General features: G+C 71.1%; 33 protein-coding genes and 1 pseudogene. 24 read left to right on the forward strand and 10 right to left on the reverse strand.

The window, feature by feature from the left end; all coding sequences use genetic code 11:
• Window positions 1-281 precede the first annotated feature (281 nt).
• Together ACZ4SW_RS16980 and ACZ4SW_RS16985 are read left to right on the forward strand one after the other, a co-directional pair.
• Window positions 282-1262, forward strand: a complete 981-nt coding sequence (locus tag ACZ4SW_RS16980) for a helix-turn-helix domain-containing protein (protein WP_468243413.1) — start codon at window positions 282-284, stop codon at window positions 1260-1262.
• Between the two features lie 104 nt (window positions 1263-1366).
• On the forward strand, window positions 1367-3673 hold the full coding sequence (locus tag ACZ4SW_RS16985) for a glycosyl hydrolase family 95 catalytic domain-containing protein (protein ID WP_468243415.1): 2307 nt from the start codon (window positions 1367-1369) through the stop codon (window positions 3671-3673).
• Between the two features lie 140 nt (window positions 3674-3813).
• On the opposite strand, the gene rsgA is transcribed toward ACZ4SW_RS16985, so the two are convergent.
• From rsgA to ACZ4SW_RS17000, 3 genes are all read right to left on the reverse strand, one after another.
• Window positions 3814-4926 carry a ribosome small subunit-dependent GTPase A gene (gene rsgA / locus ACZ4SW_RS16990; protein WP_468243418.1) on the reverse strand — a complete coding sequence of 371 codons (1113 nt, stop codon included), beginning with the start codon at window positions 4924-4926 and terminating at the stop codon, window positions 3814-3816.
• Window positions 4927-5169: 243 nt separating this feature from the next.
• Window positions 5170-6666, reverse strand: a complete 1497-nt coding sequence (locus ACZ4SW_RS16995) for a cellulose binding domain-containing protein (protein ID WP_468243420.1) — start codon at window positions 6664-6666, stop codon at window positions 5170-5172.
• A gap of 215 nt (window positions 6667-6881) precedes the next feature.
• The gene (locus ACZ4SW_RS17000; RefSeq protein ID WP_468243422.1) at window positions 6882-8228 is read right to left on the reverse strand and encodes a radical SAM protein; all 1347 of its coding nucleotides are present in this window, start codon (window positions 8226-8228) and stop codon (window positions 6882-6884) included.
• Between the two features lie 249 nt (window positions 8229-8477).
• On the opposite strand from ACZ4SW_RS17000, the gene ACZ4SW_RS17005 reads away from it, so the two are divergent.
• From ACZ4SW_RS17005 to ACZ4SW_RS17055, 11 genes are all read left to right on the forward strand, one after another.
• Window positions 8478-9722: an FAD-binding protein gene (locus tag ACZ4SW_RS17005; RefSeq protein ID WP_468243424.1), complete on the forward strand. Its 1245-nt coding sequence runs from the start codon at window positions 8478-8480 to the stop codon at window positions 9720-9722.
• A 139-nt stretch (window positions 9723-9861) separates the two neighbouring features.
• Complete coding sequence (locus ACZ4SW_RS17010; RefSeq protein WP_468243427.1) at window positions 9862-11121, forward strand: ROK family protein; 1260 nt, start codon at window positions 9862-9864, stop codon at window positions 11119-11121.
• 19 nt (window positions 11122-11140) lie between these two features.
• Window positions 11141-13021, forward strand: a complete 1881-nt coding sequence (locus ACZ4SW_RS17015) for a glycoside hydrolase (protein ID WP_468243429.1) — start codon at window positions 11141-11143, stop codon at window positions 13019-13021.
• A 238-nt stretch (window positions 13022-13259) separates the two neighbouring features.
• A complete protein-coding gene (locus ACZ4SW_RS17020; RefSeq protein WP_468243431.1) occupies window positions 13260-14525 on the forward strand; it encodes an ABC transporter substrate-binding protein in 1266 nt (421 codons plus the stop codon).
• A 20-nt stretch (window positions 14526-14545) separates the two neighbouring features.
• The gene (locus ACZ4SW_RS17025) at window positions 14546-15517 is read left to right on the forward strand and encodes a carbohydrate ABC transporter permease (protein WP_468243433.1); all 972 of its coding nucleotides are present in this window, start codon (window positions 14546-14548) and stop codon (window positions 15515-15517) included.
• Window positions 15514-16383, forward strand: coding sequence for a carbohydrate ABC transporter permease (locus tag ACZ4SW_RS17030; RefSeq protein ID WP_468243436.1), 870 nt, complete (start codon window positions 15514-15516; stop codon window positions 16381-16383). Before ACZ4SW_RS17025 ends, ACZ4SW_RS17030 begins: the two co-directional genes overlap by 4 nt.
• A 27-nt stretch (window positions 16384-16410) precedes the next feature.
• Entirely contained in the window at window positions 16411-19272 is a 2862-nt protein-coding gene (locus ACZ4SW_RS17035; protein WP_468243438.1) for a glycoside hydrolase family 2 TIM barrel-domain containing protein, read from the forward strand.
• An 89-nt stretch (window positions 19273-19361) separates the two neighbouring features.
• On the forward strand, window positions 19362-20447 hold the full coding sequence (locus ACZ4SW_RS17040) for an MFS transporter (RefSeq protein ID WP_468243782.1): 1086 nt from the start codon (window positions 19362-19364) through the stop codon (window positions 20445-20447).
• Window positions 20444-21481 carry an ABC transporter ATP-binding protein gene (locus tag ACZ4SW_RS17045; RefSeq protein WP_468243440.1) on the forward strand — a complete coding sequence of 346 codons (1038 nt, stop codon included), beginning with the start codon at window positions 20444-20446 and terminating at the stop codon, window positions 21479-21481. The genes ACZ4SW_RS17040 and ACZ4SW_RS17045 overlap by 4 nt, the downstream gene beginning before the upstream one ends.
• Window positions 21481-22284 (forward strand): ABC-2 family transporter protein, encoded by an 804-nt coding sequence (locus ACZ4SW_RS17050; RefSeq protein ID WP_468243443.1) that lies wholly within the window; start codon window positions 21481-21483, stop codon window positions 22282-22284. Before ACZ4SW_RS17045 ends, ACZ4SW_RS17050 begins: the two co-directional genes overlap by 1 nt.
• Before the next feature lie 8 nt (window positions 22285-22292).
• Complete coding sequence (locus ACZ4SW_RS17055; RefSeq protein ID WP_468243785.1) at window positions 22293-23093, forward strand: ABC transporter permease; 801 nt, start codon at window positions 22293-22295, stop codon at window positions 23091-23093.
• Between the two features lie 39 nt (window positions 23094-23132).
• On the opposite strand, the gene ACZ4SW_RS17060 is transcribed toward ACZ4SW_RS17055, so the two are convergent.
• Entirely contained in the window at window positions 23133-23573 is a 441-nt protein-coding gene (locus ACZ4SW_RS17060; RefSeq protein WP_468243445.1) for a GNAT family N-acetyltransferase, read from the reverse strand.
• A gap of 174 nt (window positions 23574-23747) precedes the next feature.
• Here ACZ4SW_RS17060 and ACZ4SW_RS17065 point away from each other — a divergent pair, with 174 nt between their 5' ends.
• The 5 genes and pseudogenes from ACZ4SW_RS17065 (at window position 23748) to ACZ4SW_RS17085 (ending at window position 29026) form a co-directional block, all read left to right on the forward strand.
• Window positions 23748-24332, forward strand: a complete 585-nt coding sequence (locus ACZ4SW_RS17065; RefSeq protein ID WP_468243448.1) for a TetR/AcrR family transcriptional regulator — start codon at window positions 23748-23750, stop codon at window positions 24330-24332.
• Window positions 24329-25165, forward strand: a complete 837-nt coding sequence (locus ACZ4SW_RS17070) for an alpha/beta fold hydrolase (protein ID WP_468243450.1) — start codon at window positions 24329-24331, stop codon at window positions 25163-25165. Before ACZ4SW_RS17065 ends, ACZ4SW_RS17070 begins: the two co-directional genes overlap by 4 nt.
• Before the next feature lie 606 nt (window positions 25166-25771).
• Window positions 25772-26961: pseudogene (locus ACZ4SW_RS17075) on the forward strand (serine hydrolase domain-containing protein).
• Between the two features lie 108 nt (window positions 26962-27069).
• Complete coding sequence (locus tag ACZ4SW_RS17080) at window positions 27070-27855, forward strand: MerR family transcriptional regulator (protein ID WP_468243452.1); 786 nt, start codon at window positions 27070-27072, stop codon at window positions 27853-27855.
• 226 nt (window positions 27856-28081) lie between these two features.
• Window positions 28082-29026 carry an FG-GAP-like repeat-containing protein gene (locus ACZ4SW_RS17085; RefSeq protein WP_468243454.1) on the forward strand — a complete coding sequence of 315 codons (945 nt, stop codon included), beginning with the start codon at window positions 28082-28084 and terminating at the stop codon, window positions 29024-29026.
• A 70-nt stretch (window positions 29027-29096) separates the two neighbouring features.
• On the opposite strand, the gene ACZ4SW_RS17090 is transcribed toward ACZ4SW_RS17085, so the two are convergent.
• On the reverse strand, window positions 29097-30185 hold the full coding sequence (locus ACZ4SW_RS17090) for a glycoside hydrolase family 5 protein (RefSeq protein WP_468243456.1): 1089 nt from the start codon (window positions 30183-30185) through the stop codon (window positions 29097-29099).
• Window positions 30186-30613: 428 nt separating this feature from the next.
• Here ACZ4SW_RS17090 and ACZ4SW_RS17095 point away from each other — a divergent pair, with 428 nt between their 5' ends.
• Both ACZ4SW_RS17095 and ACZ4SW_RS17100 read left to right on the forward strand, forming a co-directional pair.
• Complete coding sequence (locus ACZ4SW_RS17095; RefSeq protein ID WP_468243458.1) at window positions 30614-32752, forward strand: amylo-alpha-1,6-glucosidase; 2139 nt, start codon at window positions 30614-30616, stop codon at window positions 32750-32752.
• 192 nt (window positions 32753-32944) lie between these two features.
• Window positions 32945-34045 (forward strand): glycosyltransferase family 4 protein, encoded by a 1101-nt coding sequence (locus tag ACZ4SW_RS17100; protein ID WP_468243460.1) that lies wholly within the window; start codon window positions 32945-32947, stop codon window positions 34043-34045.
• A 12-nt stretch (window positions 34046-34057) separates the two neighbouring features.
• Here the strand turns inward: ACZ4SW_RS17100 and ACZ4SW_RS17105 are convergent, their stop codons facing one another.
• Window positions 34058-34825: an isocitrate lyase/PEP mutase family protein gene (locus ACZ4SW_RS17105; protein WP_468243462.1), complete on the reverse strand. Its 768-nt coding sequence runs from the start codon at window positions 34823-34825 to the stop codon at window positions 34058-34060.
• A 236-nt stretch (window positions 34826-35061) separates the two neighbouring features.
• Window positions 35062-36102: a rhamnogalacturonan acetylesterase gene (locus ACZ4SW_RS17110; RefSeq protein WP_468243465.1), complete on the reverse strand. Its 1041-nt coding sequence runs from the start codon at window positions 36100-36102 to the stop codon at window positions 35062-35064.
• 194 nt (window positions 36103-36296) lie between these two features.
• Between ACZ4SW_RS17110 and ACZ4SW_RS17115 the strand changes: the two genes are divergently transcribed.
• Window positions 36297-37973, forward strand: a complete 1677-nt coding sequence (locus tag ACZ4SW_RS17115; RefSeq protein ID WP_468243467.1) for a rhamnogalacturonan lyase B N-terminal domain-containing protein — start codon at window positions 36297-36299, stop codon at window positions 37971-37973.
• Between the two features lie 113 nt (window positions 37974-38086).
• Here the strand turns inward: ACZ4SW_RS17115 and ACZ4SW_RS17120 are convergent, their stop codons facing one another.
• Window positions 38087-39208: a glycoside hydrolase family 43 protein gene (locus ACZ4SW_RS17120; protein ID WP_468243470.1), complete on the reverse strand. Its 1122-nt coding sequence runs from the start codon at window positions 39206-39208 to the stop codon at window positions 38087-38089.
• Between the two features lie 192 nt (window positions 39209-39400).
• Here ACZ4SW_RS17120 and ACZ4SW_RS17125 point away from each other — a divergent pair, with 192 nt between their 5' ends.
• A complete protein-coding gene (locus tag ACZ4SW_RS17125; RefSeq protein ID WP_468243472.1) occupies window positions 39401-41539 on the forward strand; it encodes an autotransporter in 2139 nt (712 codons plus the stop codon).
• Between the two features lie 85 nt (window positions 41540-41624).
• On the opposite strand, the gene ACZ4SW_RS17130 is transcribed toward ACZ4SW_RS17125, so the two are convergent.
• A complete protein-coding gene (locus ACZ4SW_RS17130; protein WP_468243788.1) occupies window positions 41625-43064 on the reverse strand; it encodes an FAD-dependent oxidoreductase in 1440 nt (479 codons plus the stop codon).
• A 145-nt stretch (window positions 43065-43209) separates the two neighbouring features.
• On the opposite strand from ACZ4SW_RS17130, the gene ACZ4SW_RS17135 reads away from it, so the two are divergent.
• Entirely contained in the window at window positions 43210-43851 is a 642-nt protein-coding gene (locus tag ACZ4SW_RS17135) for a TetR/AcrR family transcriptional regulator (protein WP_468243474.1), read from the forward strand.
• Window positions 43852-44025: 174 nt separating this feature from the next.
• Here ACZ4SW_RS17135 and ACZ4SW_RS17140 read toward each other — a convergent pair whose 3' ends face one another.
• Window positions 44026-45393 carry an amino acid permease gene (locus ACZ4SW_RS17140; protein WP_468243477.1) on the reverse strand — a complete coding sequence of 456 codons (1368 nt, stop codon included), beginning with the start codon at window positions 45391-45393 and terminating at the stop codon, window positions 44026-44028.
• Window positions 45394-45788: 395 nt separating this feature from the next.
• Between ACZ4SW_RS17140 and ACZ4SW_RS17145 the strand changes: the two genes are divergently transcribed.
• On the forward strand, window positions 45789-46479 hold a 691-nt coding region (locus ACZ4SW_RS17145; RefSeq protein ID WP_468243479.1), incomplete at its 3' end, for a HAMP domain-containing protein.

Below are 46479 nucleotides of genomic sequence, written 5' to 3' on the forward strand. Positions count from 1 at the left end.
CCTCCCTCCCCCCCCCCCCCCCCCACCACCCCCCCCCCCCCCCCCCCCACCCCCCCCCCCCCCCCCCCCCCCCCCCCCCCCCCCCCCCCCCCCCCCCCCCCACCGGGGTGACGGGCCGGCACGCCTCCGGAGCCCCGTCACGTCTTGTGCGCTGCGCCGACGTCACCTTGGCAGAGGGGCGGGGGCTACGGCGATGATGTCGCCGGGCGGGTTTGCGCCGTGGCCGTTTTCCGCCACGGTCCGCGCCGCCGGTCTTGTCGTCGGGGAGGGACGAACAGCCGATGCTGGCAGCGATAGGCCTGGACGAATCGCTCGAGTCCGCGTACCGCGCACTGGTGTCCGTGGGCGCCGCCGAGGTGCCCGATCTGGCACGGCGGCTGATGCTCGGTGAACAGCAAACCGAGCGCGCCCTGCGCGGACTGGAGCGGCAGGGCCTCGCCGCCCAGTCCTCGGGGCGGCCCGGCCGCTGGGTCGCGGCACCGCCCGGCGTGGCGCTGGGCGCGCTGCTCGCTAGGCAGCGGCACGAGCTGGAGCAGGCCGAACTGGCGTCCGCACTGCTCGCCGAGGAGTACCGGGCGGCGGCCTGCGAGCCCGCGGTGCACGACCTGGTCGAGGTGGTGATCGGCGCCTCCGCGGTCGCCCAGCGGTTCCTGCAGCTCCAGCTCGGCGCCGCCGAGGAGGTGTGCGCCCTGGTCACCGGCAACCCGGTCGCCGTGACCGGAGTGGAGAACGACGCGGAGGAGCAGGCGGCCGGCCGCGGGGTCCGCTACCGGGTGGTGGTGGAGCGGGCGGTGCTCGACCGGCCCGAGGGCATCACCGAGCTGACCGCCGCGCTCGGCCGCGACGAACAGGTGCGGGTCGTCGAGACGGTGCCGACCAAGCTGGTGGTCGCCGACCGGTCGCTGGCCCTGGTGCCGCTCACCTCGCACACCGCGGAGCCGGCCGCGCTCGTCGTCCATGCGAGCGGACTGCTGGAGCTGCTGTCCGGGCTGTTCGAGTCGGTCTGGCGGGACGCGCTGCCGCTCAGGCTCGGCGCGTCCGGCGTCACGGAGCAGCACCCGTACGGCCCCGACAGCACCGATCTGGAGGTGCTGTCCCTGCTGCTCGCCGGCCTGACCGACGCGAGTGTCGCCAAACAGCTCGACCTGGGCCTCAGGACGGTGCAGCGCCGGGTGAAACGGCTGATGGAACTGACCGGGGTGACGACCCGTCTGCAACTGGGCTGGCAGGCGTACGAGCGGGGCTGGCTGGCCCGGAGTTGAGTCGACACATCGGATCTCTCCCTGCCTATTGACCCCCTGACACCTCATCTTTACGTTTTCTCGCGGGACAGATCCGATGACTGTCGAGCCGCCGGGAGGCAACCGTGCCCAGTCCGTCCAGACGTACCGTCCTGGCCACCGGATCCGCCGTCGGCGGCGCGCTGTTCGCCGGGGGCCTGCCCGCGCGGGCGACGGCGGCCGATCGCGCCGGTGGGACCTCCGACCCCTGGCGCACCGTCCTGGACGACGCCGACCTCGTGTGGCAGCGGATGCCGGCGACCTGGTACGAGGGCCCGTTCCTGGGCAACGGCTTCCTCGGCTCGGGCATCTACGCCGAGCCGGGCAGCGAGACGCGGGCCGTCCGGTTCAACGTCCAGCACTCCGAGGTCCAGGACCACCGCCCCGAGTTCGGCTCGCTGTTCGGCCTCGCACGGCTGCCGATCGGGTACTTCACGCTGGAGCCGGTGGGCACGATCACCGCCGTCGACTGGCGGCTCGGGCTGCACGACGCCGAACTGACCGGCACCGTCACCACCGACCGGGGCACGCTCGCCCTCCGCGCCCTGGTGCACTCCTCCCGCTCGCTGCTCGCCGTGGAGGTCGCCCCGAGCGCGGGCGAACGCGGCTTCCGCTGGGTCTTCCACCCGGCCGACGCGATCAGTCCGCGCGCCGCCTTCAAACCGCTGCCGGACGGCTACCAGGGCAACCCGCCCGCGGAGGTCGGCGAACACGGCGGCGTCCACGCCGCCGTACAGCCCCTGCTGTCGGGCGGTCAGCATGTGACGGCCTGGCGGGAGACCGCACGGGGCGGACGGAGCACCCTGTACGCGTACGTGGCGCACTCCTACCCGCGGACGACGGCACTGGACCAGGCGCTGCGGGCGGTCCGCGACGGGTCCCTGCTGCCGTACGACGCCCTCGCGGTGACCCATCGCGCGTGGTGGCACGCCTACTACCGCAAGAGCTTCCTGTCCCTGCCCGACGCGCGCATCCAGCGCTTCTACTGGATCCAGCTCTACAAGGCCGCCTCGGCGGCCCGGCGCGAGGCGCCCGTGATGGCGACGAGCGGCCCCTGGCTGGAGCCCACACCCTGGCCCAACACCTGGTGGAACCTCAACGTCCAGTTGGAGTACTGGCTGATCCACGGCTCCAACCACCTGGAACTGGACGCCGTGACGCGGGCGCTCGGGGAGTTCCGCGACAACCTGGCCAAGGAGGTGGCGCCCCAGTACCGCTCGGACTCGCTCGGCATCCCGCGCACCACGGACCCGCACCTGGTGAACGGCGCGGCGGGCACCCTCACCGGCTACGGCGTCGGCATCCCCGGCCAGGACCCGCCGACGCCCGAGGTCGGCAACCTCACCTGGGCCCTGCACAACGTCTGGCTCAGTTACCGGCACACCCTGGACGAGTCGATCCTGCGCGACGTCCTCTACCCCCTGCTCCGCAAGGCGGTCAACTACTACCTGCACTTCCTCGAGCCGGGCCCGGACGGCAGGCTGCACCTGCCGGCCACGTTCTCACCGGAGTACGGCGGCGACTCCCGCGACTGCAACTACGACCTCATGCTGCTCACCTGGGGCTGCCGTACGCTCCTGGAGTCGGTACGGCTGCTCGGCATCGACGACGAGTCGGCGCCGCGCTGGCAGGAGGTGCTGGCCCGGCGGGTGCCCTATCCCACCGACGAGAACGGATTCATGATCGGTGCGGACATCCCGTTCGCCAAGTCGCACCGCCACTACTCCCATCTGCTGGCGGTCTACCCGCTGTACGAACTGACCGGGCGCACGCCCGAGGAACGTGCCCTCATCGAGAAGTCGCTGGCGCACTGGGTCGGCTTCGAGGGTGCCCTGCAGGGCTACACCTTCACGGGGGCCGCCTCGATGTCCGCGCTGCTCGGCAAGGGCGAGGACGCGCTGAAGTACCTCGGCGAGCTGATGACCCGCTTCATCCAGGCCAACACCATGTACAAGGAGTCGGGCCCGGTCATCGAGACCCCCCTGTCGGCGGCCCAGTCCCTGCACGACATGGTGTGCCAGTCCTGGGGCGGGATCGTCCGCGTCTTCCCCGCGCTGCCCGCCGCCTGGGCTGATCTCACCGTGCACGACTTCCGTACCCAGGGCGCCTTCCTGCTGTCCGCCGTCCGCCGGGGCGGAGTGACGCGCTGGGTGCGCCTGGTCAGCGAGGCGGGCGCACCCTGCGTCGTACGACACGGCCTGACGGGCGCGATCGAGGTACGGGACGGCAGGGGACGCCCGCTGCGGTACGAGACGGTGGACGACGGAACGATCCGCATCCCGTTGCGCAGGGGCGACTCGGCGCTGATCACCGCGAAGGGCGACCGCCCCGACCTGACGATCGCGCCCGTCCCACCGAACGGAACCGCTCCCCGCTGGGGCCTGCCGGCCTGACGGCCGGTCATGTGCGTGGACGGCGGGTCCCCCCAGGGCCGTCATGGCTCCGGGAGGCATGACGGCCTGCGGCTAGTGCCGCGGCAGGCAACGTCTGCCCGTCAAGGAGCGCGACGGGGCGAACGTTGCCTGTCGCGTCGCTAAGACGGCCACCTGCCCCGCTTGGCCTCCATCGCCGCCTTCCCCTCCGCCCCCTTCCGCCTCCAGTCCCGCCGCAGCTCCGCCCGGACGCGCGCGTCCGTCTTCGCCACGATCCACTGGTTCTCCCGGAGCAGCTTCCGGTAGCTCTCCAGGCGCCGCACCGGCAGCTCCCCGTCCTCGACGGCCGCCAGTACCGCGCACCCCGGCTCCGCGCCGTGCGCGCAGTCGTGGAAACGGCACCGCTCGGCCAGTTCCTCGATCTCGGAGAAGACCTGCCCGACGCCGCTCCCGGCGTCCCAGAGGCCGACCCCGCGCAGCCCGGGCGTGTCGATCAGCACGCCCCCGCCCGGAAGCGGGAGCAGGTTGCGCGTGGTCGTGGTGTGGCGGCCCTTCTCGTCGACCTCCCGGGTGGCCTGGACGTGCATGACGTCCTCGCCGAGGAGTGCGTTGGCCAGGGTGGACTTGCCCGCGCCGGACTGCCCGAGCAGCACGGACGTGCCGCCGGACAGGACGGCGGTGAGGACGTCGAGCCCTTCGCCCTGCCGTGCGCTGACCGGCAGCACCGGCACTCCGGGCGCGGTGGTCTCCACGTCCTGGACGAGGTGCGAGAGCGTCGTCGGGTCCGGCACCACGTCGGCCTTGGTGAGCACGACGACCGGCTGTGCCCCGGACTCCCAGCCCAGGGCGAGGAAGCGTTCGATGCGGCCGAGGTCCAGTTCCGCGGCGAGCGAGACGGCGACGACGGCATGGTCGACGTTGGCGGCGAGGATCTGCCCCTCGGACCGCTTGGAGGAGGTGGAGCGCACGAAGGCGGTACGGCGCGGCAGATACGTCCGTACGTAGCGGGGGTTGCCCTCGGGTTCGACGGCGACCCAGTCGCCGGTGCACACGACCCGGAGGGGGTCGTGCGGGGTGACGAAGGCGGTGTCGGCGCGCAGTGGCCCGTCGGTGGTGACCACGTCGCACTGGCCGCGGTCGACGCGGACGACACGACCGGCGAGCAGCCCTTCGGCCTGGTACGGGGCGAACGCGCCGGCCCATGCGTCGTCCCAGCCGTAGGGGGCGAGCGCGGAGAAGGCGGAGGAAGCAGAGGAAGCAGACGGAGCAGTCAAGGGAGACCCTTCACAAGGGCGGTCCCGGCGGGCGCGCAAGGCGCGGGTGATGAGGTGTCAGCCGGTGGCCGCGGAGGTGGACTTGATGAGTTCCTGAGTGCGGGCAGCGCCCATCGCAAAGACAGTCATCGGTCAACACCTCCTTCTCGGCTCGAAGCTGTCGCCACCCTAGCCCGGCACCTCGGCGGCCCGCCAACACATTTCCCGGCGGGTTCGGTCCTCCGGCACGTTTTCCCGGCCGGCTCAGCCGGCCGTCGTGCAGGGTGCCCCGTTCACCGTGAAGGCGCGCGGCCGCGCGTTGCCGCCGTGCCAGGAGGAGAGGAATCCGACCGCGAAGGTGCCGTTCGCGGCGACCTGCTTGTTGTAGTCGGCGGCCTTCGCGGTGACCTCGGCACCGTCCTGGGTGTAGGTGCCGTCCCACATCTGGGTGATGCGCTGGCCGTCCTGGAAGGTCCAGCGGATACGCCAGTCGGTGAGCGCCCTGGTCGTGGTGACCGTGACGGTGGCCTGGAAGCCCTCCGGCCACTGGTTGACCACCTCGTACGTCACCCGACACGTCGACGGCGTGGCCTTGTCGGGGGCGGAGGCGGTGGGCGGCTCGTCCACCGGGCTCGTGGACGTGCCCTGCGGTTCGGTGTCGGAGTCCGCGCTCCGCGTCGCGCCCGGGGAGCGGACCGGGCGGGAGGCCGCGGAGGCGCCGGTCGTGCCGTGGCCGGGGGACGGGCCGCCGGGCGGCGAGGACAGCCCCGGCGCGGTGATCGACTGGCCGGTCACGTCACTGCCCGCGGCGGTGTCCTCTCCGCCCGGACTGCCGAGTTGCAGCAGCGAGACGGTGAGGGCGAGCGCGGACACGATCACGGCGGCGGCGAGGATCCCGGCCCGGCCGATCCGGGGCCGGGCCTGGCCGCCCACGGCGATGCCCCGGTCCGTCCCGGCGTCCGCGCGCCCGCCGGTCAGTCCGGCCTCCGCCGCCCGGCGGCGGCGCTCCAGATAGGCGAGCCCGCCCCAGCCGATCACCCCGCTCGCCAGTGCGGCGGGCGTGCCGCCGCCGTGCAGCCGGAGGCAGGCCGCCGCCTCCGCGCACTCCACGCAGGTCGCGAGGTGCCGGGAGAGGTCCTCCGGGGTCTCCGCGCCCGAGGAGCGGGTGACCGCGTCGAGCAGCCGGGCGTAGCTGCGGCAGCCGGGGTCCATGGGCGTGTCGAGGTGGTTGCGCTGGCAGCGGTCCCGGAACAGGGCCCGCACCTGGGCGAGTTCCTCGGCGGCGGCCGCCGGATCCAGGCCGAGCCGGCGGGCGACGTCGGGCAGCGGCAGCGCCTCGACCTCCGCGAGCCACAGCAGGGCCGCGTCCGGCTCCTGCATGTCCTTCAGGGCACGCAGGGCCAGCGGGCGCTGAAGGGGCGGACCGGTGTAGCGGGCGGCCTTGTCGGAGTTGAGCCACAGGCGCAGGTCGGGGTCGAGGTGGTGTCCCCTGCCCTCCGCCTCCCAGGCCGCGGCCGTGGTGCGCACCGCGGTCAGCATCAGGGGGATCCGGGGCAGCCTCGCCACGCGGCGCCCGGTGGCCCTGCCCTGGGCCCCGGCGGCGCGGACCTCCTGGACGCCGTGGGAGAAGGCCTCGGTGGCCAGTTGCCTGCCGACGGTGGAGCCGGAGGTGCACAGGTCGGCGTACGACAGGACCGCGTCCCAGCACTCCGAGAACAGTGCGGCCTCGGCGGCGTCCTGGGGGGTCGGCAGGTCGGGCATGAGGGCTCCTGCGTCAACTGCTTCCACAAGCAATGCCAACTCGCCTGAGAACACGGGGAGTTGAGGGTCGTCTCGCGACAGGCCCAGAGCTTTTCACGGCTCCCACACAACTGACAAGCGGCGTATTCAAATGCCGCTGTCGGCGGTTGCGCACTGTGGAGTTGTACGGTCACGGCCCCGCCACGACTCAGCCCGCGGGGCACGTGATCGCATTGTTACGCATGCGACGGCGCTTCGGCCCCTTCTTCCACGACTTCGTCCGCCGGGAGACTGTCCATGAACGAACTGACGGAGAACACCGCGCGGCCGGGGCCGGGCGGGCCGTAGCCGGGGGGCGAGGAGAGCCCGAAGTCGTCCATGGTGGCGCGGTAGGCCTCCAGCAGCCGGATGTGGTACTCCAGCGGCGCGCCCTGCGGGTTTGCCTTGCCGAGCGGGGTCGTCGGCTCGGGGCACCAGGTGGTGAAGCGGGGCGTGATGCCGTGTGACATGAAGAAGCGCAGGCCCTCGGTGGTGGAGGCGATGGCCTCGTCGACCGTGGTGAAGCCGAAGGGCTCGGCCATCTCGACGCCCGCGACGAAGTTGGGGATCACGTTGCGGGCGCCGAAGACGTCCGCCGAGTCGAGGATCCGCCGGTGCCACTCGTCCCGGCCGACGTACCGCTCCTTGCCGGGGCAGTACAGCTCGAACAGCCGCCGGTCCCACACCTCGAAGTTGGGGTGGTAGATCTGGACGCCGTAGTCCTTGAACCGCTGCACGTCGTCCTTCGGCAGCGCCTGCGCGACCACCTTGCCGATCCAGCGGCCCGGGAAGCGCTCCTCGATGGCCTTGGCGTAGTGGCCGTAGAAGTCGGCCTCGTCACGGCCGGCGACGGTCTTGGTGATCGCACCGCCGGTCAGCGTGTAGGCGGTGGACGCCTTCTGGGTGTCGTAGCGGTCGATGATCTCCAGGGCCTCCAGGACCTCCTCGACGTCCTTCACCCCGGTGTACGGCCGCCCGGCCGCCTTGTGCTGGCGCCAGTTGTGGTTGATGTCGCAGTACTGGCACTCCTCCTTGGCGCCGAAGTACTGGCAGACGCGGAAGACGGTGAGGTAGATGAGGTAGCCCCACTGGATGGTCGGGGCGACCTCCATCACGGACTTCCCGTTGGAGAGGGTGTGCCGGTAGTACTCGGGCATGGGCGGCACACCGACGTCCGCGATCCGGCGCCCGTCGAGGTAGAGCCCGAGCAGCCCCTCCTCGTCCGCGGCCACCCGGTACGGCGACGACGGGTTCACGCGGACCGAGACGACGGTCCGCCGCAGGTCGTAGGGGCCGCCGGTGAGGATGATCTCCTCGGGCGGGCGGCGCAGCGCGGCCTCGCCCAGCTCGGGCAGGGTCCCGTGGTCGAAGGAGAAGATGAAGTACGACTTCGGCTTGACGTCGCCGCCCTCGTTGTCGCTGAGCGCGGACCGGTCGAAGGCGACACCGCCCCGCAGCAGGTCCTCCTTGAAGACGGCCTCCCGCGGCACGTGCGGGAACCGCTCCATCAGGTCCTCGACCAGCGCGGTGCGACTGTCACCCATCCCGTTCTCCTCGTTCCCGGCGTGTGTGGCTCGACTCCTCACGGTATGCCTCCGGCGCACGGCCGAAGGTGCCGGGGCCCCGCACGACGCGCGCGTTGACCTGTTTTGCTGCCTTTCCGCCCGTTCGTGGCGCACCGACGCTCCACCGGTCACGGGAAACGGGCTCAGGAACCGCAGGAACGGGCTTGATCGCCCGGGGTCCTTCGGCTGGGATTCCGGTAGCCACTGGAACTGGGGAGGGACGACGGGATGACCGGGACCGTGACCAACTGGGCGGGCAACATCACCTACGCCGCCAAGGAACTGCACCGCCCGCACTCGCTCGACGCGCTGCGCTCGCTCGTCGCGGACAGCGCGGCCGTGCGGGTGCTCGGCAGCGGGCACTCGTTCAACGAGATCGCCGAACCGGGCGCCGACGGCGTCCTGCTCTCGCTCGCCGCCCTGCCGGCCGAGGTGGACGTCGACACCGCGGCCCGCACGGTGCGGGTCGGCGGCGGCGTCCGGTACGCCGAGCTCGCCCGGGTGGTCCACGGCCACGGGCTCGCGCTGCACAACATGGCCTCCCTGCCGCACATCTCGGTCGCGGGCTCGGTGGCGACCGGCACCCACGGCTCGGGCGTCGGCAACGGCTCGCTCGCCTCGGCCGTGCGGGAGGTGGAGCTGGTCACCGCGGACGGGTCGACGCTGCGGATCTCCCGGGGCGAGCCCCGCTTCGACGGCGCCGTCACCTCGCTGGGCGCGCTCGGCGTGGTCACCGCGCTCACCCTGGACCTGGAGCCGTCGTACGAGGTCGAACAGCATGTCTTCACCGAGCTGCCGCTGGCGGGGCTCGACTACGAGACCGTCGCGGCGGCGGCGTACAGCGTCAGCCTGTTCACCGACTGGCGCGCCCCGGGCTTCCGGCAGGTGTGGCTGAAGCGGCGCACCGACCAGCCGCTGCCCGACTTCCCGTGGGCGGCCCCCGCCACCGAGGCGATGCACCCGGTGCCGGGCATGCCCGCGGTCAACTGCACCGAGCAGTTCGGCGTCCCGGGTCCCTGGCACGAGCGGCTGCCGCACTTCCGGGCGGACTTCACCCCGAGCAGCGGCGCCGAACTGCAGTCCGAGTACCTGCTGCCGCGCCCTTACGCCCTGGACGCGCTGCACGCCCTGGACGCGATCCGGGCGACGGTCGCGCCCGTGCTGCAGACCTGCGAGGTGCGGACGGTGGCCGCCGACGCCCAGTGGCTCAGCCCCGCCTACGGGGCCGATACCGTGGCACTGCACTTCACCTGGGTCGACGACACGACGGCCGTGCTCCCGGTGGTGCGGCGGGTCGAGGAGGCGCTGGACGGTTTGCAGGCGCGGCCGCACTGGGGCAAGGTCTTCACCGTGCCCGCCGGGGAGCTGCGCGAGCGCTACCCGCGGCTCGGTGACTTCGCCGCGCTGGCGGCCGAGCTGGACCCGGCGGGCACGTTCCGGAACGCCTTCGTGCGGGATGTACTCGGTTTCTGAGACATTCCGCGACACGACGGGTCCGAGGGAGACTTCATAAACCCCCTTTCCTAACCCCTTGTAGAAAGCACGGACCGGGCATAGGCTCCTGCCGCGCCGAGGCACGAGGGCCTCGCCGTGACCGGGGAGGATCGGGGACGTGACGGCCAAGCGCACCTCACGCGATATCCGCACAGCGAACCGTTACGAGGTGCTGCGTCAGATCATCGCCCGCTCCCCCACCTCCCGTCAGGAGCTGGCGGCGGCGACCGGGCTCAGCCTGGCCACGGTCGCCACCCTCGTCGGTGAGCTGCTGGACCTCGGCATGCTCACCGAGGTCGGGTTCGAGGACTCGGCGGGCGGACGGCCGCGCGGGCTGGTCGCGGTCAACGCCTCGGGGGGCGCGCTCATCGGCGTCGACATCGCGGAGACCTACGTCCGGGTCGAGCTGTTCGACCTGGCGCTGAACATGCTCGCCCGCGCCGACGAGGACATGCGCCCCGGCGAGAACCGGCCCGAGCAGGTCGTCGCCCACGTCGCCGCGGCCGTCGGCTCGGTCGTCACCCAGGCCGGGGTGGAGGGCGCCCGCGTCCTCGGCGTCGGCGTCAGCGTCCCGGGCCAGGTCGACCGCGACCGGGGCGTGTCGGAGTACGCCCCGAACTGGGACTGGCACGACGTGCCGCTGATCGAGCTGCTCGCCGAGCACATCGCCTACCCGCTGTACCTGGACAACCCGCTGCGCGCCTGCGCGGTCGCCGAGCTGTGGTTCGGCGCGGCCCGCGGGCGCGGGGACGCCGTGGTGGTCAATCTCGGCACGGGCGTCGGCGCCGGGCTGGCGCTGGGCGGCGGCCTGCACCGCGGCGTCAGCAACAGCGCCGGCGAGTGGGGCCACACGACGCTGGTGCTGGACGGGCGGCTGTGCCACTGCGGCAACCACGGCTGTGTGGAGACGTACGTCGGCGCGCCCGGCATCATGCTGAACCTGCGGGAGCTGAGCCCGCAGAGCCCGCTGCTGCACCCCGAGGACCAGACCGCCACCATCGACGCCCTCGCGCGCGGGGTCGCCGAGCAGGACCCGGTCGCGCTCAAGGTCGTGCGGGACACCGCCCGTTACCTCGGCGCCGGGATCGCCGACCTGGTCAACCTGCTGAACCCGGAGGTGGTCGTGCTCAGCAGCTGGGTCGCGGCCACGCTCGGCGAGCCGCTGCTGAACGAGGTGCGCGAGGCCGTCGCCCGGCACGCCCTGAAGCGGCCGTTCGCCGCCACCGAGATCGTCCTGTCCCCCATCCCCACCGACCCGGTGTGCCTCGGAGCCGCGACCTTCGCCCTGGAGGGCGCGCTGCAGTCGGTGAGCAGAGGGCAGGCGCAGACCGCCAGACGCACCACCCCCGCAAGGAGCCGTACCGCACCACCTTCATGACGACGGAAGGGATGCACTGTTGACGCGCACCAGTTCCCCCCGCAGACCGGTCCTCGCGACAGCCGCAGCCGTACTCGCTGTCGCCGGGGCCCTGATGTCCGCCCCGTCCGCAGGCGCCGCCGGCTCCCCCGATCTCCCGGCTTCGCCCGAGCGGGGGGGACTCCCCTCGGCGGCCGAGGTCTCCCCCCACGCGGCCCAGACCATCGACAACATCGGCGCTTCGGGCGCCTGGTGGGTCAACGACCTCCAGCACTTCTCGCCGGCCGTCCAGGCCAAGGTGGCCGGGCTGCTCTTCTCGAAGGAGGGCCTGGACCTCAGCTCGTACCGCTACAACATCGGCGGGGGCGGCGTGGCCGTCACCACCCCGGCACGCGCCGCCGAGGACTTCCTCTACGCCGACGGCACCTACGACTGGAGCAAGGACAAGGGCGGTCGGACGTTCCTGAAGTACGCCGCGAAGTACGGCGTGAGGGACCTGATCGGCTTCGTCAACAGCGCCCCCGCCCAGTGGACGACCAACGGCAAGAGCTGCGGCGGCCAGTTGAAGGCCGAGAACGAGGCCGACTTCGCCGCGTACATAGCCGACGTGACGGATCACTTCGCGCGGCAGGGCGTGAAGCTCGACTACATCAGCCCCTTCAACGAGCCGGACAACAGCTTCGCCGACTGCGGCCAGGAAGGCATGCCGGTACCCGTCGACCAGCGCGACGACATCGTGCGGGCGCTGGGCGCCGAGCAGCGGGCACGGCACCAGAAGACCGGCATCATCGCGGACGAGTCCAGCAAGACGACCCAGTTCACCGGCGAGCTCCCGCAGTGGATCTCACAGCCGGACACCGCCCGCTACGTGTCGAAGCTGGCCCACCACACGTACAACAACCCCGACGACGGCCAGCTCGCCGACGTCTACGAGACGTCCAAGGCGGTGGGCAAGAACCCCTGGGCCACGGAGATCTGCTGCTTCGGCAAGGGCTCCACGGGCTGGAACCAGGAGTACGACCCGACCATCGACAACGCCCTGCTGATGTCGCGGATCATCTACCAGGATTTCGCGACCGCACACGACTCGGCGTTCCAGTGGTGGGTGGCCCTGGCCAGCGGCTACGGCGGCGACCCGACCGCGAAGAACGACCAGGGCTGGAACGACGGCCTGATCTACTACGACCCCGACTACGCGACCGACGGCAACCAGAAGCTGTACTTCACCAAGCGGTACTACGCCCTCGGCCAGTACAGCAAGTTCGTCCGGCCGGGCTCGGTGGCGCACAACGTGACGGGCGCGCCGAGCGGCGTCGAGGTGACGACGTACGACGACAAGGGCAGGTGGGTGGTCGTGGTCAACAACCACAACACCACCGACACGGCACTGGACCTGCACTTCAACAGCAAGGCGCCGGTGCGGGCCGAGAAGGCCGTGCGGACGTCGGCCACGGAGAACTGGGCCTCGGTCGCGAAGCCGGACGTGAGCGGTTCCACGGTCTCCACGACGCTCGCGGCGCGCTCGATCACCACGTTCGTCCTCGACCAGCGCGGGCACGCCACGACGGCCGTGACGGGCGCCTGGAAGGGCGTGCAGTCCGGCAAGTGCCTGACGGCGGGCGCCTCGGGCGCCGCCATCGACACCTGCACGGGCGGGTCCGAACAGTCCTGGTCGTACGGCGCCGAGGGCACCCTGAAGGGCGCCGGCGGCTATCTGACCGCGGGGACTTCGGGACTCACGACCGCCTCCGCGTACACCGGTGACGCCGCCCAGCGGTGGCTGCTCAACGCGAACGGACAGATCGTCAACGAGGCGTCCGGGAAGTGCCTGGACGTCAGCGGCCAGGCGACCGCCGACGGCAGCACGGTGATCCTGTACAGCTGCAACGGCGGCTCCAACGAGGCCTGGACGAGGCAGTGACACCGCGGTAACCCCTCGGACCGAGGGCCGCCGGCACCCCTGACCCGGCGGCCCTCACCCCGGTCCCCGGCCCTCCCTTGTTCGTGATGCCGAACCGGAGGCAACGTTTCACGCAGGCTTCGTTCAACCCCTTGCCGAAGCCTTAGCCGAAGGTTAACGTCCCGCAGCGCACCTCCTTTGAACCACCTCGCGCTGAGCCGCAAGAGCCGCAGCCGCGCTTCGAGACAAGGACGTCAGCATGTCGGCAACGAGCAGCAGCAACTGGGACCGCCGATCACTCCTGAAGGCCGCAGCGGGCCTGGCCGCCGCCGGCACGCTCTCCGCCTGCGGGAGCAACAACGGCCGCGGGGGCGGCAGCGGTTCGGGCACGAACCTCGTGCAGTACTACCACGCGTACGGGGAGCCGGGCGTCCAGCAGGCCCTTCAGCGCTACCAGAAGGCCTACAAGAAGGCCAACGTGTCCATGCAGTGGATCACCGGCAACAACTTCGAGTCCAAGCTGTTCTCGGCCCTGCTGACCGCGCAGGCCCCCGACGTCTTCGAGTTCCACCCGCAGATCCAGCTCGTCAAGAGCGGTCAGGTGGCCGACCTGACCGACATCGTCGACCCGGTCAAGAGCGACTTCAACCCGGCCGACATCAAGTCGCACACGGTCGACGGGAAGATATACGGCGTCCGGATGATCGACGATCCGCAGTTCTTCTTCTACCGCAAGTCGATGTTCGAGAAGGCGAACGTACAGGTTCCGACCACACTCGACGAGCTGATCGAGGCCGCCGCCAAGCTCACCACCGGCAAGGTCAAGGGCCTCTTCCTCGGCAACGACCTGACCCCGATCCAGAACAACCTCATCTGGTCGGCCGGCGCCGACACCCTCGACGACAAGAACCAGATCGCCTACCACACGGACGGCGTGGTCGAGGGCCTGAAGAAGCTCCGCACGCTGTTCACCAGCGGCCACCTGCTGCTGGACGCCCCGGCCGACTTCTGGGACCCCTCCGCGTTCAACCAGGGCCTGTGCGCGATCCAGTGGGGCGGCATGTGGGGGATGCCCGCCACGCAGCAGGCGCTCGGGGACGACTTCGGCGTCTTCCCGTTCCCGAAGATCGGATCGAACGGCAAGCAGTCGGTCTACAACGGCGGCTGGTCGATGTTCGTCAACGCCAAGAGCAAGCACGTCGACGCGGCCAAGGAGTTCGTGAAGTGGCTGTGGATCGACCAGAAGCAGTACCAGGCCGACTTCGCCACCTCCTACGGCTTCCACATCCCGCCGCGCGCCTCGATCGCCGCACAGGCCGACAAATTGAAGTCGGGCGCCGCGGCTGACAGCGTCAAGCTGTTCAACACCTACGGGCACTTCGACAACATCCGCTGGACGCAGACCATGATCACCGCGTTCAACGACGTCATCGCCAACACCGTCCGCAAGAACGGGAACCCGGAGGCGGCGCTCGACGCCTGCGACAAGAAGGTCAACGTCGAGCTGAAGAAGCTGTTCGGATAGGCCGCGGACGGATCCACGACATGTCGACCACCACCAAGCTCGGGGTCGCCCAGCCCCCCGCCCCGGCCCAGGCCTCCACGGCCCGGCCGAGGCGGGGCCTGGGGTCGAACAGCACCCTCAACTTCTGGCTCTTCACCGGGCCGTTCCTGATCGGCCTGACGGTCTTCGTCTTCGTGCCCATCGTCTGGAGCTTCTACCTCAGCTTCTTCGACGCCCGGTACACCGTCACGCCGAGCAACTTCATCGGCTTCGACAACTACAAGCAGATCCTCACCAACAGCAACTTCCCCGACTCCCTGCTGACGTTCACCGTGTTCGCCGTGTTCATCGTGCCGACCACGTGGGCGCTGTCGCTGGGCCTGGCGCTGCTGGTGCACCGGATGCGGTTCATGCGGGCGTTCTTCCGGTCGGTGTTCTTCCTGCCGACCGCCGTCTCCTACGTCGCCGCGGCGCTGGTGTGGAAGATGTCCATCTTCAGCGGCGTCCGCTTCGGCATGGCGAACACCGTCCTCGGCTGGTTCGGCGTCGACAACATCGCCTGGCTCGCCAACCCCAGCCCGCCCTGGTACTGGCTGGTCATCCTGACCCTGCGCCTGTGGATCCAGTCGGGCTTCTACATGATCCTGTTCCTCGCGGCGCTGCAGAACATCCCGTCGGAGCTGTACGAGGCCGCCGCCCTCGACGGCGCCAAACCGGGCTGGCAGACCTTCCGGTACATCACGCTGCCCCAGTTGCGGGCGACCTCGACCGCGGTGATCCTGCTGCTGCTGATCGCCGCCTACCAGGCGTTCGACGAGTTCTTCAACATCATCACGACCAAGGCGACCTGGGCCCAGACACCGCTCATGGAGCTGTACAAGGCGGCCCTCGGCACGGATCAGGACTACGGCGCCGGCAGCGCGGGCGCGGTCATCCTGTCGATTCTGATCTGCGTCGTCACCCTGTTCCAGGGCAAGCTCATGGGCTTCGGCAGGGGGGAGGACTCCCAGTGACCACCACCACTCCTCGTGCCGGCAAGCCGCAGCCTGTGAAGCGCGGGAGCGTCCTCGGCAACACGGGACTGTACGTCGCCGTGAGCCTCGCCGCCCTGCTGTTCCTGATCCCCTTCTACCTGATCGTCCGCAACGCCCTGTCCACGGACCCGGAGATCACGGGCGAGAACTGGAAGTGGCTCCCGTCCTTCCAGTGGGGCAACATCTCCGAACTCTTCGACAGCCAGATGGTCGACTTCGGCCGTTCCATGGTGAACTCCCTGGTCGTCGCCGTCCTGATGACCGTCGGCACCCTCCTGGTCTGCTCGCTGGCCGGTTACGGCCTCGCCCGCATCCCCTACAGGCACGCCAACAAGGTGTTCTACGCGGTCCTGGCGACACTGATGGTCCCGACGGCCGTCACCTTCGTGCCGAGCTTCGTGCTCGTCTCGTCGCTCGGCTGGGTGGACACGTACCGCGGCCTGATCATCCCGGGCCTGTTCAGCGGTTTCACCTGCTTCCTCTTCCGGCAGTACTTCCTGGGGTTCCCCAAGGAACTGGAGGAGGCGGCGCGCGTGGACGGGCTGTCCATCTGGGGGGCGTACTGGCGGGTCGTCGTGCCCAACTCGCTGAACTTCTTCGCCGCGATGGCCACGATCACCTTCATCAGCGGCTGGAACGCCTTCCTGTGGCCGCTGGTCATCGGCCAGGACCCGAGCGCCTGGACCGTGCAGGTCGCGCTCTCCTCGTTCATGACCAACCAGACCGTCAACTTCCATCTGATCTTCATGGCCACGGCCATTTCCATCCTGCCCCTGGTGCTCGTGTTCCTGTTCCTGCAGCGCTGGCTCGTCCAGGGCATCGCGCAGACCGGCATCAAGGGCTGACGCCTTCATCTCACGACCTGGAGACCGATGTCTTTCCGCACCCGTTCCCCCATCGACTACGTCGAGGACGTCTCCCCGGGCAGCGGTGCCCTGCCGCCCCGCGCCCGGTACGCGTCCTCGGACGCCGCGGCCCTCTCGCTGAACGGCGCCTGGCGGTTCCGGCTCTCGGCGACGGCGGACGCCGAGGACGACGCGTTCGCCGAGCCCGGATACGACGCAGGGGACTGGGCGGAGGTCTCGGTCCCCGGCCACTGGGTCCTCCAGGGGCACGGCTCCCCCATCTACACCAACCACCTCTACCCCTTCCCGGTCGATCCGCCGCGCGTGCCGACCGAGAACCCGACCGGTGACCACCTGCGCGTCTTCGACCTGCCGTCCGACTGGCCGTCGGACGGCGGGGCGGTGCTCCGCTTCGACGGGGTCGAGTCCTGTGCCCGGGTCTGGCTGAACGGCACGGACATCGGGGAGTTCAAGGGCTCGCGGCTGCCGCACGAGTTCGCCGTCGGTCACCTGCTCAAGCCGAGCGGGAACGTGCTCGCGGTCCGGGTCCACCAGTGGTCGGCGGGCTCCTACCTCGAGGACCAGGACCAGTGGTGGCTGCCGGGCATCTTCCGGGACGTCACCCTGCTGCACCGTCCGGCGGGCTGCGTCCTGGACTTCTTCGTGCACGCCTCCTACGACCACACGACCGGCCAGGGCACGCTGCGGGTCGACTCGGACGTCGACGGCCGGGTCACCGTGCCCGCCCTCGACATCGATGTCGCCACCGGCGAGTCCGTGACCGTGGCCGTCGAGCCGTGGACCGCGGAGACGCCGACGCTGTACGACGGCGTGCTGGCCACCGAGGGCGAGCGCGTGCCGCTCAGGATCGGGTTCCGGACGGTCGTCCTCGAGGACGGCCTGATCAAGGTCAACGGCAGGCCGGTCCTCTTCAAGGGGGTCAACCGGCACGAGTGGCACCCGGAGCGGGGCCGCGCCCTCGACCTGGAGACGATGCGCGAGGACGTGCTGCTGATGAAGCGGCACAACATCAACGCCGTGCGCACCTCGCACTACCCGCCGCACCCCGCCTTCCTCGACCTGTGCGACGAGTACGGTCTGTGGGTCGTCGACGAGTGCGACCTGGAGACCCACGGCTTCGTCGAGCAGGCCTGGCGCGACAACCCGGTCGACGACGACCGCTGGACCCCGGCACTGCTCGACCGCGCCGCCCGTATGGTCGAGCGGGACAAGAACCACCCATCGGTCGTCATCTGGTCCCTCGGCAACGAGGCCGGCACCGGACGGGGCCTGACCGCGATGGCCGAGTGGATCCACGGACGTGACTCCTCGCGGCTCGTGCACTACGAGGGTGACATCAACTGCCGTGACACGGACGTGTACTCGCGGATGTACGCGAGCCACGCCGAGGTCGAGAGAATCGGCCGCGAACTGGACGGCGGCACCCACAAGCGGCGTGGCCTTCCCTTCATCCTCTGCGAGTACGGGCACGCCATGGGCAACGGCCCCGGCGGCATCGCCGACTACCAGCGGCTGTTCGAGTCCTACGACCGCCTCCAGGGCGGCTTCATCTGGGAATGGATCGACCACGGCATCAAGCACCCGGAGCTGGGCTACGCCTACGGCGGCGACTTCGGGGAGGAGCTGCACGACGGGAACTTCGTCTGCGACGGCCTGCTGTTCCCGGACCGCGAGCCGTCGCCGGGCCTCGTGGAGTTCAAGAAGGTGATCGAGCCGGTCCGCATCGAGGGCGAGGGCGACGGCGGTACCGTGCGGATCCGCAACGTCCACGACTTCGCGGACCTGTCCGCGCTCGCCTTCGAGTGGTCCTTCCAGGTCGACGGCGAGACCGTCGAGTCGGGCTCGCTGTCCGTGCCGTCGCTCCCGGCCGGAGAGTCCGCGGAGGTCAAGCTGCCCGAGCCGCCCGAGGTGCGCGGCGGTGAGACGCAGTGGACGGTGCGGGCGGTGCTGGCCGCGGACACCGCGTGGGGGGCGAAGGGCCACCAGGTGGCGTGGGGCCAGTTCCCGGTGTCCGGGCGCCCGCCGGTCGCGGTCGCCGCGGGCGCGGCTCCCGTCCTCGCCGATGGCCGGGTCACCCTCGGCCCGGGTACCTTCGACGCCCGCACGGGCGCGCTGACGGCCGTCGGCGGCGTGGACGTGACCGGGCTGCGCCTGGACGTGTGGCGGGCCACCACCGACAACGACGACGGCGCGGAGTGGCAGACCGACCTGCGCTACGGCCTGATGTGGCGCAAGCTCGGCCTGCACCGGATGCGGCACCGTCTGGACGCGGTCGAGGTCGGCGACGAGTCGCTGACCGTGCGGACCCGGGTGGCGCCCGCCGCCTGGGAGGTGGGCCTCGCCACCGTGTACCGCTGGACGTCGGACGGCGAGAGGCTGCGGCTGACCGTGTCCGTCACGCCCGAGGGCGACTGGACGGTGCCGCTGCCCCGGCTCGGCATCCGGTTCGGGCTGTCCGGCACGGCGGACCGGGTCACGTGGTTCGGCGGCGGTCCCGGCGAGGCCTACCCGGACACCAGGTCGGCGTCGCGGCTGGGCCGGTGGGAGTCCACGGTGGACGCGCTGCAGACGCCGTACGTGCGCCCGCAGGAGAACGGTGCCCGCGCCGACGTGCGCTGGGCGGAGATCGGCGGGCTGCGCGTCGAGGGCGATCCGGAGTTCTTCTTCAGCGCCCGGCGCTGGACGACGGAGCAGTTGGACGCCGCCCGGCACCGCACCGACCTCACGCCCGGGGACACGGTGTGGGTCAACCTCGATCACGGCCTGCACGGCATCGGCTCGCAGTCGTGCGGTCCGGGCCCGCTGCCGCAGTACTTCCTGCGGGCGGAGCCGGCGGAGTTCTCCTTCGTGTGGTCGGAGGTCGGTTGACGGACACGGTCCTGAGGACCTCCGCGGCCGGGCGGCTGTTCAGTCGTCCGGCCGCGGCGGCGTCGTGCGTCGGCTTCGTCCTCATCGGCATGCTCCAGGCGCTCTACGGTCCCGCGGTCCCCGGGCTGCGCGCGGAGTTCGGCCTCGGCCCGTCGGGCGCCGGACTCGGTCTGAGCCTGCACTTCACGGGCGGGGTCGTGGGCGTCCTCGCCTTCAACGCCGTCCACTCCCGGATCAGCAACCGCGCGCTGCTGGGGACGGGCTACGGGCTGATGGCGGCGGGCGGCGCGGGCTTCGCGCTCGCCCCGAACTGGCCGCTCGCCCTCGCCGCCGCCTTCCTCGGCGGCCTCGGCTTCGGCGGCATCGACTACGGCCTCAACCAGTTGTTCGCGGTCGGCTTCGGCGAACGCTCCACCGCCATGCTGAACGTGCTCAACGCGCACTTCGGCATCGGGGCGGTGCTCGGCCCGGCGGTCGTCGCGTGGACGGGCCCCGGGCACTACGCGTACGCGTACGGGGCGTGCGCGGCACTGGCGGCCGTGCTCGTCCCGTGCACGAGGGGAGTACGGACCGAGCCGGCCGACACCCCGCCCAGGGCGTCCACCTCGAAGGCGTCCGGGTCGCTGGGGCCGTCCCGGATCCTCGTGGGCTTCCTCGCCCTGTACATCCTCAACGTGGGCGTCGAGGCGGGTGTCGGCGGCTGGGAACCCACCCATCTGGAAACCGTCGGCTACAGCGCGACGGCGGCCGCCTCGGCGACCTCCGTGTACTGGCTGATGATGACCGCGGGCCGTTTCCTCGTCGTCCCGCTCACCCTGAAGTACGCCCCCGAACGCATCCTCACCGTGTGCGCGGCCGGCATGACCGCCTGCCTGACGGCGGCGCTCGTAAAAGGAGTGGCGCCGGTGGCGTATGCGGGTGTTGGCTTGTTCATCGCACCGGTCTTCCCGACCGGCCTGCCCTGGCTGAACAGAGCGCTTCCGCAGGCAAAGCGGGCGGGCGCCTGGGTCATCGCCGCTTCCATGGTCGGCGGGGTGGCTGCTCCCCCGATGCTGGGCGTCGGCATCGAGGCCTCGGGCATCCACGCGGTTCCCTGGCTGCTGATGGCACTGTCCGCCGCCTCGCTCGCGGCGACCGTATGGCTGATCCAAGTGACCCGGAGGTTCGTCGAGTGAGTGGCGCCAGTCAGATCGAGGTCCGCGGGCTCACCCGCTCCTTCCGCACCACCGTGCGCCGCCCCGGTTTCGCGGGCGCGCTGCGGTCCCTGGTCAACCCCGAGCGTGCCACCAAGCACGCCGTCACGGACATCACCTTCGACGTGGCGCGGGGCGAACTGCTCGCCCTGCTCGGCCCGAACGGCGCCGGCAAGTCCACCACCATCAAGATGCTGACCGGCATCCTCACCCCCACGTCCGGCGAGGCGCGGGTCGCGGGCGTGGTGCCGTACGAGGAGCGGGAACGCAACGCGCGCAACATCGGCGCGGTGTTCGGTCAGCGCACCCAGCTCTGGTGGGACCTGCCGGTGCGCGAGTCGTTCGCGATCCTGCGCGACATCTACGAGGTGCCGAAGGCCGATCACGCGGCGCGCCTCAAGGAGTTCGACGAACTGCTGGACCTGTCCTCCTTCTGGGACACGCGCGTACGGCACCTCTCGCTCGGCCAGCGGGTGCGCTGCGACCTGGCGGCGGCGCTGCTGCACGACCCGCCGGTGGTGTTCCTCGACGAACCGACGATCGGCATGGACGTGGTGGTCAAGGAACAGGTGCGGGAGTTCCTGCGGCACCAGGTGGAGGAGCGCGGCCGGACCGTGCTGCTCACCACGCACGACATGACGGAGGTCGAGCGGCTGGCCGAGCGGGTGGTGCTGATCAACCACGGGCGGCTGGTGCTGGACGGCACGCTGGACGAGATCCGCCGCAGGTTCGGCTCGACGTGGCAGGTGCGGGCGACCCTCGCCGACCCGCACGCGACGGTCGAACCGCTGCCGGGGATCACACTGCTGCGGCGGGAGGGCCCGCAGGTCGTGTTCGGGCCGGGCACGTCCGGCGCACCGACGGTCCACCAGGCGCTGAAGCAGATCATCGAGCGGTACGAGGTCACGGACCTCGGGATCGACGAGGCGGACCTGGAGGACGTGATGCGCGCGGCCTACGTCCAGGCCGCTTCCGAGACGGCGTCCCCGGCCCAGTTCCAGGCGGAGGGCGTCTGATGGCCGTCCTGCACGCCTGGCGGGCCGCCCGGGTCACCCCGCTCGGCGAACTGCACACCCCGCCCCGCATCACGGCCGCCCTGCTGCGGCTGACCGTGCAGGTGGTGCTGGTGGCGTCGCTGTGGCGCGGGCTGTACCAGGCGACCGGCACGACCGCCGGGCTGGACCGCGGCCAGACGGTCACCTACGCCGTGCTCGCGGTCCTGGCCTCCCGGCTGCGGGAACTGGACCAGTTCGCGGGCCGCGACTCCGTCATGCAGCACATGCACTACGGCACCATCGTCTACTGGTACCTGCGCCCGCTGCCGCCTCAGCGCTACTACGCGCTGCGCGCCCTCGGAGAGCGGCTGTACGGTCTGGCCTGGGCCCTGGCCGGGTATGCGGTCTGCCTGGCGGCCGGAGTGGTGGAACCCCCGAAGTCGGCCGCGGTGGCCGGAGTGTTCGCGCTGAGCCTGCTGCTCGGCCAGTGGGTGCTCTACCACGTGCTGCTGGTCATCGACCAGTTGTGCTTCTGGACGCTGCGCAACGGCGCGGCGATGCTGATCCTGCTCTTCGCGCAGAACCTGCTGTCCGGCGTGTACGCGCCCCTGTGGTTCTTCCCGCACTGGTTCATCACCCTGAGCGGCTTCCTGCCTTTCCAGGCGACGCTGAGCGTGCCGCTGTCCCTGTACGTGGGCCGCATCCCGCTGTCCGACGCGGGCGTCCAACTGGCCGTACAGGCGGGGTGGGTGGTGGCCCTGTCCCTGTTCACCCGGCTGCTGTGGCGGCGGGCCGCCCGGCGTGTGATCTCCCAGGGAGGCTGACCGTGTCGGTGAAGGCGCTGCGCATCGCATGGCGGATCACCCGTCTCAACTTCCGCGCCCAACTGGAGTACCGCACCGAGTTCCTGATGATGATCGCGATCGGTGCGGTCTGGCAGGTGTCGGTGATCGTGTTCGCCACCGTGCTGCTGACCCGGTTCACCGGGATGGGCGGCTGGGACAGCTCGGACGTCCTCCTCATCCCGGCGACGCGGATGCTGGCGCACGGCCTGTTCGTGCTGCTCCAGGGCCGGGTGCACCAACTCGGCCGGCGCATCCAGGAGGGCAAGATCGACGCGTACCTGCTGCGTCCCCTACCCGTGTACCGCCAGGTCCAACTGGAGTTCTTCCCCACCAACGCCATCGGTGACCTGACGGTGGCGGCGGGCCTGATGGCGGGCGCGCTCGGACGCAGCCACCTGGACTGGACGGCGGGCAGGATCACGTACCTGGTCGCGGCCGTTCTCGGCGGCATGCTCCTGGAGGCGGCCCTGTTCACCGTGGTCGCGTGCGCGTCCCTGCGGTTCCCGGCGGCCGACTACTGGGGGCTGTGGCTGGAGGAACTGCTGGGCACGTTCGGCAGCTACCCGCTGAACGTCCTGCCGAGGGCGGTCGGCGGCTTCCTGACCTTCGGCCTGCCGCTCGCGTTCGTCGCGTACTTCCCGGCAGCGGTCCTGACGGGCCACGGCCACTCCACGGGTGCCCCGTACTGGCTGACGGCGGCCTCACCACTGCTCGGGCTGCTGGCGTATCTGGGGGCGCGGCTGCTGTGGCGGTGGAGCCTGCGGCACTACACGGGGGTGAACGGATGACGCGTTGAACGCCGGGAGCCGACGGCAGGACCGGCGGCCCTACAGCGGACGCGAGAACACCACGCGTGTCTCTCCCGGCCCGTTGTAGTCGTCCACCACGGCCACGTCGAAGCCGAGGCTGCGGTGGAAGGCGATGGACCCCGCGTTGCCCGTCGAGGTGATCGCCTTCAGCCGCTCGGCGCCCTGCTGACGGGCCGCCTCGGTGAAGGCGGCGTAGAGCCTGCGGCCCAGGCCGGTGCCGCGGGCGTCGTCCCGGGTGGCGATCAGATGGACGTAACCGGTGCGTTCGGGGGTGACGAACCCGATCAGGTAACCGCGGATGTCGTCCCCCGCCGTGGCCACCAGGCAGGTCGAGGGGAACTCCTGGACCAGTGCGAGCAGGTGGAGGTCCCGGAGATCGCGCTCGCCCCAGTAACGCGGATGATCGGCCACCACCTGCTGGAGGTCGGTGACGTGTGCCGTGCGAATCTGCTCAGACATACCGGCGATCTTGGCAGACATCATGCCGTCCCGTACGACGAAAGCCACGTGGCGAAGTCCGCGTGTACGGGCCTTTCCGCCGGCCTCGGCCGGCCTGGTCCGAGTTCGCGGAGCTCGCCAGGCGAGACTGGTGTGGCTAGGCTTCTGCCTAGGACCCCTAGGTAAGGAGCCTCCATGCCCCGTGCAGGGCTCACCGTCGAGCGAATCGTCGCGGCGGCAGCCGACCTCGCGGACGAGGTCGGCTTCGAGAACGTCACCGTGTCGGCGCTGGCCCGCCGCTTCGGCGTGAAGGACGCGAGCCTGTACTCGCACGTCAGGAATCTCCAGGACCTGCGCACCCGTCTCGCCCTGCTGGCCGGCGGCGAGATGATCGACCACATCGCCGCCGCCGTCGCCGGACGCGCCGGCAAGGACGCGCTGGCCGCCTTCGCCGGCGCCTACCGGGAGTACGCCCACCGGCACCCGGGCCGGTACGCGGCCACCCAGATCCGCATCGACCAGGCCCTGGTGGCGGACTCCCCCGCCCTGCGCCGCACCGCCGAGATCACCTACGGCATGCTCCGCGCCTACGGCCTGCACGAACCCGACCTCACCGACGCCGTGCGCCTGCTGCGCAGCACCTTCCACGGTTACTGCGCCCTGGAGGCCGTCGGCGGCTTCGGAGCGCCCAGGGACGTGGAGAAGTCCTGGGACAAGGCCGTGGACGCCCTGCACGTGACGCTCACGCGCTGGCCCCGCGAGGAGACGGAGAACCGATGACCGACCTGCATTACGACGTGCGCGGCAACGGTCCCGTGCTGCTCGTCGTGCCCGGTGGCGCCGGGCACCCCATGGGGCTCGAGCGGATGACGGACCACCTCGCCGACCGCTTCACCGTCGTCACCTACGACCCGCTCGGCCTCGCCCACGGCCGCCTCGGTCTGCCCGTCGAGCCGCAGCGGGTCGAGGACTGGAGCGACGGAGCGCGCCGAGTGCTCGAAGCCGTCGTACCCGAGGGGGAGTCCGCGGACGTCGTGGGCTTCAGCTCCGGCGGTATCGCGGTCCTCGACCTGCTCGCCCGCCACCCGGACCGTCTGCGGCACGTGGTCGCGCACGAGCCGCCCGTCGTGGAGGTGCTGCCGGACGCGGCCCGGCAGCGGGCGATGTTCGCGGAAGTGGCCGCCACCTACCGCGCGGCCGGGCTGAAGGCGGCCGGGGCCAGGCTGGCGGCCGTGCTGGCGGACGGTCCCGCGCCCGCCGATCCCGCAGAGGCCGAACCGCCCGCGCCGGGCGATCAACTGACCAGCCCCATGGGCCTCTTCCTCACCCGCGTCCTGCCCTCGTTCACCGCCTACGCACCGGACGTGACCGCCCTGAAGGCCGTCGCCACGCGTCTCACACTCGGCGCGGGAGCCGACTCCCGCGGCGGACTCCTCCATCGGACGGCCACGACGGCGGCCGAGTCGACCGGGGCCACGTTCGCCGAGTTCCCCGGCGGCCATGTCGGCGTGGCGGAGCACCCCGAGGCGTTCGCGCGCATCGTGGCTTTGTCGGTCAGTAGCGAGAGCGCCCGTAGCTCGGCATGGAGAGCGCCCGCTTCCACGGGAGAGTGATGTCGCTGAGTTGTGCGACGGCGTCAAGTCCGGTTCTCGTAGCGGCCTGGCCTGGCCGGGTGAGGAAACCCTGGCGATGGCGCCCCGACCGGTGTGATCGAAGCACTTGTCCAGGCGCCCTCGACCACCGCCGGAAAGTGACTATGAGCCAGATCACGGTTGAGGTTGACCTTGGGTCAGGGTGGAAGCTCGTCGCGACGGCGCAACGCCGGCCCCCTCCACAACGGGCTCAAGGAGCGAACCACCATGTCCATCACCCTGAGCGACCAGGACAAGAGCATCCTGCGGACCGCCGCGTACGGCGCGGTGTCGCTGATGGCCGCCACCGGCACGCCCCACAAGGCCGCCACAAACGCCTCCACCGCCTTGACGTCGGCGACCGGCCTGGTCGGACACGTACTCGCGGCGAAGTCGAAGAACATCGAGCTGAACGGCAAGACCGTCGCCGCACTCGCCGACCAGGTACTGCCGGCCCTGACCGCAGCGGTGAGCCTGCTCGAGAAGCAGGACCCGGCCGAGGCAGACAACTTCCGCAACACCGTCCTCCTCGCTGTCGAGGCAGCCGCACAGCCCCACCAGGGCCGGCCCAACCCCGTGACAGCCGAGATGGCCCGCAAGATCACCGCGGCCCTCGAGGCCGCCAGGGCAGCCACTTCGGACAGCGGGACCGCGCCGGTGGCTGCTGCCGGGCACGATCGCCCGGAGCTGCAGCAGGCCCAGAGATCGTCGATTCCGGTATCGCCGGGATTACGCTGCGCGTGCACGACGAGCGGGGCGAGTGGGTCGGCAGCGCCGGGGTGAGCAAGCTCGGCGAGGCAGCCGAGCCACCTGTCGACGGGCACGTCCGGATCGGCAGTAACACCAAGACGTTCACCGCGACCCTGGTGCTGCAGTTGGTGGCCGAGGGCAAGATCGGGCTGGACACGCCGGTGGCGGACTACCTGCCCGAGTTCGGGCTGGACGAGCGGATCACGGTGCGGATGCTGCTGCAGCACACCAGCGGAATCTTCAATTTCACCGGGGAGTACTACGAAGACGGGACGTTCGCACCGGGGATCCCCGCCACCACGGCGGGCAAGGAGTGGGTGGACATCCGATTCAAGACCTACCAGCCGGAGGACTTGGTGCGGCTGGCGTTGTCCAAGCCGGCACGGTTCGAGCCGGGAGCGGGCTGGAGCTACTCCAACACCAACTACGTGCTGGCCCGGCTGCTGATCGAGAAGGTCACCTGCCGCCCGGTCGCCCAGGAGATGCAGCGGCTGATTCTGGGGCCGCTCGGGTTGACGGGCACCGTGGCACCGACCACCCAGACCGAGATCCCCGAGCCGCACGCCCACGCCTACTACCGGTACGAGGACGGCGGGCAGGAGGAGACCGTCGACGTCACCCGGCACAACCCCTCCTGGATCTCCAGCGGCGGTGACATGATCTCGACGACCCGCGACCTGCACACCTTCATCTCCGCACTGATGAGCGGCGAACTCTTGCCGGCGGAACTGCTGGCCGAGATGTGCACGCCGCGCCCGACGCCCGTCCCGAACATGGGCTATGGCCTGGGCGTGTTCGTGCAGGACGCGGGCCGCGGTGGCACCGTCGTCACCCACAACGGCGGCGCCGCGGGTCATGCGGCGATGATGTTCAGCACGCCCGATGGCAGCAAGACCCTGACCGCCGCGCTGAACTATGTGGACGACGCCGCACTGTCGCTGGCCGTGCCCTTCCAGAAGGCCACACAGCGGCTCGTCAACGAGGTGTTCTGCGGCGGGAAGGCCGATCCGGCCCGGCCGACGGGCTGAACGCGAACCAGGGCCGTGCCGGCTCGCCGAGTGCGGCGCGGCGCATCGACGACTCCGCCGCGGTGTACGCCTGCGCGGCCGGGCCCGAGCATGAGGCAGGCTGAGCAGATGAGCAACGGAGTCACGATCGGGCAGGCGGCGGCATTCGTCGGCGTCACGGTCAAGACGGTGCGGCATTACCACAAGTTGGGGCTGGTCGAGGAGCCCGAACGCGACAGCTCTGGTTACCGGAGGTACGGATCGGCCGAGTTGCTGCGTCTGGTGCAGGTCCGGACCCTTGCCGGGGCGGGCGTGCCGTTGGCCGATATCGGGCCTCTGCTCGACGCCGACACCGCGTCGTTCACCGCCGCGCTCGCCGACGTCGAGCGGCAGCTCACCGAGCGGATCGAGGAGTTGACCGCGCGGCGTGACACGCTGCACCGGCTCGCCGACGGCAACCGGGCGCTGCTGCCCGACCGTGCGGTGGCGCTGCTGGAGCGGATGCCCGGCCTCGGCTTCACCGCCGACGAGGTGGCCGCCGCCCGGGAGGGGTGGGTGCTGGCCAGAGCCCTGGTCCCCGAGGGCTTCGACGACTACCTCACGCACGTCGAGCGCGCCCTCGAAGACCACCGGTTCGTCGCCTTGAGCAAGCGTGCCGCCGAAGCCGCGGCCTGGGGACCGGACGATCCCCGCATCGCCGAACTCGCCACGGACATGGCCGAGCACTACCTCGCCAACCCCGCACAGCTGAAGATCGTGACCGGCCTGCAAGCCCGTACCGAGGCCGCGACCCGGTACAGGCTGATCACCCAACACGCCGCAGAGCAGGCGCCGGCCTCGGCCCGGCTGGCCGCGCTCGTCGTGTCCAAGCTGCGCGCCGCCGGCATCCATGTCCCTGCACCGGACTCCCACTGACCGCACTCCGGCCCGCCGACGGCCCGGCCCGTACGGCCCTGGTGATCGGAACAGAGTCGATGTCACCGCTGATCCTGGACGCGCTGGCCGGCACCGGCGACGCCCGGTCGTCATCGGTGGGAGACGACCGTGAATTGAGGTGAACATTGTGAAGCGCTTGTGAGAGGCTTCTGATGACCATGTGGCACATGAGGTGTGCCGTCATCACATCGCAGGGGGAGTCTTCATGACCATTGCCCGACGTCGGCGTGCGCTTCGGGGCGCGCTGGCCGCAACCGCCGTCGCGGCGGCGATGGCCGCCACGGCCGGTACGGCCTTCGCGTCCGGCGACCCGGCCGGGGCCGGCCGGATCCGTGCCGCGGCCGGGGCGGAGCAGCAGGCCCGGGGCATCCAGAGCGCGCGTCAGGGCGCGTCGGCGACCGGCCAGGTGGAAACGCCCAGCTTCTCGATGCCGGCCGTGCACAAGCGGACGAACGAGCTGTACCTGTACTTCCCGAACGGCAAGGGCGGCTTCGGTCCGCGGGACCACATCGCGCTCGACTACAGCCCCTTCGCGGGCTTCATCGACGTCGACAACGACAACGACGGGTACGACGACGGGAGTTACGACCTCTACAAGGACGGGAGGCTGGACTACCTGTTGATCGTGGACGGCTCCGTGCACACCACGCACGTCGGCACGGGGTGGAACACCTACAGGACGGTCCTCTCCCCCGGAAACCTCGGCGGGGCCCAGGAGGACGACCTCCTCGGCGTCGACAAGGCCGGTGTGCTGTGGGAGTACCTCGCCCGCCCGGACGGCACCCTGACCTCGCGCAAGCAGGTCGGCACCGGCTGGGGCCAGTACACCCAGATCGCCGGCCAGGGTGACCTGACCGGTGACGGCAAGGCCGACATCGTCGCCCGCGACAAGTCCGGCGTCCTGTGGCTCTACAAGGGCACCGGCGACTACAAGGCGCCCTTCGCCGCCCGTACGAAGATCGGCGCCGGCTGGAACATGTACGACCGGCTGCTGTCGGTCGGCGACATGGACTCCGACGGCACGTCGGACCTGATCGCCCGCAAGCCGAACGGTGACCTGTACCGGTACTCGGGCACGGGCAACGCCCAGTCCGTGTACCAGAAGCCGGTCAAGATCGGCAACGGGTTCCAGGTCTTCAACCTGCTGTAGCGGGTACGGGCGCCGACCGGAGATCCGGTCGGCGCCCGCTGCTCTCCCCCCGGGGGTCACCGGTTCCTGATCACTGTTCGGTCGCCGGGTGCCCCTTCCCCCACGCCCAGGCGAGGCGGTCCGCGCCGGAGGTGTTGGTGGTGGCCAGGCCCAGGCGGGTTCCGCTGCCGGTGAGGGTCTGGATGCTGTAGGTGTCGCCGGTGCGCAGGCCCGGCCAGTAGACCGACCCCATGTGCAGCTCCCGGAAGACGTCCGTGTCGGCCTGGATGAAGGCGACCGAGTTCGGGTCGCTGCTGGCCGACGCGGGCCGGTTGTAGTCCAGTCCGGTCGTCATGGGGGCGCCGAACTCGTCGGCGACGGTGCGGGGGGCGCAGTTCCCGAGGCGTGCCTTGAGGTCGCCGACCCACTCGGAGTAGGTGGCGCTCGACTTCCAGAAGCCGTAGTGGTGCAGGGACAGGTAGGTGCCGTCGAGGCGGTGGTCCGCGCAGACGCTGACGACGCTGTCGTTGTAGCCGCTGCCGCTGACGAAGATCCTGTTTCTGGGGATCGACGGGTAGGTGCTGATCCACTGCGCCGCCAGGTCGGCCCACGCCTGCGCGGTGTAGCCGTGCGGCTCGTTCATCGGCTCGAAGTAGACCAGCGGGTTGCGCTGGTAGGCGCGGGTGACGGTGCCCCACATGCGCCAGAAGTCGGGCAGGTTGTCGACGAAGCCGTCCTTCTGGGCGCCGGTGCCCTCCCAGTAGCTGAGGATGACCTTGAAGCCGTGGGCGGTGGCCGCGTCGATGACGGCACGGTAGGAGCTCCAGTAGGAGCCGTTCACGGTGTACGGGTTGATCGGCAGCCGCACCGTGTTGGCGTGGAGGTTCTTGCGGAATCCCTTGATGACGCCGTCGGCCTTGGCGTAGGTGGTGGCGTAGTCGTCGGAGAGGCTCAGACCGGACAGGACCACGGGGTCGTTGGCGTAGTTGTCGCGGGGGTCCGCCCAGTTCACACCGTTGAACTGGCTCGGGTTGAGGGAGGCGGCCGGCCTGTCGGCGCCCGATGCCGGGACGGTGGCCAGGCCGATGAGGGCACCGCTGCTCAGGGCGACCGCTGCTGCGACGACGGTGCGGGTGAGTCTGGTGGTGCGCTGTGCGGCCCTGCGGGCGGAGCGGAACATGTGCGGGGACCTTCCTGTGCGGGTGGGGTGACAGACAGCGTGCGGACGCGCGGAACGGCGCACCGGGGAGGAAGAACCTGCGATGCCCTGGGGCGGCAGCGGCAGGCGCGGAAGCAACAGCCACGGGAGCCTGACATGCACTGTCGTGCTCGGACGATCACCTTTCGGGCGAGAGCCTCGCCGCAGGGGCCGGGGGGTGTCAAGGCATCCGACAGGACTTCGTCAAACCATTACAGGAAGTGAGGGCGGGAAGTGAGGCCTGTGGGTCGACCCGGTCGCGAACCGGGCGCGGCACCGCGGAAACCCGGCACGGTGACCCCGGAAGTCCGAGGCGGTCACCGCGGAAGCCCTGCGCGGACTTGCAGGAAAGTTGAGCTTCGTCGTATAAGAAATGCCGGTCATCGTCTTTCTCACGAGGAAGGTGATCGATGGGCGAGGGCTGGACGTTCGCCGGGGAGGCCACGCAGGGCGGCGGGGACTCCGTGACCCTGATCGAGGGGTCGTCGTTCTGCCTGTCCGAGCGGGGCGGGGACCTCGTGCCCGGCACGCCCCACGGACTCTTCCACCGCGACACCCGCATCCTGTCCGCCTGGCAACTACGCCTGGACGACGAGGAGATCGACCCGCTCTCCGTCATCGCGCAGGAGCCGTACGAGGCCCTGTTCCTGGGGCGGGCCCGACCGCGTCCCGGGCACAGCGAGGCCACCGTCCTGCTCGAGCGGCGCCGCTTCGTGGGCGCGGGCATGCGCGAGGACCTGGTGCTGCGCAACCTCGGCAACGAGGCCGCCGCCTGTGTGCTCACGCTGCGCGTCGAGGCCGACTTCGCCGACCTGTTCGAGGTGAAGGAGGGGCGGGTACGGCCGCGCGGGCAGTACGGCGTCGACTACGGCGACGGGGTGCTCGCCCTCAACCGGCAGTGGCGGGGCGAGAGTCGCGGGGTGCGGATCGTCGCGGAGGGCGCGATCAGCTCGCCGGGGCAGCTCACCTTCCGGGCGGTCGTGCCGCCGCGCGGCACCTGGCGGTCCTCCGTGCTGGTCACTCCGGTGATCGACGGAGTGGAGACGCCGACGTCGTTCCCGCTGGAGCGGCCGGTGGAGCAGGCCGGGCCCTCGGTGCGGACGACCGAGTGGCGGGAGTCCGGACCGCGGATCAAGGTGGCCGACGAGTCGCTCGCGCTCACCCTGCGGCGGAGCAGCCAGGACCTGGGCGCGCTGCGGATCTTCGACCCGGAGCGGCCCGACACGCCCGTGGTGGCGGCCGGCGCGCCCTGGTTCATGGCGCTGTTCGGCCGGGACTCGATCCTCACCGCGCTGATGTCGCTGCCGCTGGACCCCCAGCTCGCCCTCGGCACCGCCCAGACGCTCGCCCGCCACCAGGGCACGAAGACGGACCCGGTGACCGAGGAGGAACCGGGCCGCATCCCGCACGAGTTGCGGTTCGGCGTCGAGGCCTCGCTCGCGCTCGGCGGCACCGTCTACTACGGCACCGTCGACGCCACCCCGCTGTTCGTGATGCTGCTCGGGGAGCTGTGCCGCTGGGGCGTCGAACCGGACGCCGTGCGGGAACTGCTGCCGCACGCCGACCGGGCGCTGACGTGGATCGAGAAGTACGGCGACCGGGACGGCGACGGGTTCGTCGAGTACCGGCGGGCGACCGACCGGGGCCTGGCCAACCAGGGCTGGAAGGACTCCTGGGACGGCGTCAACAGCGCCGACGGCAGGATCGCGGAGACGCCCATCGCGCTCGCCGAGGTCCAGGGCTACGTCCACGGCGCCTACCTGGCGCGGGCGCTGCTCGCCGAGCGGTTCGGCGACCCGGACTCGGCCGAGCGGTGGCGGGAGCGGGCGCGGCGGCTCAAGGAGCGCTTCAACGAACGGTTCTGGCTGCCGGAGCGCGGCTGGTACGCCGAGGCCCTGGACGGCGAGAAGCAGCCGGTGGACGCGCTCGCCTCCAACATGGGGCACTGCCTGTGGACGGGCATCGTCGACGCCGGCAGGGCGCCCGCGGTCGCCGAACGGCTGCTGTCGCCCGAGATGTTCAGCGGCTGGGGCGTGCGCACACTGGCCACGTCCATGGCCGCGTACAACCCGATGAGCTACCACAACGGCTCGGTGTGGCCGCACGACAGCGGCATCGTCGCCGCCGGGCTCATGCGCTACGGCTTCACCGACCACGCCCGGCGCGTCGCCGAGGCCGTCCTGGACGCCGCGGCGGCCTTCGGCGGCCGGCTACCGGAGCTGCTGTGCGGCTTCGACCGCGCCGAGTACGCGCAGCCCGTCCCGTACCCGGCGGCCTGCTCCCCGCAGGCCTGGGCGTCCGCCACGCCCCCGTACCTGCTGCGCGTGCTGCTGGGCGCGGAGGTGTGCGTCCCGCACGGCGTCGTCCGCATCGACCCGCACCTGCCCGCCCGCTTCGGTGCCCTGCGCCTGACCGACGTGCCACTGGGCACGGCCCGGGTGGGTGTCACGGTGGCCGAGAACGGCGGCGTCGAGGTGACCGGGCTGCCGTCCGGCATGACGGTGACTCAGGAGCGCTGCGTCTGCACGGCGGTGGATCCGCCGCACTGACACACCGCCCGTCCCTCTCCGGCTTTCCTCCTCCGAACCGCCGCCGCGGCCGACGCCGCCCGCGGCCGGTGACACCCACACCCCTCGCCCGCGCATCCGGGCACGACATGGCACACCGCGGCGAACCATCCCCGCCCGGGGCATGGCCGTGTCGTGCGCGGATGATCGGGCGCGACCGGAAAGGAGTTGTTCGTGAGCAACCGGCCGCTTCGTATCGCCATGGTCGCGCCGCCGTGGTTCGAGCTCCCGCCGCGCGGCTACGGGGGCATCGAGGCGATGTGCGCCGACCTCACCAACGCCCTGGTGGCCCGCGGCCATGACGTCACCCTGATCGCCGCGGGCCGCAACGGCACCCGCGCGCACCGCATGCTGCGCACCTACGACGTGCCGCAGGGCCCACGCCTGGGCGAGCCGTTGCCCGAGGTGTGGCACGCCGCTGCCGCCGCTCGCTTCCTGGACGACCTGGACGTCGACGTCGTGCACGACCACACCCTCGCCGGTCCGCTGCTCGCCCGCGGCCGGAGCGTCCCCACCGTGGTCACCACCCACGGCCCGCTGGACGGTGAACCCGGCGACTACTACCGGAAGTTGGGCGACAGCGTGCACCTCGTCGCCATCTCGGAGTCGCAGCGGGCCCAGGCGCCCGACCTCAACTGGGCGGGCACGGTGCACAACGCGCTGCGCGCCTGCGACTTCCCCTACCGGCGCGAGAAGGAGGACTGGGTCCTCTTCCTGGGCCGCTGCACCCCCGACAAGGGCATGCACCTGGCCATCGACGCCGCCCGCGCCGCGGGCCGGGAGATCAAGATGGCCGCCAAGTGCAGCGAACCCGCCGAACGCGCCTACTTCGACGAGTACATCGCACCGCGGCTCGGCCCGGGCGTGGAGTGGCTGGGCGAGGTGGACGGCGACCGCAAGAAGCAGTTGCTGGCCCGGGCGCGCTGCCTGCTGTTCCCGCTGCAGTGGGAGGAGCCGTTCGGCATGGTGATGATCGAGGCGATGGTGTGCGGCACGCCCGTGGTCACCCTGCGCCGCGGCTCGGTACCGGAGGTCGTGCTCGACGGCGTGACCGGCCTGGTCCGCGACGACGTGAGCGAACTGCCCGACGCGATCGAGGCGGCGGGCACGCTGGACCCGCGGGACTGCCGCAACCACGTCATCGAGCACTTCCAGCCGGAGACCATGGCGGCCGGGTACGAGGCGGTGTACCGCACGGTGGTCGCCTCCGCCGCGACGGCCCCGGCTCCCATGGTGCCCGCGCCCAGGCGGGAGGACATGCTGCCGGTGGCCTGACGCCACCAAGCCCTATGTGCGGACGCTGCCCCCGCTGAGCGCCTGGACCTCGGCGTACGTCGGAGCCGTACCGGTGGGCCGGCGGCCGGAGCCGACCGCTTCGGCCGCCTCGACCGCCGCGCCGAGGGCCAGGCGGTACAGGAGCGAGCCCAGGCTGACCCGGCGCACCCCGAGGCCGGCGAGAGCGGGAAGAGCGGGACCGGCGGGTGACCAGAGGACGTTGAGCGGGACCTCCACGCGCCGTACCAGGTCCTCGATGCGGCGCGGGTCGCTCAGGCCGGGCACGAACACGCCGTCCGCGCCCGCCTCCTGGTACGCGTCCAGGCGGCGCAGTGTGTCCGTCCCGTCCCCGTCGCCGAGCCAGTACGTGTCCGTGCGGGCGTTCACGAAGAGGTCCGGCACGGCGCGCTTGACGGCGGCGATCTTCGCGGCATGCGACGCGACGGGCCCGAGTCCGTCCTCCAGGTTGACGCCGACGGCTCCGGCGGCGTGGAGTCGGCGGGCCAGCTCCGCGACCTCTTCCGGGTCGTCGCCGAAGCCGCCCTCGGCGTCGACGGACAACAGGAAGGTGCCGCCGCCGAGCCGGCGTGCGAGGCGCAGGGTCGCCTCCCGGGTCGCCGCCGCACCGTCGGGCAGGCCGCCGGCCGCGGCGACACCGAGACTGGTGGTGCCGATCGCGCCGAACCCCGCGGCGGCGAGGGCGGCCGCGGAGGCGTGGTCCCAGGCGTTGGGCAGGAACAGCGGCGTGTCCGCGTGGTGAAGGGCGGCGAAGGGAGTCACCGGAACTCCTCTACGGCATCGGGGAGATCAGGGCATCGGCGTGCCGCCGGGCTCGCCGGCGGTGCAACTCCGCAGAACACTAGGGCCCCGTCGTTTCGGTGCCCGCCGAAGCGTCAACGGCCCGGTCGGCCGGGCGACGCCACCCTCACCGAGACCTGGGGCGCCCCGGTTCCGGTCGGGACGCCCCAGGGGCTTTCGGTCGGGGACTGTCGGCGAGTTCCCCGTTCGGGAGGGGCCTAACGTGAAAGACCCTCCGGTATCAGATCTTGCGCCACCAACGCGTCGCGCACCAGACCCGCGTACACAGTCGCGCCATGGACGGACGTATGCGTGTTGTCGCGCTTCTCGTTGTACAGATAGATCGACTTGGAGCCCTCGACGCCCAGCGACTCCACCAGCGCCTTCGTCCTGGCCGTCAGGTCGACCAGCGGGACGTGCTGGGCGGCGGCCACCGAGCGGATCACCGCGGGGTGGTCCACACCGAGGCCGTTCACCAGCAGGGCGGTGCCGTTGTTCAGCGTACCGTCGGCATTGAACCAGCGGCGGACGATCGGTGTGACGAGCACCGGTTCACCGCCCTTGTCCCGCACGCCCGCGACGAGGGTCTCCAGGTTCGTACGGTACGTCACCTCGTCGGTCTGCTTGTCGTTGTGGGCGAGTTGGACGAGGACCAGGTCGTGGGGGCGGATCAGCGGCTGGACGGTCGCCCACAGCCGGGGGTCGGCCAGGTAGGTGACCGTACTCTCCCCGGAGTCCGCGTAGTTGGCGACCGCCAAGCCCTTGCGCAGGAACTGCGGGAGTTGCTGGCCCCAGCCCGAGTACGGGTCGGCGGGCTGGTCGCACACCGTGGAGTCGCCGATGAGGAAGATCCGGCGGACGTGCCGCGCGGGGGTGACGCGGATGCCCGCGAGGGCCGGGGCCGGGCCGCCGACGGCCAGGTCCAGGCCCGGGGAGCCGTCGGGGCCGGTCGGTTCGCCCTCGGGGGTGCGGACGTTCACGGTGAAGCTGCGGTGGACGCGGTGGCCCGCGCCGACGGCCGTCTCGGGGAGCAGGGAGCGGCGGGTCTCCCCCGTGATGGCGGTACGGGACGCGTCGGCGCCGCCGAGTTCCACGCTCACGTCGTAGTCGCCGGGCGGCACGTCGAAGTGGCAGGCGGTCGCCGAGCAGTTCTCCATGCCGAGGCCGTCGTGCGCGCGGCCGTGCGCCTGGGCCGAGGCGGCCGGCACCAGGGACACGGCGGTCAGCGTCACCAGCAGTGCGAGGGTGAAACGTCTCATTGGGGCTCCTCCGGGGACGACGGGACCCTGGGGGCTGGACCGTACCCGTTCCGGCAAGCGCTTTCTAGAGGAAGACGCGAATTGGCGCGACGCCCGACTTCCTTACCGCGAAGGCCCTTTCGCGAAATCGATTCAACTGTCACTCTGCGAGACACCCGCACCGCACCCCCACCTCCCGGAGGAGGCATCCCCCCATGTCCGGAACCGATCCCAGAGCGGTCCGTCGCCGTACCTTCGTGCTGGGCACCGCGGCCGCCGCCGGCACCGCCGTCCTCGCCGGCCCGCTCGCCTCCCAGGCGTCGGCCGCGAGCTTCGGCTGGAGCGACGACGGCTCGAACTACGTCGTCGACACCGGCGCCAACCTCGTCTTCAAGGTCAGCAAGACCAACGGCGACCTGACCTCGCTGGTCTACCGCGGCACCGAGTACCAGGGCTACGGCGGCAAGAACTCGCACATCGAGTCCGGCCTCGGCACTTCCGCCGTCACCGTCAAGCAGTCGGGTTCGACGATCCTCATCTCCGTCGTGTACGGCACGCTGCGGCACTACTACGCGGCCCGCAGCGGCGAGAACAACATCTATCTGTGGACCGACAAGGCGGACTCGTCCGTCACGGCGACCCGGTACATCGTGCGCGTCAAGGCGGGCAGATTCCTCAACGACGAGCCGGACTCGTACACGTACGCGCCCACCACCATCGAGGCCTCGGACGTGTTCGAGAAGTCCGACGGGCAGACCCGCTCGAAGCACTACTCCAGACGCCGCGTCATCGACTACGACTACATCGGCTGGGCGGCCGGCGGCGTCGGCCTGTGGATCGTGCGCAGCAATCACGAGAAGGCCTCCGGCGGCCCGTTCTACCGCTCCCTGCTGCGGCACCAGAGCGCGGACGGCGGCGGGCTGTACGAGATCCTGTACTACGGCGAGAACCAGACCGAGGCGGAGCGCTACGGCCTCCAGGGCCCGTACGTCATCGCCTTCACGGACGGTGGGGCGCCGTCGTCGTCGCTGTACCACGACAACCTGACGACTCCCTGGGCGGACTCGCTCGGCATGTCCGGGTACGTGCCCGACAGCGGGCGGGGCCGGGTCGCCGGCGTCGGCATCGCCGGCCGGGACACCGCGTACCCGTACACGGTGGGGCTCGCCAACTCCTCGGCGCAGTACTGGGGTTCGGCCCGGTCCTCCGACGGCTGGTTCTCGATCCCGCGCGTCCTGCCGGGGACGTACACACTGACGGTCTACAAGGGCGAACTGGCCGTCCACACGGGTTCGGTGACGGTCTCGGCGGGAGCCACCACCACCCTCAACACGATCACCGTCCCCGCCTCCGACGACCCGGGCAACGCGAGCGCGATCTGGCGGATCGGCACCTGGGACGGCACGCCGAGCGGGTTCAAGAACGCGGACCTCATGACATACGCCCACCCGTCCGACGTGCGGGCCGCGTCCTGGACCGGCAACGTGGTGATCGGCAGCGGCAGCGAGACGTCGTCCTTCCCCTGCTACCTGTGGAAGGACGTCAACAGCGGCCTGATCGTCTACTTCAGGCTGACCGCGGCGCAGGCCGCCGCCGCGCACACCCTGCGGATCGGCGTCACGACGGCCTACGCGAACGGCCGGCCGCAGATCACCGTCAACGACTGGACGTCGTCGATCCCCTCGCCGCCCGCCCAGCCGAGCACCCGGTCGCTGACCGTGGGCTCGTACCGGGGCAACAACCACACCTTCAGCTACAGCGTTCCGGCCAGTGCCTGGCTCACGGACACCAGCCGGTACAACGTGCTGAAGATCAACGTGGTGAGCGGCTCGGGGACGACGGGTTATCTCAGCGCGGGCACGGCGATCGACGCGATCGACCTGCTGGCCTGAGCCGCAGGGGCCCCGATCCCTCCCGACCCCGACGGGAGGGATCTCGCCGGACGATCACCGGATGACTCTCGTGACGGTGTGAGCGGCCGCCCGGGCGGAACCGGCGGCGGCTCTCACCCGCCTGCCCTCACCGTGTCGGCGACCGGGACGCCGAAGTCCGGGGTCCCGTCCGGCTTCCAGCCGAGCTTCTGCACGCGGGTGTGGCGGTTCGGGTCGTTCAGAGGGTCGCCGGTGATCTCCTTGTACTGACGGGCGTGGTAGACGAGCACGTCGGTGCGGCCGTCCTCGGCGACGGTGAAGCAGTTGTGCCCCGGGCCGTACTGACGGGTGGTGTCGTTGCTGGTGAAGACGGGCGTCGGGGACTTCGACCAGCTCGCGGGATCCATGAGGTCGCTGTCGGCGTCGGCGGTGAGCAGGCCGACGCAGTAGTGCCAGTCGGTCGCGCTCGCCGAGTAGGTGAGGAAGACGCGGCCGTGGCGCTGCAGGACGTACGGTCCCTCGTTGACCTTGTAACCGACGCACTCCCAGTCGTACTCCGGGGTGGACAGCCGTATCTGAGGGCCTGTGAGGGTCCAGGGGTTCGCCATCTCGGACAGCCAGAGGGCGGTGTTGTTGTCCATGCCGGGCTCGTGCTGGGCCCAGGCCAGGTAGCGGGTGCCCCGGTGGGTGAACGTGGTGGCGTCCAGGGAGAAGGTCTCCCAGGCGGTCTTGATCTGGCCCTTCTCGACCCAAGTTCCCTTCAGCGGGTCGGCGTTGCCGTTCTCCAGGACCCAGATGCGGATCTTCCACACGTCCTCGGCGGGCGCGGAGGCGAAGTAGATGTACCACTTGCCACCGATGCGGTGCAGTTCGGGCGCCCAGATGTGCGCCGCCATGTCGCCGGTGGGGTGGGCCCTCCAGATGACGGACTCGGTGGCCGAGGAGAGGCCGTTGATGGTGCGGGAGCGGCGCAGGACGATCCGGTCGTACTCGGGGACGGTGGCCGTGAAGTAGTAGAAGCCGTCGGTGTGGCGGTGGATGTGGGGGTCGGCGCGCTGCTCGACGAGCGGGTTCACGTAGCGGGCTGCTTTCCTGCTCGGTGGGGTTCCGCCGTGCTCGGGCGGAGCCGAGGGCTCGGGGGAGGGTACGGCCGCCTCGGCGACACCGGGAACCACGGCCAGGGCGCCCGCGGCCAGGGCGCCCTTCAACATCAGTCTGCGGCCGTGCGCTTGGGGCAGGTGGGGGTCGCGGCTCATGCGGACTGCCTCTCAAGGGGCTTCAGGGAGCGGTTCGTTCGAAATTCCGTACTGCATCTGTGATTCCGAACATTTCCGGACGCCGAAAAGGTAAGGGTGGGGTGGCGGGAGGTCAACGGGTCGGCAGCGACAGGCGGAAACCGCTTGCCGATTTTCTGTTATCCGACGCCTCCGTCGCCCGTCTCCCCCGGCGTGCGCAGCCATATCCACAGAACAGCAGCGGTCGCCGGCGCCCTCGCGGCGGTCGCCCTCACACTCGCCGCTCCCCCCGCCTCCGCCGCCGGATCGCGGGACGTCACCGCGGACGTGCTCGCGGGCCGCGACGTGACCCTCTCGGGTGACACGGTGGTGACCGTGCCCGCCGGAACCACCACCTACGGCGGGGCGTTCCACGGCGAGGGCACGCTCACCGTGCGCGGCAGCGGGACGCTGATCCTGACGAAGGACAGCGACTTCACCCTGCCGGCGTCCCGGCAACGGCAGCGCGTCACCACCCAGGGCGGCAACCACCCGTACACCACGGTGACGAACCCCGATCCGCCGGCGATCACCGTGGAGCGCGGCGCGACGCTGCAGTACGGCACCGGCGGCGGCGCCGGCCTGATCGGCCACTTCCCGTACAACACCCCCGGTTACCGGCTCAACCAACTGAACATCCGGGTGGACGGCACCCTGCGCCTGTCCCTGACCCGCACCTTCAACCTCGGCACCATCAGCGGCTCGGGCCTGGTCACCCAGCCCCGGAACATGTGGGGGACCCTGGACCTGGCCGGTACGCACCCCTTCTCCGGCGTCATCGACAACGGCACGGGCACGGCGGCCGGCCGCCCCGAGTTCCCGGTCGCACTGCCGGCCGCCCGGGCGATCCTCAACCAGGGTTCCTGGATCATCGACACCCCGCTGAACCAGACGATCACCCTGCGGCAGGACTTCTACCAGCGGGAGTACGGCAGCGACGTCAACGTCCACTCACGGCCCGGCAGCAAGGTGGTGCTCACCGGCCAGTACAGCTACAGCGACCGCGGCGGCGACACGAACCCCTCGCTCAGCGATCCCGGCCTGAACTGGCGGCTCGTGCCGCACCAGGTGAACAAGCGCGGCACCAACATCGAGGGCGCGAACGTCCAGTGGGGCGACGGCACCACGCACCGCATCTTCATGCCGGGCACCAAGGACACCGTCTACATCAACCTGCACGAGGCGAGCGGCCGTCGTTCCCTGCTCACCTTCGACTACGACGGCCCGGTGACACTCGGCGCCCCCATCGGCGGCGGCCGGTACCACGACACGCTGGCCGCGCCCGGCGCCGGGGACGTCGTCATCGCGGGGACCCGCGGCAACGACGTCACCTTCGCGGCGAGCCAGTACTACGACGGGTCGACGACCATAGAGAAGGGGGCGGTGCTGCGCCTGGGCTCGGGGCGGCCGGGCGGGGACGGCACGCTGATGACCGGCACGGAACGACGGCGGATCGTCGACGACGGCACGCTCGTCGTGCGCAACACCTCCACCCCCGTGTCGCTGTCCCGGATCGGCGGCAGCGGCTCACTCGTACAGTCGGGCGCCGCCACGACCACGCTGACCGGTGACGCGGTCACCTACACGGGCGCGACGACCGTCACCCGGGGCACCCTGGCCCTGCGCGACGGCGCAACGCTCGCCCACAGCAACGCGATCCGGCTCACGACGACGGGCGCGCGGCTCGACACGGGCCGGGCGGCCCTGCGGGTGGCGACCACGCTCACCGGCCGGGGCACGGTGGCCGGGTCGGTCACGAACGACGGCACGGTGACGGGCGGGCTGACGGTGACCGGCGACTACACGCAGCAGGCCCGGGCCCAACTCGTGCTGCGCGACGGCCCCTTGACGGTGACGGGCCGGGTCCGGCTGGCCGGTGAGCTCGACCTGTCGGACGCCGGATCACCCTCCGCCCGGCAGATCACCGTGCTCGACCACCGGGGCCGCACGAAGACCGACGGCACGTTCACAGGTCTGCGGGAAGGGGCGGAGGTCGAACTCGCCGACACCGCCTACCGCATCAGCTACAAGGGCGGCGACGGCAACGACGTCACCCTGACCGCCGTCGGCGCCACCCCCTCCGCGCAGGCGCTCACCGCCCCGTCGTCCGGTACGACGGACCGCACTCGGACCGCGGACACGTCGGGCGGCGGCTCCCTGGGGTGGTGGCCGGGATACGCGCTCGGGGTCGCGATGGTCGCCGGGCTGATGGTCCCGGCGATCCTCCGCGAGCGCAGCCGCGCGGGAGGACGGCGCGCGGGCCAGGGCGCGGGACCGGGCCCGGGGCAGGGCGGGCGGCACGCGGCCCGATGACAGGGAGAGGCCGCCCTCGGTGCCGGCGGTGGTCCCGCCCGTACCGAGGGCGGCCCTGTGCGGTCGGGCCGCTACGGACTCCCCGTCAGGGCGTTTTCACGAGGTTGCCGGCGATTGCGGCGAGCAGGGCGTCGCCGCAGGCGTCGGAGCTGTCCGCGGCCCAGCAGACGTAGCCGTCGGGACGGATGAGCAGGGCGACGGCGCCCAGATCCTCGGTGCATGTGCCGCGGACGAGGTCGACGCCCGGCGGGAGCGGGAGGTCGGCCGGGACGACCGCGGCCAGATCGAGCAGGACGGCGTGCCCCGAGCCGGACAGCGTGGACAGCCGGGTGGGGCCGGCTTCGGTGACCAGGTCGGCGTCCGGCATCCGCTGTCCGGTGAGCGGATGGTCGCCGGGCAGCTCGTAGCGCAGCGAGAGGCCGGACATCAGTCCCGCGAGGTGGCGGTTGGTGTCGGGCAGCCGCAGCAGGTCGATGAGGATGTCGCGCAGGGCGGCGACGTCCTCGCTCGGGTTCGGGTACGCCAGGACGCGCTGTGCCGACGTGTGGTGCAGAACCTGGGCGCCGACCGGGTGCCGTTCGGCGTGGTAGCTGTCCAGGAGGCCGCTCGGCGCGCGGTCCTGGACGACCGCGGCCAGTTTCCAGCCGAGGTTGAAGGCGTCCTGTACGCCGAGGTTGAGCCCCTGACCGCCCAGCGGCGGGTGGATGTGCGCGGCATCGCCCGCGAACAGGACCCGGCCCACGCGGTACTGCTCCAGTTGCCGCGTGGCGTCGCTGAACCGCGAGGCGTTGTCCACGGCGCCGAGGGTGGTCTCGGGGCCGTACACGGCGTGCAGCGCCGTGGTGATCTCCTCGGGGGTGACGGGGGTGTCGCGGCCGCCGTCCTCCTGGTCCGCGCGCCCGAAGGTGATCCGGTACCGGTCACCGCCGAGAGGGACGAGCATCGCCCAGTAACCGCCCGCGTGACGGGTCAGGCTGCTGATGTGCCCCATCTGCCGCGGCACCAGCGACGAGACGGCGGACAGGCGGATGTCGGCCAGCACCGCCTGATGTGTCCCCGCCCTGCCGGGAAACGGCAGGGCGAGCAGTTTCCGCACCGCACTGTGGCCACCGTCGCACGCCACCAGGTAGTCGGCCCGCACCTGGCGACCGCCCGCCGTCACGACCACACCGTCGTCGTCCGGTTCCACCCCCGTGACGGCCGTGCCGCGCACGACCCGTGCGCCCGCGGCGATCGCCCGCTCCTCGAGCACTTCCTCGATCTCCCACTGGGGGATCACGATCGGGAAAGGGTGTGCGGTGCGCCAGGGTGTGCAGTCCAGGGGCACGGGCAGCATCGCGAAGTGCCCTCCCACCTCCGCACGCGGCACGGCCCGCTTCAGCATCGGCTCCAGGAGCCCGCGCGACTCGAGCAGCTCGGCGGTGCGGGGCTGGATCGCGCCGCCCTTCACCTGCTGGATGCGCTGGGGCAGCTTCTCCAGCACCAGCGTCCCGACTCCGGCCAGAGCCAGTTCGTACGCCAGCATCAGTCCGGTCGGGCCGGCTCCCGCGACGACGACCTCGGTCCTGTTCTCCGTCAACACGTCACTTCCCCCTCGTCTATCGACTCGGGGCAAAAATATACCAGGTGCAGAAATGTTCCGGGGCGAGTTTCTTGCTACGGTGTATGCCGTGGACGGCAAGTCAGGGCTGAGGGAACGGAAGAAGCAGCGGACCCGCGAGGCGATCTCCGACGCGGCGATCACGCTCTTCCTCGAACACGGCTTCAACCAGGTCTCGGTGGCTCAGGTGGCCGAGGCGGCCGAGGTGTCCAAACGCACGCTGTTCGCGTACTTCCCGACGAAGGAAGACCTCGTGGTGCACCGCCTCGCGGACCACGAAACCGAGGCGGCGCGCGTCGTGCGGAACCGCCCGCCCGGCACCGCCCCGCTGACCGCGCTGCGCGAGCACTTCCTCACGGGGCTGCGGGAACGGGACCCGATCACCGGGCTCAGCGATCATCCCCAGGTCCGCAGGCTCCACCGGATGATTCTCGACACGCCCTCACTGGTGGCCCGGATGGAACGCTTCAAGACCGGCGCCGAACGCGCACTCGCCCAGGCACTGCGGGAAACGGCCGACACCCCGGAACTCACCGCGCGGTTGGCCGCCGTCCAGATCGTCGCGGTCCAGTGGGCGCTGGCACAGGACAACGCCGAACGCCTGGCCTACGGGGAGCCGGCCGACGAGCGCTGTGCGGGCGCGGTGGCCGACGCCGAACACGCCTTCGCCCTCCTGGAGAACGGATTGCGGCACCTGACCGCAGGGCGGTGACTGCGGAGAGCTAGTGCTGTGACCGGAAAGGTTTGCCGGGAAGCTCGCGGCGTCCGGTGCGGTACATCGCAAGGCGGAGCATCGCCCGCGTACTGGATGTACTCGGGTGATGCGACAACGCGGCGAGGTGCCGTGCCGGGCGTCGCGAGCCGGTGAACCTTTCCGGTCACAGCGCTAGGCCGCCCCCGTCCGGCGGCCGCGCAGCCACACGTACACGGGGATGCCCGCGAAGAGGAAGAGCACGCCCTGGTAGACGGCCGCGTAGCCGGCGCCCGCGATCAGCCAGAAGGAGAACGCGAAGGACAGGGCCGCGACGATCAGGTCGCGGACCAGCCCTGCCGGGCGGACCCGCTCCCGGGTGCCCTGGGCCAGCCAGTAGAGCTGGGCCGCCGCCGACAGCAGGTACGGGACGCAGCCGGTGAACGTGGTGATCAGGACGAGGACCCGGAAGGTCGTGTCCGGGCCCGCCGTGTAGTTCAGCGCGATCAGCAGCGTGCCCAGGACCGCACATGCCCACACGCCGAAGCCGGGCACCCCGCCCTTGCCGACGCGGGCGAACGGTGCCGGGAAGAGCCCGTCGCGGGCGGCGGCGTACGGCATCTGCGCGGCCAGCAGGATCCAGCCGTTGAGGCAGCCGGTGATGGAGGCGACGGCGACCAGCGCGATGGCGGTGCCGCCCCAGTGGCCGCCGGTCATCGCATCCACGGCGTCCGCGAACGGCGCCCCGGACCCGACCAGCCTGTCGTGCGGGACCAGACCGAAGACGGCGACCGTGCCGAGAAGGTAGACGAGGGCGGAGCCGAGGGTGCCGAGCACGCTGGCGCGGCCCACCGTGCGCTCGGGGTCGCGGACCTCGCCGGCGCTCATCGCCGCGGACTCCACGCCGAGGAAGCTGTAGAGAAGGAGTGCGGCGGAGGCGGCGACCGCGCCGGTCACGCCGTGCCCGGAGGCGTTGAACGGCCCGAAGTTGTCGGCGCGCACGAAGAACAGGCCGACGGTGGCGACGACGAGCAGCGGCACGAACTTCAGGACCGTGGAGACCACCTGCACCGCGCCGACCCAGCGGGTGCCCGCGAAGTTCGCGGCGGCCGGCAGCCAGAGGGCGGCGAGGGCGACGACGGCCTGGAGGACGTGGTCACCGTGCAGGGGTATCAGTACGTCGACGTAGCCGACGACCGCCACGGCGAGCGCGGCGATGCTGACCCAGCACATCGTCCAGTACGACCAGGCCGACAGGAAGCCCGCGAAGTCGCCGAACGCGTCACGGGGGTAGACGTACAGGCCGCCGGTGACGGGGCTGCGCCGGGCGAGCCGGCCGAAGAGGAGGGCGAGGAGCACGGCGGCGACGGACAGCACCACGAAGGCGAGCAGGCTGACGGTGCCGTACGGGGCGACGGTGGCGGGCAGGACGAAGATGCCCCCGCCGATGATGTTGCCCATGACCAGGGCGGTGGCGGCGGCGAGTCCGAAGGTGCGGCGGCGGCCCGGGGCGGCGGGGGCGCGCTCCGGCTCGGTGTCCTCGGTGGTGCTGGTGGCAGTCATGACGCTTTCGGGTGACGGGAGGCGCCCGTGCGACGGCGCACGGAGGGAGGCGGGGAGGGCTGGATCGTATCCCGGCGTTTCACATGGTGGGCGATCTGTTCACGTACTGGACATACGAGGCCGTCGGCCGCCTCGTGGGCCATCGGTGCGAAAACTTCGCTGAGTACCCCGGATCTCCCTCCGCATGCCTCTCTCGGGGGAGTTGTTTCGGCGGGCCGGAATGTTTGCGCGACGCTTTGTTGGGGGCGGTCCGGCTGAGTTAACCTGCGACGGATTTTCTCATCGCGCAGATCCGTGAACTGCGGAAACGCGGGGCGATGAGCGGGCCCGGCAAGGACCCGGCGCGGTTCCGAGTCCCCGGGGTGGGGGCTCTTGGGGAGCGGAACGAGGTGCGCATGACCGGCAAGACGACCGAGGCTGCGGTCCGGGTCCCGGCCGAGCAGGAGCTGCGGCAACTGCTGGCCGGGCTGACCGCCGTGCGGGACGGCGACTTCGGCACCCGGCTGCCGTCGGACGGGGAGGGGCTGCTCGGCGACATCGCCACCGTCTTCAACGGCATGGTGGACCAGTTGTCCGTCTTCACCTCGGAAGTGACGCGCGTCGCACGCGAGGTGGGCACCGAGGGGACGCTGGGCGGTCAGGCGCAGGTGCCGGGGGTCTCGGGCACCTGGGCCGACCTGACCGACTCGGTCAACGCCATGGCGGGCAATCTGACCACCCAGGTGCGCGACATCGCCCAGGTGGCGACGGCGGTGGCCAAGGGCGATCTGTCGCAGAAGGTCGACGTGCCCGCGCGCGGCGAGATCCTGCAGCTCAAGGAGACCGTCAACACGATGGTCGACCAGCTCTCCGCCTTCGCCGACGAGGTCACCCGCGTCGCCCGCGAGGTCGGCAGCGAGGGTCGCCTCGGCGGACAGGCCCAGGTGCCCGGCGTCGGCGGTGTGTGGCGTGACCTCACCGACTCCGTCAACTTCATGGCGGGCAACCTCACCGCACAGGTCCGCAACATCGCCCAGGTGACGACCGCGGTCGCCCAGGGAGACCTCTCCCAGAAGATCACCGTCGACGCCCGCGGCGAGATCCTCG

Source organism: Streptomyces sp. NPDC028331 (genome assembly GCF_055565775.1).

What these genes read in the sequence shown, in the direction of transcription:
- ACZ4SW_RS16980 (WP_468243413.1), top strand. Translation starts at nt 282, where the DNA reads ATGCTGGCAGCGATAGGCCTGGACGAATCGCTCGAGTCCGCGTACCGC.
- ACZ4SW_RS16995 (WP_468243420.1), bottom strand. Translation starts at nt 6,666, where the DNA reads ATGCCCGACCTGCCGACCCCCCAGGACGCCGCCGAGGCCGCACTGTTC.
- ACZ4SW_RS17000 (WP_468243422.1), bottom strand. Translation starts at nt 8,228, where the DNA reads ATGGGTGACAGTCGCACCGCGCTGGTCGAGGACCTGATGGAGCGGTTC.
- ACZ4SW_RS17005 (WP_468243424.1), top strand. Translation starts at nt 8,478, where the DNA reads ATGACCGGGACCGTGACCAACTGGGCGGGCAACATCACCTACGCCGCC.
- ACZ4SW_RS17020 (WP_468243431.1), top strand. Translation starts at nt 13,260, where the DNA reads ATGTCGGCAACGAGCAGCAGCAACTGGGACCGCCGATCACTCCTGAAG.
- ACZ4SW_RS17025 (WP_468243433.1), top strand. Translation starts at nt 14,546, where the DNA reads ATGTCGACCACCACCAAGCTCGGGGTCGCCCAGCCCCCCGCCCCGGCC.
- ACZ4SW_RS17035 (WP_468243438.1), top strand. Translation starts at nt 16,411, where the DNA reads ATGTCTTTCCGCACCCGTTCCCCCATCGACTACGTCGAGGACGTCTCC.
- ACZ4SW_RS17040 (WP_468243782.1), top strand. Translation starts at nt 19,362, where the DNA reads ATGCTCCAGGCGCTCTACGGTCCCGCGGTCCCCGGGCTGCGCGCGGAG.
- ACZ4SW_RS17050 (WP_468243443.1), top strand. Translation starts at nt 21,481, where the DNA reads ATGGCCGTCCTGCACGCCTGGCGGGCCGCCCGGGTCACCCCGCTCGGC.
- ACZ4SW_RS17060 (WP_468243445.1), bottom strand. Translation starts at nt 23,573, where the DNA reads ATGTCTGAGCAGATTCGCACGGCACACGTCACCGACCTCCAGCAGGTG.
- ACZ4SW_RS17065 (WP_468243448.1), top strand. Translation starts at nt 23,748, where the DNA reads ATGCCCCGTGCAGGGCTCACCGTCGAGCGAATCGTCGCGGCGGCAGCC.
- ACZ4SW_RS17070 (WP_468243450.1), top strand. Translation starts at nt 24,329, where the DNA reads ATGACCGACCTGCATTACGACGTGCGCGGCAACGGTCCCGTGCTGCTC.
- ACZ4SW_RS17080 (WP_468243452.1), top strand. Translation starts at nt 27,070, where the DNA reads ATGAGCAACGGAGTCACGATCGGGCAGGCGGCGGCATTCGTCGGCGTC.
- ACZ4SW_RS17085 (WP_468243454.1), top strand. Translation starts at nt 28,082, where the DNA reads ATGACCATTGCCCGACGTCGGCGTGCGCTTCGGGGCGCGCTGGCCGCA.
- ACZ4SW_RS17090 (WP_468243456.1), bottom strand. Translation starts at nt 30,185, where the DNA reads ATGTTCCGCTCCGCCCGCAGGGCCGCACAGCGCACCACCAGACTCACC.
- ACZ4SW_RS17095 (WP_468243458.1), top strand. Translation starts at nt 30,614, where the DNA reads ATGGGCGAGGGCTGGACGTTCGCCGGGGAGGCCACGCAGGGCGGCGGG.
- ACZ4SW_RS17110 (WP_468243465.1), bottom strand. Translation starts at nt 36,102, where the DNA reads ATGAGACGTTTCACCCTCGCACTGCTGGTGACGCTGACCGCCGTGTCC.
- ACZ4SW_RS17115 (WP_468243467.1), top strand. Translation starts at nt 36,297, where the DNA reads ATGTCCGGAACCGATCCCAGAGCGGTCCGTCGCCGTACCTTCGTGCTG.
- ACZ4SW_RS17120 (WP_468243470.1), bottom strand. Translation starts at nt 39,208, where the DNA reads ATGAGCCGCGACCCCCACCTGCCCCAAGCGCACGGCCGCAGACTGATG.
- ACZ4SW_RS17130 (WP_468243788.1), bottom strand. Translation starts at nt 43,064, where the DNA reads ATGCTGGCGTACGAACTGGCTCTGGCCGGAGTCGGGACGCTGGTGCTG.
- ACZ4SW_RS17140 (WP_468243477.1), bottom strand. Translation starts at nt 45,393, where the DNA reads ATGACTGCCACCAGCACCACCGAGGACACCGAGCCGGAGCGCGCCCCC.